We start from the raw sequence: 57,671 nt of genomic DNA on the forward strand, positions 1-57,671 counted from the left end.
TTCCAGAATTGGCCGACCCACATTCCCCAACAAAGCGTGTAGGTGGTGAGGTTACCAAGAAATTTGAAACAGTTGTGCACAAATATCCGATGCTTTCATTGGGAAATAGCTACAATCGGGAGGACTTAACCGACTTTGACGAACGAGTACAGAAGTTAGCAGGTAGAGAGGTGGAATACGTTTGTGAGTTGAAATACGATGGTGTGGCCATTGGAATTACTTATGTCAATGGAAAATTACAGCGTGCGGTTACTCGAGGAGATGGAAGTAAAGGCGATGACATAACGGCGAATGTGAAAACGATTCGAAGTATTCCCTTGACTTTGCAGGGTGAAAATTATCCTGCTGATTTCGAGATTCGTGGAGAGATTTTTTATCCTCTTTCCGTATTCCAACGTATTAATGAAGAGCGAGAAGAGGCAGGAGAAGCCACTTTGGCTAATCCGAGAAATGCAGCATCTGGAACATTAAAAATGCAAGATTCGAGTGTGGTAGCTCAACGAACTTTAGACAGTTACCTATATTATGTGTTAGGGGAAAATCTACCGATGGAGACCCATTTCGATAGTTTAAACAAGGCGAGAGAGTGGGGTTTTAAAGCTCCACCAAAGGAAAAAAACATGATTGCAAAATGCAATTCCATTGATGAGATTTTTGAATTTATAGATTATTGGGAGGAACATCGCCATGAATTGGATTTTGAAATTGATGGTATTGTGATCAAGGTAAACGATTATCATTTGCAAGAGGAATTGGGCTATACCGCTAAAAATCCACGATGGGCGATTGCCTATAAATACAAAACTGCACAAGCTCGAACCATTTTGGAAGAGATTACTTACCAAGTGGGGAGAACAGGAGCAATAACACCTGTGGCTAATTTGTCGCCAGTTCTATTGGCTGGAACGACGGTGAAGAGGGCTTCTTTGCATAATGCTGACCAAATTGAAAAGCTAGATGTGCGGGAAGGTGATACCGTATTGGTTGAAAAAGGAGGAGAAATCATTCCAAAAATTGTAGGCGTGGATCTGACCAAAAGACCTGCGGATAGTCAACCAAATCAATACATTTCGGAATGTCCAGAATGTGGGAGCGAACTGAGAAGAATAGAAGGAGAAGCGCAGCATTACTGTCCGAATGAGTGGGCGTGTCCGCCTCAGATAAAGGGGAAAATGGCGCATTTTATTTCTCGAAAAGCCATGGATATTGATGGATTAGGAGAGGAGACGATTCAGCAATTGTATGAAGCTGGACTGATTAATAATATCAGTGATATCTATGATTTAACTGTCGAGCAATTATTGCCGTTGGAACGAATGGCTGAGAAGTCGGCGAATAATTTAGTAGATGGCGTAGAAGCATCTAAAAAAATCCTTTTCGAGCGTGTTTTGTTTGCCATTGGGATTCGTTTTGTTGGAGAAACTGTGGCTAAAAAATTAGCGAAAGCACTGAAAAATATTGAGACGATTCAGCAAGCGACTGCTGAAGAGCTAGTGGCTGTAGATGAAATTGGAGATAAGATTGCCGAAAGTGTGATACATTTTTTCTCGGAGGAAAAAAATAGAGAATTGATTCAGAAATTAAAAGATAAAGGGCTTCAGTTTGAAATAGTAGAAGTAGCATCCACTCAAGCTTCCAACAAACTCGAAGGTCAAACTTTTGTGGTGTCAGGTGTGTTTGAAAAATTCTCAAGAGACGATTTAAAGCAAGCCATCGAAGACAATGGTGGAAAGAATGTGGGTTCTATTTCGGCCAAGACAAACTACTTGATTGCTGGCGACAAAATGGGCCCGGCAAAAAAGGAAAAGGCCGAAAAGCTGGGAGTAAATATTATTTCAGAGGATGACTTTATTGAGATGATTGGTTAGGATTTTTTTAAAACTCCCTTTTCATCCACATCCAACTCATCATTATCAATTAAATATTGAGCGATGTTAATCACATCATCTTTTTTGTATCGTCTAATTTTATCTGCTAAATCTGTTAAAGTAGATTCCCCAGCCTGAGCTATTTTGAATATCTCAGCAGTAATTTCTTTGGTTTGAAGTTCGCTCAGTTCCAGTTTGTTTTGCTCCAAACAAACATCACAGATGCCACATCGGTGTTTGTTCTTTTCACCAAAATAATTCAATAAAAATTGAGAACGGCAAGTGGTTTCTGAGTTGACGTAGTCTATCACCGCCTTCATTTTTTTGAAGGCATTTTCTTTTAGGGCGCTATAATTTTCTTTGGAGATTCGCAATGCTGCTTGCTCCAATCGGGGCATGGCCAATGTTAATTGTGGTAAACTGCTTTGCTCCACATAATCGATCACTTCCAATTGGTGCATTTTTTTTAATAAATCAACGACTTTCTTGGAACTCGTTTTGAGCTTTTTCGAAATATCAAACTCATTGATTTTAACGTAGCCATCAAATAAGCCTTCGAAGTTTCTCAATAACATTCTCACAAATCCATCATAGTTTATATTGGACACTTGAAATTGATACAAATCATCTTTAGAGAGGGTAATCATAATTTGAGAAGGAGAATGAAATCCTTCAGAAAGGATAAGGTAACCTTCTTTTTCCAAAAACTTTAAAGCACTAAAGGCATCAATCGGACTAAAATTAAAGCGATGACTAAATTCGATGATGTCAAAATGAACGGACATTCCTTCACCAGAGCCCGTTGGGATTTGCAGGTAATTCGCTAATGCTTGATAGCAGTTTTTTATAAACGGAATCTCTGGGTAATTTTGTGTGATCCTTTTCTTGAGTTCATCTGTCATTGCAGGTTTCGTCAACAATACGGCATAAGCTTTTTTCTCATCTCTCCCGCCTCGTCCTGCTTCTTGAAAATAAGCTTCGAGAGTTTGAGGCAAATCCAAATGCACTACAAATCGAACATCTGGTTTGTCGATTCCCATCCCAAAAGCGTTGGTCGCAACAATTACTCTGGTTTCGTTTTTCATCCATTGCTCTTGTTTTTTACTGCGCTCAAGGTGTGTTAATCCTGCGTGATAATAATCGGCAGAATAACCATTTCGTTGCAGGTATTGGGCAATCACTTGTGTGCGTTTTCTACTGTTGACATAAACTATTCCAGTTCCTTTAACCCCTTGTAGAATCTTCTGCAATCGACCATACTGATCTTCTTCTTGCTGAATAATATAAGCTACATTTTTTCGCTCAAAACTCTTTTGAATCAAGTGATTCTTTTTGAATTTCAATTGCTTTTGAATGTCTTCTACTACTTCAGGAGTCGCAGTTGCCGTTAATGCCAATACAGGAACATCAGGTAAGAGCGTTCTTAGGTTTGCAATTTTTAAATAAGAGGGACGAAAATCATAACCCCATTGGGAAATACAATGCGCCTCGTCTACTGCTATTAAATTGACTTTCATTTTTTTTACTCGCTCTTGGAAAAGCTCTGTTTCTAATCGTTCAGGAGACACGTATAAAAATTTATAATCTCCATACACCATATTGTCCAGTGCAATGTCAATTTCTCGTTTGCGCATTCCCGAGGTCAATGAAATTGCTTTAATTCCCCTACTGTTCAAATTTTCCACTTGATCTTTCATCAAGGCAATCAATGGAGAAACAACAATACAAAGCCCTTCTTTGGCGAGCGCTGGTACCTGGAAACAAATTGACTTTCCACCACCTGTTGGCAACAATGCCAAGGTATCTTTTCCATCTATAGCGGCCTGAATAATATCCTCCTGCTTTTCTCGGAAGCTACTATATCCCCAAAATTTAAGAAGAATTTGATGAATGGTCATGGCTAAAAGTTATTGTATATAAAACTAAAGTTTTAATTTAGAAGTCTCAAATCTTAAAACGCACTGATATGAAAAAAATAATGGGTCTATTTTTCGCAAGTTTGTTGTCGCTGTTGAGTATTGGTCAGAATGAAATGACTGAAGCTCAGTTAAAAGCTATGATGGGCAGTATGATGGGAGATGTAAAATATAAAGATGTTTATGTTTTTACTAAATCCATTGTTTATGCTACTTCAGAAATAACGTCTACTGGAGCCAAAAAGAACACCGGTAAGATGGAAATGTTATTCTCCGACAATGGGGAGGAATTCGGTATAGTAATGCTGGAAGAAAATGGGAAACCTGCCAAAGAAAAAATGTCAATTTTGATGGATGTGAAAGGAGAGGCCATGATCACTCTAATGGAAGACAAGTCAGGTGATCGATCAGGTGTAGCAATGAAGTTGCCAAAGGATGGCGTAAATATGATGGGAGTAGAAACGTCTAGTAAAGAAAGTGGGTCAATTACTAAGACTTCTCAAACCAAGGTTATTCAAGGATATTCGTGTACAAAATACGTCGGTAAATCAGAGGGGACGAGTTCGGAGTTTTGGGTAGCCAATGATTTGAAAATGAATTTTACCGATGTCTTCCACCAGTTATTTAAAGCCAGAAATACTGGATTTGATCAGATGCCAGAGGGTGCTATTATGGAAGCGACTTCAACAGACGAGGACGGAAATAAAAGTAAGTTAGAGGTGGTAGAAGTAAACCCTAAGAAAACAACTAAGTTTTCTCCTAAAGAATACAATGTGATGTCGATGAGTGAAATGATGATGGGAGAGTAAATAATATCCGAAATGAAAACAAAACGCCGTTCAAGATCTTGAACGGCGTTTTGTTTTATTATAATTTCTCCATCAGCACACTGTACAATTCATGCATGGCTTTTATGTCTGCTTTATGCACTTTTTCGTCTGGACTGTGCACACCGTCCTCTGGTGCTCCAACAAAACACCAATCTATTGGATAGGATGAGCGCTGTAGCGCATTGCCATCACTTCCTCCTGCACTTTCTACTTCCAACTGAAATGGGATGTCTGTTTTTCTAGCGATTTCTAAAATTCGATTTAAATATTTTTTTCTTGGCAAACCTGAGTCTCGCAATGAAATGGCGACTCCTGCTCCATGCTTCACACCTTCTGTAACCCATGTAATATCAGAAATCAGCGCTTGGCGAATTTGGTATTTTTCGAATAAATACTTACCCAAATAACCGACACTGCCACCACCAGTTTCTTCCCAACAACTAAATGCGATGGCTCCATTTTCTAATGTTTCTGCTACTTTTAACGCATTCCAAACGCCTAGTCGGTTATCGAGGTAACAAGTTTCGATAAAATCATCTGACTCTCTAAAATAGCATTTAAAAGTCAAGTTGGTGCCTCTGTCGATCGTTCTTTCAAAATCACAACGAATTGTTTTTTCGTCCTTCGTTTCTTCGATGATTAACTTCGTCTCTATCTCCCCTTGACTGTCGCTACCGACCAATATTGTATCTGCAATTATTCGTGGTCCACCTATTTTTATCAATTCATTGTCATAACCAACGGTAAAACCAATAGAATCTATGTGAGCATATATGGCCGTTCTAGGTTTTCCAAATACTAGAATGAGGCAATCCTGAAAATCGTCACCTTGAATGATGGTTGGTTGCACTTTCCAGTTAGACTGATTTTTATTGATGTAATTCAATAGAAACTCTTTCATTGGAGATTCATCGCCTGAGGCTGCTCTCACCGAGCACATTTCTTGAAGTAGTGTTTTCATTTTGATCAAATAAAAAAGTCCCGAACTTTGAGTGTGATCTCAGAACGGGACTTATGTGTGTAATAAATTATATTTTAGTTGTTCAGCATTACCGGCATCACCAACATTAATACATCTTCGTTTTCGTCTTCTTTTTCAACTGGGGTTAAAATACCTGCTCTATTTGGTGCAGACATTGCCAAGTTTACTTGCTCAGAACGCATGTTGTTTAACATCTCCATTAAAAAACGTGAGTTAAAACCAATTTCCATGTCTTCTCCGTCATACTGACAAGTCAATCGCTCAGTTGCAGAGTTTGCAAAATCAACATCTTCCGCTGAAATAGTCAACTCACTACCAGTTACTTTTAATCTTACTTGGTGAGTCGTTTTGCTTGAGAAAATAGAAACTCGTTTGATTGCATTCAAAAATGATGTGCGCTCAACCGTTAATTTGTTTGGATTTTCTTTTGGGATAACAGCTTCGTAGTTTGGATATTTACCATCGATCAATCGACAAGTCAATTGTGTGCTAGCGAAAGAAAACAATGCATTTGTGTCGTTGTATTCAACAGAAACTTCGTCACTTACCGTACCCAATACATTTTTCAATAAGTTCAATGATTTTTTAGGCATAATGAACGAAGCACTTTTATCGCTAACAGCATCCGTTCTTGAGTATTTTACCAATTTATGAGCATCGGTTGCAACGAAAATGCTTCCTTCTTTAGATAGTTGAAAAAATACACCTGACATCACAGGTCTCAATTCGTCGTTACCTGAAGCAAAAATTGTTTTTTCTATTGCGCTCGCCAACATAAACGCTTCTAATTTCATCACTGAAGGAGCTTCAATAGAAGGCGTTTTAGGAAACTCTATTGCATCTTGTCCAGTTAAATTGTACCGACCGAAGTCAGAACTAATTTCAATCGCAAACGTTTTTTCGTTGATAGAAAAAGTTAATGGTTGCTCTGGAAAAGCTTTTAAAGTATCTAAAAGTAATTTCGCAGGTATTGCGATAAGCCCGCTGTCTTTAGCCTCTACTTTTAATTTAGTAGTCATAGTTGTCTCAAGATCAGAAGCTGAAATGGTGATTTCGTTTTCGTTAATCTCAAACAAAAAGTTATCTAAAATAGGCAATGAGTTATTGCTATTCAAAACTCCTGAAATAATCTGAAGTTGTTTTAGCAATGCCGAACTGGAAACAATAAATTTCATGTAAATAAATTATAGTGATTGACTTGATACAAATTTATAGGTTTCGGTAAAATTGACCTCGAAAACTTACAATTACTTATCAACAGCCAAGCTGTCTCTGGTGTCAAACGGTTTTAAGATTTGGTCGAATAAATAATTTTGAATTACTAATGCACGATCTTTATTTATAGAGCTTTGGGCATACATGCGTTCATTGTGATGTTCTAATTTTCTGCCTTCTAAGTCTTTTGCAGTTTCTAGAACTGGCATCCAAAATGCTTTTAAGGTTTGAGTTTCCCCGTTTAGACGCTCCAATGTCAATACGTATTGAGGAGTTGAGCTAAAAATAGAATCTGAAACTTCTTTCTCAGTTTTCACATCTTCGTATTCATAAGCAAGTGAAGAAGCCCTTCTAAAATAAGGAATGGCAATTTCAGGCGACAGTTTAGTTATTGCACCATTTGTTAGATCGGTATATCTAAATTGGTTATTACCTAAATTCTCAAATTTATATTCTGGGTGCTCTTTTGAAGGGCTTTCAATGGTGATAGATTTGATTTCTTGGGCTGGCATTTGCAAAGCAATTGGATTTTTCCAAAGAGATTCCTTGGTGAAAAATCGACTAGATAAATACCCATAATTGCTCGGTAAGTGTGTTACCATAGGACGACTAGACTTTTTACCATCTTTCTCTAAAAGCATATAGGTGCCCATGTTACTCTCGGTGGCCATTCCTACATACCAAGTTTTGTGTGGTTTGTCTCCTGATTCTTTGGTGTAAATATCAACTTTAACAGCTGAAGTACTTAAGAATTTAACAACCGCTGACATTTCTAAATCAGAAACTGGATTCAATACCTCTATTTGATTGAATGTTTTAAGTATTAGTTGGATGGCATCAGGCCGAGCAATTAAGTTGCCATTAACGGTCCAATTATTTTTTTCTCGAACTAGCGTTGCAGATTCATTTAAGCTGGTGATCTTAAATTTCACAACATTTGCCGTATCTTTTATTGCAAAGTCAGTGTATTCTTCACCTATTGTTGCCTTTTTATCATTTGTTGAGATATAAAAAGCGATACCGCCTAAAATTACAACGGCGCTTAAAAGTAATAGTGTTCTTTTCATACTATCTAGTTATTGGTATATTTCCTTTTTCTAATCAAGAAAATAACTCCTCCCATCAGAAGGATGATGAATATTGGACCTGCAATATTTATTGCTTGCCACAGAAAACGGTCTCCTTTAATTTTCTCTTTATCCAATAATCGGATGGAGAGTGTTTTTGAATTGGTTAGCATTAATCCTGAATCATCCACCAAGTAATTGACACAGTTTAATATAAAGTCTTTATTTGCAAAAAGTTTTTTGGTAAATCGATCATAACCAAGAGCGTAGTATTCTTTGGTGCTTTCTTTAACGTAGTTCTCAATCATGTCTCCATCAGAAATAACGATCATTTTATTGGGATCGCTTTTTTCCTTGTATTTCATCAATTCATTGCTTGCTATTCTTGAAGTTAAACGATTTTTGAATACTGATTCAAACTCACCTTCTAATAAAACTGCTGCAGGTACATTTCGCTGATTGTATTGAGCTTTTTGAGGTTCAAATTTCACCATATCCAAACTCACTCTTGTTGGAGCCATTACTACCTTAGTGTAGGGTGAAGTTTCCAGTAAAACGGTTTTCTTAATCTCTGGATTTCCAACCAAGTCAATTGAGCTAACGAATTGTCCTCGAATTGCATCTAAACCTTTCGTGATTGGATGGTTGTTTTGTTGCAAGAACATTGGGAAGAAATTCCAAGGAAAAAGGTCTGTTTTGGTTTGATTTCCAATCATCCCTGTTACGATTGGGATGGGTGCTGATTGTATGTCTTGTATTAAATCTTTATTGAGTCTAACTCCGTATTTAAAGAGTTGATCATCTAAATTTAAATTATTCCCCAAAGCCATGAAAACATGATTGTTCTTACTGCTTAAGCTATCCATTTCGGCTTTTACTTGATCGATGATCCACAACACTTTTCCTCCATGCATAATGTGCTGGTCAATTAAGTATTTGTCTTTTTCAGAGAATGCGGTATCAGGTTTCGCGATGATTAACAATTCATAGGTATTCATCATGTAAATGCTATTGGTGTCCGATCCAAATCGATTACTCAACGCTTTTACATTTCCATTTAAGTTTACCCTCGATACATCATAATAATCCTCTAAAGTAGCTGTGATATCAGCAGTATGGAACTTGTCCAACTCTCCATGGCCTTCAATAAATGCAATGTTTGGTTTTTGGACAGAGATTATTTTCTTAATTGCAGCTGCTATTTCATACTCTAAAGCTTCGATAGATTGATTCAGCATGACTTCAGGTGCTGCACCTGTGGAACTTTTTAGTAATTGCAACGGAGTTTCTTTTCCTCGATAGGAAACCAATGCACCAGGCCAAATCAGTTTATTTGAAATTCCACTTTCTTCCTTTATTTCTAAATCCGTTGGACGTAATCCAACTTCATATAGCAGTTTATAGATTTTGTCTCGTTCTTTTTCGTCTGGATTTTCTGATGGATTAATGAATTCATATTCTATTTTTCCGTCAGAATAGGCTCTAAACTCATCCAGCATTTCTTTGGTTTCATCTCTCAAACGTTTGAAACCTGCAGGAAAATCTCCCTCTAAATAAACTTTGAAATAGACGATATCCTCCAATTCTTTAGCCAACTGTTTGGATGGGGCAGAGATTGAATATCTTTTTTCAGAAGTTAAATCGAATCGGTAGAAAAAATAAGACCCGATATAACTGAAAAGACCTATTATGACTATCCAAATCAATAAATTGATGAGGTCAGTTGCTTTGTTGCTTTTAGTTTTATTTGACGTTTTTTTAGACATATTGGTTACCATTTACGACTAGATAAAACAGTTTTAGTAAGTACGATGAATAATGCAATCAACCCTAAAAAGTAAATGGCATCTCTCGTGTCAATCACTCCTCTACTCATGGAGTTGTAATGCTCGTTGATTCCTAATTTTAAGATAAATAAATCTACGCTTCCCAATAATGCTAAGGAACTTATAAAATCAAATCCTATGAAAATAAAGAAACACAAGAAAATAGCAATAATGAAGGATACAATTTGATTTTCAGTGATAGAGGATGAAAAAATACCAATGGAAACGAATCCAGAAGCCAAGAAGATTAACCCCAGATATGAACCCCACATGGCACCTAAATCAATATTTCCAGAAGGACTTCCTAAATAATATACGCTAGCAAAATAAACCAAGGTTGGCACCAGCGCTATAACCACTAAAATAACTCCCGCTAAATATTTCGCGATAATTATTTGAACATCAGTTAATGGACGAGTTAATAAAAACTCTATTGTTCCAGCTTTTTTCTCGTCTGAAAACGAGCGCATGGTAATGGCCGGAATTAAAAACATAAAAACCCAAGGAGCTACAGTAAACAAGGTGTCGATGCTAGCATAACCGCTGTCCAATACATTACTGTTTCCTGGAAAAATCCACATCATTAATCCAATCGTCGTCAAGAAAACCAAGATGACAATGTAACCAATAAGCGAACCTAAAAAACTTTGTATCTCTTTCTTTAATAGGCTTATCATATAAAAAAGGGGATTTCAATCTGATTAAAGGCATCAAAAATAACTATTTTAAAAATTCTCATGCGTTAAAGAACCTTAATAATAGTGAACCGCTGCCTGCCTAAAATGAATACTTTTTCTTTTGAGAACATTATCTTTGCCGATTCAATAAAAAAAGGAATGAAAATACTAAAATTTGGAGGTACCTCAGTTGGTTCTGCTGAGCGAATGAAAATGGTGGCTGATTTGGTTAGTCAATCTGATAAGAAGATAGTTGTGTTGTCTGCCATGAGTGGTACAACCAATAGTTTAGTGGAGTTTGCCAATTATTTGCATCAAAAAAATAATGAAGTGGCCAATGATTTATTGTTGGGACTAAAGGCAAAATATATAACAACCGTTGACGAACTTTTTTCAACTCCAGATTATAAACAGAAGGGTGAAGAGTTGATTACTTCTCATTTTAATTATTTGAAGCAATTTACATTGGATTCGTTCACCATTTTTGAGGAGAAGGCAGTCTTGGCACAAGGCGAATTGATTTCCACTGCTTTGTTTCATTTGTATTTACAAGAAACAGGAGTAAAATCTGCATTACTGCCTGCCCTTAACTTTATGAGAATTGATAAGGAAGAGGAGCCAGATAATTATTACATCAAAGAGAATTTACAACGTGAGTTAAATCAATATGAAGAGGTAATCTGTTTTGTAACCCAGGGTTTTATTTGCCGAAATGCCTATGGCGAAATTGATAACTTGAAACGTGGAGGAAGTGACTACACGGCATCGATTATTGGTGTTGCAGCCAACGCAGATGAAGTTCAAATTTGGACGGATATTGATGGAATGCACAATAATGATCCTCGAGTAGTAGATAAAACTCGACCGATAGAACATTTATCTTTTGAGGAAGCGGCAGAGTTGGCCTATTTCGGAGCTAAGATTTTACACCCTTCAAGTATCCGACCAGCTAAAGAGGCCAATATTCCGGTGCGATTAAAAAGTACGATGCAGCCTGAAAATAGAGGAACGTTGATTTCTTCGGAAGCTAAAGGGACAGGGATAAAGGCAGTGGCGGCCAAAGATGGCATTACTGCGATTAATATTAAGTCTGGCAGAATGCTATTGGCATATGGATTTTTAAGAAAGGTGTTCGAGATTTTTGAGAGTTATAAAACGCCGATTGATATGATTACCACTTCTGAAGTCGCGGTTTCAGTAACTATTGATGATACGAAAAACCTCGATAAAATTATTGCAGAATTGAATCATTACGGAACCGTAGAGGTGGACGAAGACCAAAGCATAATCTGTATTGTTGGGGATTTTACGAGCCCTAAAACTGGTATTGCACATACTGTTTTTGAAGCTTTGAAGGAAATTCCAATTCGAATGATTTCCTATGGTGGAAGCAATCACAATATTTCTATTTTGGTGAATAAAAGTGAAACTAAAAATGCGCTGCAAGCATTGAATAATCATTTATTTTAATGGAGATGACGCAATTTAAAGTCGAACAATTTGAGGCCTTTGAGACCCCGTTCTTTTATTACAATGAAGCATTGTTGTTGGAAACGTTGAGGGTTTTAAAAAATGAATCAGACAAACACCATTTTCATGTGCATTACGCCATGAAAGCAAATGCGAACAACCGAATTTTGGAGCATGTAAAGCAAGCCGGTTTAGGCGCCGATTGTGTCAGTGGGAATGAAGTTTTAAAAGCAGTAGAAATTGGTTTTGAATCCAACCATATTGCGTTTGCTGGAGTAGGAAAAAGCGATAAGGAAATCAATATTGGGTTGGATCACGATATTTTTAGCTTCAATTGCGAGTCACTGCAGGAGCTGCTTGTGATCAATGAATTGGCAGAGAAGCGCAATAAAATTGCAAGAGTAGCATTGCGAATTAATCCTAATGTGAATGCAAAAACGCACCATTACATTACCACTGGATTGGAAGAGAATAAATTTGGAATCAATCCTTGGGAATTTGAAGAGGTACTAGAAGTACTTGCAAAATGCAATCATTTAAAGTTAGTGGGTTTGCACTTTCACATCGGATCTCAAATCACCGATTTAGATGTGTTCAAGAGTTTATGCCTTCGTGTGAACGAAATTCAAGAATGGTTCATTAGTAATCAGATTTTAGTGGAGCACATTAATGTTGGAGGCGGATTTGGAATCGATTATGAAAACGTAGACGAAAATTCCATTCCTGATTTTGCGGCCTTTTTTCAGCTTTTTGCTGATTTCTTGGAAGTAAAGCCAAATCAGCAAGTGCATTTTGAATTGGGCAGAGCAGTTGTGGCGCAGTGTGGTTCCTTGATTTCAAGGGTGCTTTACATTAAAAATGGTCAGAAAACCAATTTTGCTATCTTAGATGCCGGAATGACGGAGTTGATTCGACCAGCATTGTATCAATCGTATCATAAAATTGAAAACATTAGCCAACATGGGATGGAGTATTCTGAAAAGTATGATGTGGTTGGACCAATCTGTGAATCTTCTGACTGCTTTGGCAAAGCAGTAGTGATGCCAATGACCAAACGAAATAATTTGATTGCCATTCGAAGCGCTGGAGCTTATGGTGAGGTGATGAGTTCGGCTTACAATTTAAGAGACAAAGCAATTGCTGTTTACAGCAGCGACTTAAACTAATAAAATGATGAGAAAATTCCTTTTAACACTTTCGACTGCACTATTAATTTCTACTGCTTTTGCACAAGAAGTGGTACGGACATTTTTAGAAGATGAAAACCGAGTGCCGCGTGAACGTTTTGTAGACATGCAGCACTTGAAGCTGGAAATCAGCTTTGAGCCAGAAAAGGGATTGGTAAAAGGGAAGGTAGAACATCAATTTACAGTGCTTCAAAAATCCGTAGATCACATTGAATTGGATGCCATTAATATGGAGATTAAATCTATAAAAATGGGCGAAAAGGAGCTAAAATACGACTACAACGATAAAATTATTTCGATTCAATTTCAATCTCCTTTGGTTTGGAAATCAAATCATACAATCAGTATAACTTATGAAGCGACTCCAAGAAAAGGGTTATACTTTGTAGGTTGGAACGATCCAAATAATTTGAGCAAAAAACAAATTTGGTCGCAAGGGCAAGGAATTGATAATCGCTATTGGATTCCAATGTTTGACGACATGACGGACAAAGTAATCAGCGAAATGGTGGTAACCATGCCGGAGCAATACCAAGTGCTTTCTAATGGAAAATTGAAGAAAAGTAAAGGTCTAAAAGGTGGACTTAGGTTGTGGAATTATGAAATTTTTCATCCGCATGCACCTTATCTAATCATGCTTGGAATCGGAGAGTATGAAATCGAAAAACGAAAAGCAGCTTCTGGCGTTGAGATGAGTTTGTATTATTACAAAGGAGAGCAAAATAAAGTAGAGCCAACTTATCGTCACAGTGTGGCCATGTTTGACTTTTTTGAAGAAAAATTTGGCGTAGCTTATCCATGGGAAACGTATGCGCAGATTCCTGTTCAGGAGTTTATGTATGGCGCCATGGAAAATACAACAGCGACTATTTTTGGTGATTTTTACTTGGTAGATAGCAGTGAGTTTTTAGATCGAAATTACATTCGTGTGAATGCGCATGAGTTGGCGCATCAATGGTTTGGAGACATGGTGACTGCTCGAACGACCACACATGCTTGGTTACAAGAAAGCTTTGCAACTCATTTTGATATGACGTATCAAGGGGTCGCTTTCGGAAAGGATTATTTTGATTTTGTAAGAAGAGGTTATATCGAGCAAGCATTGAGCGCATCAGAAAAAGATCTGAAACCGATTGCACACTCTCAAGCAGGAACTGTTCGCCATTATCCGAAAGGAGCATTGGTGCTGTATATGCTGAAGAATGTAGTCGGAGAAGATCAGTTTTTTAGTACCATTCAATATTACTTGAAGAAGCACGCCTATGGCACAGTGGACACCGAAGATTTCTTGATTGCTTTTCAGGAAAATTTAGGATTATCGTTGGACTGGTTTTGGGAAGAGTGGGTGCTGAAAGGTGGCGAGCCACATTACAAAGTCAATTTTGAAGAATTGGAAAATGAATACCGTTTTGAAGTAAAACAAATTCAAGAGCGAAATGAATTGGTGGGATTGTTTAAAATGCCTATTCAATTTGAAGTTCACTTTAAGGACGGTTCAAAGACTGTAAAAACAGAGTGGATCGAAAATGAAAGCCATTCAGTTTCATTGCCAAAAGAAGCAGGTAAAGCAGTCGACTATGTTTTGTTTGATCCGAATAATGAAATCATCAAAGCAGTCACTTTTAATAAGCCGCACGAGCAGTTGAAAGCGCAAGCAGCAAAAGCACCAAATGCAGTTGATCGGTACGAGGCATTGTTGCAATTAAGAGGAGTTTTATCACCCTCTGAAATCGCCGCGATGTTTGGGAAGGAAACGTCAACTGATGTGAAATCTGAGTTAGTGATTCATGCCATGATGGATTTGTCTGCGAAAGAGAATTATGAAACTTTTTCGAACGCGTTTAAATCGGATGATGTAGAAATTCATAAAACCATTTTAAACAACACCATTATTATTGATGAAGCGAGAGAGCCATTGTATGTTACCTTATTGACTAGTCCTTCGAATGTGGTGGCAGAAAAAGCGTTGGATTTATTGTCTTTTTACCGGCCAATGGATGTTTCCAACTATTTAGAATTAACGAAAGATAGAATAGGAAATAGAAGTAAGAATGTCCGAATAAAATGGTTGGAGTGGAGCTATTTGACCACTGGAAATGAAGCGCATTTAGGTGAATTAGTAAGCTATTTGTCCAACTCTTATGAGTTTCTTACGCGAACCAATGCAGCGGCTGCTTTGGAGCGATTGAATACCATCAATGAAGAAGGTATTGGATATATATTGGAAGGACTTTTTAGTGCAAACTCACGCTTGAGAGGACCTTTAAATGGAACAATCAAACATTTTTACGAACAGACCATGTATCAATTAATGATACGGAATGCGATTTTGAAAAAAGATTGGACAGAGAAGGAGTTGAATACGTTGAAAAAGTTTTTGGTGCATTAAACCAATTAAGTTTTTAAATCCTCCAATGAGGGACAAGTTGCAGTATATAATGTGAAGTTGATTTTTTTAAAAACGCATTTTTGGTAAATGCCGACCTGCTAACAAACGAGCGGATTAGAGTTTATGCAGATCGAAGTCGAAGCATAATACGTGACATTTGGTAGCTTAATCGGTATTAAAGAATAGTGATGGTCTCTCCATCCACCTCAATTTTATCGCCTGGTCTAACTTTTAGTCTTTTGCGGAAATCAACTGCTCCATTGTATTTAACTTCACCTTCTTCAACGATTGCTTTGGCATGACCACCTGTTTCAGCAATCCCTAAAACTTTTAGGAGTTTTATGAGTTCTATATATTCGGTGGTGATTTTAAATTCCATGGATTTATTGTTGTTTATTTTGTAAAACTATGCAAACTTTAAAAGTTGGTTTCTTTTCTATTCTAATCTTCTGTAGTATTTTTTTGATGGGGCAATCCAATCAATCAGATTGTAGGAACAAAACCAACGTATTCACTTATGGGGAAAAGGCAGAATATACCATTTATTACAATTGGGGCGCCATGTGGGTTTCTGCTGGCAATGTTACTTTTAGAGTAGATTCCACTTCTGTAAATTCCAAACCCTATTATAAAATTTCAGGTGTCGGACAATCTTTTAAAAAGTACGATTGGTTGTATAAAGTGCGCGATAACTATGAAGTGATTGCTGAGGTTGCTCCATTTCGACCCATTCGTTTTAAACGAGAGGTGAAAGAAGGAAGTAATGAAATTTATGAAGATTATGTCTTCAATCATAAAACTGGTAAAGTAATTACACTAAGAAAACCGGATAAAAAATCTGAATTAGAAAAGGATACAGTCAATTTTTCAAAATGTGCATTTGATGTGTTGAGTATGATTTATCATGCTAGAAATTTAGATTATAGCAAGCTGAAAGTAAACGATGTGATTCCGATTACTATCTTCTTGGACAATGAAGAACATTCGTCTTACATTCGATTTTTAGGACGTGAAGAATTAGAAGTGAAGGGAATGGGAGTATTTAAAACGATAAAATTTAAACCGCTATTAATCGAAGGCACCATTTTTAATGCTGGCGAAGACATGACCGTTTGGGTGACCGATGATGACGATAAAATCCCCTTATTGATTGATACTCCCATTTTAGTTGGCTCTATTAAAGCAAGAATCAATTCTATTGAAGGACGGAATATTCAATTAAAGTCAAAGATTCGGGATTTGGAGTGAGTTTTTAATTCAATGAGTCAATGATTGAATTAGTGAATAAGTCAATTTGACAATAGTTTAGGAATAATTAATTTTAGTAGACTAGAATGTTTTTAAGTTATTAGCATAGCTATTGTCCAAACCTTTGTCATCCAGAGCTTTTTGTCGAAGGGTAGGCAAAGGAAATGCAATAGTTTAATTTATTTGTCTTAGGCTTCACTTCGACGTGGCTCAGTATAAACTTTGTGAAGCTCAGCCAGACAAATAAATAGGAAATTTAGCCAGTAGCTAACTATCTGATTGTTAGTATCTAATAGTTTACTAACTCTCCGAGAGTTTGCTACAGCAATAACTTTATCGAGAGTTTATAATTTGAATATAAGGTAAATGCAAAAAAAAATCACATCGTTTTACAACGACATGATTCCTTCAATTCCATCTAATTTTTGATACCGTTTGATGACTTCATCAGGGCTAAGCATCAATTCCTTTACAGTAATGCTCGTGAATTTTCCTCCTGATGACTGACGTACATTTATGATCGCTTCACTGCCAAATTCTTTTTCTACCAAGGCAATTTTTTGATTATCACTAGGCACTATAAATTTAAACATGTATACGCTTGGCCAGTTAAACTCTTTTTCAAGTTTGTCTTTTAAGTTATCGTATTTTTTATCCATATTTTACTCCTCTGTAGCAAGTTGCTCCACAACTTCCAACATGCTTTTCAATAATTCTTTTTTCTCTTTTTGCTTCTCCCTATCTATTCCTTCAGAAAGGATAGTTGCACAATGCTGAACTTCTGCAACTGTAAATACAGTGTCAAAATTCTCAATTACGGTCAATGCTTCTAAGCAAATCATATAATCGCCTTTTACCGCTTTGGTTACAAACAAGGTTAAGTGTTCTGAACCATCCAGTGAAGACTGCCAAAAGGCTGAAATTAAGAAATTGTGGAAGTGTTTCAACCGCTGGTTGTTGAGTCCGTCTATTAAATACGGAACTGCGTCCTCGCTTTGCAAATCAAACAACAGTTGAATGATTCCTGCTTCTATGTCCGGATTGTCAGTCTCAGCAAGTAATTCTAATACAGTGGGTAAGATTTCTGCTTCACCATCTGTTCTAATTCCGTCTAGTGCTTCTATGACGGTGTGTTCACTATTAGAAAGCAATTGAGTTTTTAAAAGCTCTAACTTTTTGCTCTCTGATTTTTCTTCTTTCATGATTGTTTTTAGTTAACGAATAGCCGTTACGCTTATTTAATTGATATAATTTCTATTGCCAAATATAGCACTTCCAATCCGTACCATGTTCGATCCGCAAGAAATTGCTAAAGAATAATCTCCGCTCATTCCCATGGAAACCACTTTGAACCCATTGTCGGTGCTAAAATATTGTTGTTTTATTTGATTGAAAAAATGGTTCAACGAAAGAAATTCTTTTTTTATTGTTTCCTGATTTTCTGTGTTGGTGGCCATTCCCATTAGTCCTATAATTTTAATGTTGGTTAATTCAGAAGCCTCGTTCTCCAAAATTTGGATCACTTCGGAGTCATCCAACCCAAACTTGCTTTCTTCTTTGGCGATGTAGACTTGTAACAAACAGTTAATCACCCGTTCGTTTTTTTTCGCTTCTTTATTGATTTCTTTCAATAACCGAAGACTGTCAACCGAATGAATTAATGAGACATAAGGCGCAATGTATTTCACCTTGTTGCGCTGCAGATGACCGATCATGTGCCACTCAATGTCTTTTGGCAAAGCCTCGTATTTAGAAGTCATTTCCTGAGCTTTGTTCTCACCAAAGATTCGTTGTCCGGCTTCATATGCTTCTAAAATGTCCTCGTTTGGCTTTGTTTTAGAAACTGCTACCAATGTGACATCAGGGCCAACTTTCTCTTTATAGGAAGATAAATTCTCTGCTACGCTCATTATTTACTATTTTCTATGCTATAAACAGTTAAACCGCTTCTTAGTTTAGGTTCTATCCAAGTACTTTTTGGCGGCATAATTTGATCTGCATCAGCTACAGCCTTTAGTTGCTCTATAGTAACAGGATAGTGTGCAAAAGCCACTCTCGCTCGCTTTTGATCAACTTCCTGTTGCAATCTGCCCAAGCCTTCTAAGCCACCCATAAACAATACTCGAGGGTCTGTTTTTAAGTCTGTGATTCCTAGGATTGGTTCCAGAATGTTTTTAGAAAGAATAGAAACATCTAAAACATCTACTGGATGCGATTCGTTGAAACTTCCATTTTTTGGCTCCAAGCAATACCATTCTCCATCGATGTACATGCTAATTTCATGCACTTGCTTCGGTTGGTAATGATCGCACCCTTTTTCGGATACCTTGAATTGTTTGCTGATTGCTTCGATCAGCGATTCTTTTGAATGGGTTCCAATATTTGTAACTAATCGATTGAATTCGTATATCTTTAAATTGCTTTCAGGAATAAATATTCCCATAAAGTAATCTGTCGGAGAGGGTTTTCCTTTATTTTCTGTTGCTTTTTCCTTTCCTAAAAGGGCAGAGGAAGCTGATCGGTGATGGCCGTCGGCAATATAAACGGCTGGTAAGTGATCGAATGCTGCTTGTATTTCGGCTACTTCTTGCTCATTGTCAATTACCCAAAAGGTATGACGCACTCGATTAGTGGTTGTAAAATCATACTCTGGCGAATGCGCCAATTTCTGCTCTGAGATTTCATCAATCTTTGGCTCATTTGGATACGTAAAGCACACCGGCTCGGCATTGATCTCTACAAAATCCAAGTAATTTTTAAAAAGCTTTTCACGTTTCGTTATCGTTGCTTCATGCTTTTTAATCACATTGTTGTAATAGTCCGCAACACTTGCGCACGCTATAATTCCAATATACGGATGTCCATTCTTGATTTGACGATACAGGTAGTAAGCTGGTTTTTCGTCCTGCTTAATAATTTCCTCTTCTACAAATTGATCGAAACGAGTTTTTACCAATTTAAAACGAGCAGCGGTATTTGCTTTTGTGCCCGCTTTTAAAGTGTGTTCAGGATTGATAACGTGTAAAAAAGTAAAAGGATTTTCATCCAATTTATTTTTTAAATCACCTTTTTTGTAGGTTACGTATGAACGTGATGCTACTAAATGAACTTTGTCGCGTACTGGTCGAAAGGCGCGAAAAGGAATTACTTCTGCCAATTGTTAACGGGTATAAAATATAAAAATAAGGGAACTAGTATTTAAACTAGTTCCGCTTTTTTAGCCATGATTAATTCTGCCAATTCAGTTCCAATTCTGTCTTGAGCTTCCACTGTAGCAGCTCCTATGTGAGGGCTTAGTGAAATTTTATTGTGGTGCAATAAATCAACATTAGGTTTTGGTTCGTTTTCAAAAACGTCTAAACAAGCGTGCGCCAATTTTCCATTATCTAAGGCTTCGATCAATGCAGTTTCATCAACCACACCACCTCTTGCAGCGTTTACTAAAATCGCTCCATTTTTCATCATTTCGAATTGAGCTTTTCCTATGATTGGTTCTGCCAATGCAGGAGTATGCATGCTGATGAAATCGCTGTTTTTCAATACTTCATCCATAGTTGAAGGAGCAACCGCAACCGAAACTGTTCCGTGTCCTTCTATAATGATACTCACATTAGTGGATTCCATTCCTGGAGCAGAAGCCATTACTTTCATTCCACAACCCAATGCGTATGAAGCTACTGCTTGTCCAATTCGTCCAAAACCAATGATCCCCATTGTTTTGCCTCTTAATTCGATGCCTTTCGCATACGCTTTTTTCAAGCCTTTGAAATTTTCAGCACCTTCAGTTGGCATTGCTCGGTTAGAAGCATCTAAAAAACGAACTGCACCAAATAAATGAGCCATTACTAATTCAGCTACACTCTGACTTGAAGAAGCAGGTGTATTGAATACATAAATGCCTTTACTTTCTGCATAAGCTACATCAATGTTATCCATTCCAACACCACCGCGTCCAATCATTTTTAGTTTTGGACAACTGTCGATTACTTCTTTTCGAACTGTGGTTGCACTTCTAACCAAAACTACCTCATAGTTCTCATTGTTGATTGCATCAATCAATTGGTCTTGAGGAACCGTTTCAGTCACTACTGTATAACCGTAATCTTCTAATAATTTTTTGCCTGATGGAGCAATACCATCGTTTGCTAAAATTTTCATTTTTTTTGTTTTGGGTGTCTATTTATTATATTAACCGTTACTTTTTTCGAATGCTTGCATTACATCCACCAATGCTTGCACACTGTCTAGTGGCAAAGCGTTGTACATCGATGCTCTATAACCACCTGCCGAACGGTGACCTTTAATTCCACTGATGTTTGCAGCTTTCCAAGCCGCATCAAAAGCTTCACTTTTAGATTCGTCCACCAATACAAATGTTGCATTCATGTTTGAACGATCTTCTTTTTCTACGATTCCTTTGAATAATGGATTTCTATCAATTTCAGTGTATAACAACTCTGCTTTCTGATTGTTGATTCCTTCAATCCATTTTACACCACCGTTCTTTTTTAACCACTGTAGGTTAAGCATAGAAACATAGATTGGATATACTGGAGGAGTATTGAACATTGATTCTTTGTCGATATGAATTTGTAAATCCAACATAGAAGGTAGATCTCTTCCTGTTTTGCCTAACAATTCATCTTTTACAATATATAATGTAGTTCCTGCAGGTCCCATGTTCTTTTGCGCTCCTGCGTAGATCATATCGAAATTAGTCACATCAATTTCCTTGCTGAAAATGTCAGATGACATGTCGCAAATTAGAGGAATATTGGATTGAGGGACACTTTTAAATTGTGTGCCATATATTGTATTGTTTGACGTGTAGTGTAAAAAGTCTGCATCACCAGGAACTTCAAACGATTTAGGTACAAAGTTGTAATTTTTGTCTTTGCTCGATGCAATCACATCTACTGCACCTAATTTTTTTGCTTCTTTGATGGCTTTAGCACTCCATACACCAGTGTCGATGTATGCGCCTTTACCGTCTTTTTTCATCACGTTTATGGCTGACATGTAAAAACCTAAACTCGCACCGCCTTGTAAAAATAAAACGCTGTAACCACTGGGCACATTTAAAAGTTCTTTAACTAGCTCAACTGCATTATCCATTACTTCAATAAAATCCTTACTTCTATGAGAAATCTCAAGAATTGAAAGATTGAGGTTATTGAAATTGATTACAGCCTCAGATGCTTGTTTTATAACTTCTTGTGGCAGGATGCAAGGGCCTGCACTATAATTGTGAACTTTAGTCATTATGAGTTGTTTTTATATTTCCTTCAAAATTGCAAATTATTTTGCACAAAGCGAATTAGAAAAGCCATTTAAGGATTAAATAATTATAAAATTTAGTTCAAATGAGTGCTATTTTTGGAAATAAACAAGAAAGCCCTTGATTGATTGTTCAATCAAGGGCTTTCCATAGCTGATAATAATTTACTCAGAGATCACCAATCGGTGTGTTTCTGCGGAGTTTCCTGAAATAATCTGAACTACATATATACCATTTGAATAATCAGTAGTATTGATTTCTTGAATTCCGTAATTTAATTGAGTGTTTAATATAATTCTACCTGAAGCCACTTCAATTACTCTAACTGTATTGCTCGTTCCAAATTCTTGAGGAATATCAATTGTTAAATTTTCGTTAGAGATTGGATTTGGATAGATCTTGCTTCCATTTAATTCGTTCAATTTGTTCGCAAAAATAGAAGAAGTCAAACAAGTGTCTTGGCGTTCAAAAGAACCCATGTCTCTTCTGTTTAAGAATACACCTAAGCCTCTTTGGTCATTGTTGGTTAATGCAGGGTCGCCGGCATTAATTGCAGGACTAACACATTGTAGTCTGTGAGTCATTGTTAATCCGCCATTATTCGCTAAAGTGTCTATTTTTGGGTCAATAGGATTGTTTAATGTTCCTACCGTATCTCCCATCGTCGGCACAAAAGTGTTTGCATCAGTTTTTCCAATCAAGTTGTATCCGTTAGAGGTAATTGAACCCGCCACATCAGAAATGTCATTGTTTACAAATGCTGAAGTGTTCATGGCAACAATTGAAGAAGAAATATTCAAGGTGTCAGTTGCGGCTGATTGAGCGAATCCACTACCAGTGTTTGACTGATTAAATGCAATGGTATTGCTGATTAGAGTTGCTTTTCCTTTGTTGAAAACTCCACCACCTAAATTCAAAGAGGTGTTTCCTGAAATGGTGTTGTTGTTTAATGTCATTATCCCCATGTCATTGTGGATTCCACCACCATTTCCAGAAGTTCCATCGGCCATGTTGTTTGATAGAGTAGAGGTGTTTACAGATAATTCTCCACCGTTATTAAATATTCCACCTCCACCATTCGAAATAGCAGCTCCACTTGCAGTATTTCCATCAATAGTTACATTAGTCACGGTCATTAATCCTGAACCATTCCAAAGTCCACCACCTTCAGATGATGCTGTGTTTGAATTTACGGTACCACCTGAGATTGTCATATCTCCTGCGCCTGTAATGTGAATTCCACCACCATTACCAGGCGAGCTTCCTGTTGAATTACTATTGATGCTATTATTTGTCAGTATTAAAGTTGTTGCTGCACCCGAATTATCTTCAATTGCACCACCAGCTCTCATTGATGAGTTTCCTGTAAGTGTGCTATTTGTTAATCTTAAAGTACCGGCACTATCAATTAAAATTGCTCCACCACTTCCGGCAGTGCCATTAGCTGAATTGTTTGTTAAATCAGAGTTTGATACAATTAAAAGACCTCTTAAAGAGTAAATTGCTCCACCACCCTGATTGGCAGGAGCTCCACTTGCCATATTGTTGTCAAAAGAAGAGCTGTCAACATTCATGGTACCTGTTCCATTCCACAAAGCACCACCTTCTGCTGAAGCCATGTTGTTGTTCATGGTTGCTCTTAGAATTGTAGCATTTCCTGCACCAGTGATGTGCAATCCGCCACCGTTTCCAGGTGCAGAAGCTGTTGAATTGTTATTAATCATAACGTCAGTCAATAATACAGTTGTTGTAGCGCCTGAGTTATCTTCGATTGCTCCGCCTGCTCTTTTTGCTGTATTGTTCAATAGTTGACTGTTAGAAATGGTAAGTGAACCACCATTGTCATTTAAGATTCCGCCACCGCTTCCGCTTGTTCCATCCGCAATGTTTCCTGAAATAATGGTGTTGTTGTTTACTATTAGGTTTCCTGAAAGGTTGTAGATACCACCACCACCTTGATCAGATCCGTTTCCAGAAGCAATGTTTCCACTTATAATTGAATTGCCAACGGTCATTGTTCCTGAACCATTCCACAATGCGCCACCTTCAGCGCTTGCGATGTTGTTCGTGAATTCTGAATTAGTGATGTTAAAATTAGAAGCTCCTGTAATATGAATCGCTCCACCATTTCCTGGATTAGACATTACCATGTTTGAATCCATCATAGTTGAGTCAATTAATACCGTTCCTGCGCCTACATTGTCTTCAATTGCGCCACCTGCTCTAGTAGCAGTGTTTTGTTTAAACAGCGCAGTGTTGATTGTTAATGACCCTGGAATAAAGCTTCCACCTGCATTAAAGATAGCACCACCGCTACCACTTCTACCGGTAGCTTTGTTTTTTAAAAAAGTTGAATTATTGTCAACGGTTAAATTTCCATCTTGATTAAAAACAGCTCCACCTCCATTGGGGTTTAGCATTCCTTTTGCTTCATTTGTGCTGAAATTCGAATTGTTTACGTTTAAAGTTCCTGCATCAATGTAAATAGCACCCCCGCTAGAATCTGCAACATTATTTGTGAAATCACAATTTGCAAGATTTAAAGTGTTTCCATTGACATTGATTGCACCACCCAAAGTAGCTTTTCCATTCTTGAACCCAATGCCAGTTATTGTTATTTGATAATTAGTTAAGATTGTATTAGGAATGTTAAAAGCCCGACCATTAGTATTTGCATCAATGATAGTATTCGTCACTCCATTTCCTGAAATTACTAGATTTTTATCCAACGTAATTTCCCCAGACGTTAATAGGATTGGCATATTGTTAGTTGCAGCGGCGAAAATTAAAGTATCTCCTGAACTTGCTAGACCAACTGCATTTCTTAATGATCCTGCGCCTGTATTGTTGCTATTCGAGACTACAAATGTTGCAGCATTCGATGTTAAAATTCCCCCTGTAAAGATCGCTCCACATAAGAATTTAAAGATTGTAGATGTTTTCATTTTTCTTAATTTTGGTTAGTATTCATTTTCGAATGAAATTGTCGGTTGTTCCAACTTCATGCACCATAAACGAGATTTATAAGCTCTCGGATTTTTGGAGTATGTTAAGAACCCTTAATTAAGTCGAATGGAAAGCAGGGGGATTTAATGATCTTTTTAGAGATTTATTAACCGAATTACTTTTTTTATAAAAAAAGACTTGTGAAAAATAGATTATTCATATCTTTGCGTCCTTAAAATTTTTAAAGAGGAATAAGATGAAGAATGATATCCACCCAGACAACTATAGAATGGTAGTATTTAAAGACATGTCTAACGACTATGCCTTTATGACTAAATCAACTGCTGAAACAACAGAAACAATAGAGTGGGAAGATGGAAATGAATACCCAGTTGTAAAATTGGAGATTTCTCATAAATCTCACCCGTTTTACACAGGTAAATTACAATTGATCGATACTGCAGGACGTATTGATAAATTTAATACAAGATACAAGAGCTTCAAAAAGAAGTAAGCTTCAAATCCGATATAATTAAAAAGGCTTCGAATTTTTTCGAAGCCTTTTTTGTGTGTCTATAATTGAAAGTCCTCAATTCATCAAAATTGAGGACTTTTTGTTTTATTTTTTGAATAGCAATGTTTTCCATGCATCAGCAGTATTGCTCTGACTAAGCAAATGTTTTGCTGCTTCATGTAATTCCTTTTCTCTGAAGTCGCTCAGGTTATTTTGCTTTCCAAAAGTGCTAATTTCCTCTTCAGAGGGCAGCGCTTCTATATTTCCTAACATTCCCAAATCGTTTCCAGTTAAGGTTTCGCTATTTTTAATGTGATTCGGAATATTGTCAAATCCAATTCCTAAAGTGGTGATGGGTTTGTCTACTTCAAAAAGGGCTTCGTGATTGGCACGAACATACCAGTTTGCTCCCATTCTTCCGACTAAGTCAATCTTGTGTTGATCAATTTGTCCATTCGCATCCAAAATACTTTCGTCGATGTGCATTAAAAGTACTTCGCAGATAATTAAGTTCCCGGCACCGCCTTGATCGCCTAATTCTATTACTTGTTTCACTTTGCACTCCATTTGAACAGGAGATTCTTTCACTCTTGCTGGTCGAATCATTTCTGATTCTACAGGAGTAAAGCCTGCTTTGATAAACTCATTTACACCCTTTGGGTAAGCAGAACTAGAAAGAGACATTTGATGAACGATGTCATGATTCACAATGTTGATTACTACTTCGTCTACTTCCTTTACATTGTTGTATGTGTCTTTTGTGGTATTAGTTCGTCCACTTCTTGCAGGCGAGAAAATTAAGATAGGAGGATTTGCACTAAACACATTGAAGAAACTAAACGGAGATAAATTGGGATTGCCATCCTTATCTATAGTGCTAGCAAATGCAATCGGTCTTGGACCTATGGCAGACTGCAAATGTCTTTGTAATTCAGGAACCGTGACTTCTTTTGGATTTATTTTGATCATAGATTTTTATTTTTCTGAATTCAAATTTAAGGATATCGAAATGGCTTTGAAAAGTTATTTTGAATGGAATAATTATTTTTTTCAATTCCACTATATATTATTTGAAAAAAGGTATCTTTGCCCTCTCGTTTTTAAAGGAGATTTTATTGGCGGATGTGGTGAAATTGGTAGACACGCTAGACTTAGGATCTAGTGCCGCGAGGCTTGGGGGTTCGAGTCCCTTCATCCGCACTACAGGAATGGTATAAAGCGAAGGAAATTCCTTCGTCTTATGCCATTTTTAATTTAAATACATTTTAAAGATTCTATTTACAATGGACGTAACAAGAAAAGACATCAATCAGTTAAATGCAGAAATTACGTTAAAGTTAACGCCTGCAGATTATCAAGATAAAGTAGATGCTGTATTAAAAGAACACAGAAAAAAGTCGACTATTCCTGGATTTAGAAAAGGAATGGTTCCAATGGGTGTGATCAAAAAACAAGTAGGGACTAGTGTTTTAATAGATGAAATCAATAAAATTTTGTCTGATGAATTGTATAAATTCATATCAGAAAACAAAATTGATATGTTGGGTAATCCAATACCAAAGCAACAAGATAGAATTGACTTTGTAACGCAAACTAACTTTGAATTTACATACGAAATTGGAATTGCACCTGAATTTAAGGTAGAAGTATCTGACAAGCATAAATTCGACAAAGTATTGGTGAAGATCGATGATAAATTAATCGATCAGAACGTAAACGAAATTGCTAAGCGTTACGGTAAAATGGAAAACGCTGACGTTTCTAACGCAGACGACATGCTTTATGGAAAGTTTGTGGAGTTGGATGACAACGGAGATGTGAAGGATGCGGGAATTTACAACAGCACCGTTTTGAATATTGTAACTGTTGCTGATAAAGACACCGTTAAAAAATTGACAGGAGTTAAGCCGGGCGATACTATTAAAGTGAATCCTTCTAAAATGGGTGGAGCTAATTACGTGAAGTCTTGGTTAGGTGTAGACGAATCTGAAGCAGCGAATATAAAGAGCGACTTTAACTTTACTGTTGAGAAAATTAACAGAATGGCTCCTGCAGATTTGAACCAAGAGTTTTTTGATAAGCTTTATGGTAAAGATGTAGTGACTTCTGAAGCGCAGTTTAGAGACAAGATTAAAGAAGAATTAGAGAAGAGTTTCAATCAGAATGCTGATCAATTATTGAACAGAGAAGTTCAGGATACATTGATTGAAAAAACAAAGATTGACCTGCCAGATGAGTTCTTGAAAAAGTGGTTGATGGTAGCTAACGAAAAGCCAGTTACTAAAGAGCAAATTGAATCAGAATATGACCAATATGCAAGGGGGTTAAAATGGCAGTTGATTGAAAATAAAATCATAAAAGATAATAAGTTAGAAGTTAGCCGAGATGCAGTGGTAGAATACACTAAATCATTAATTCAGCAACAAATGGCTGGAATGGGGCAAAACTTTATGGATGATTCAGAATTAACAGATACTGCGAATAGAGTGTTGCAAAATCAAGACGAAGCACGTCAGATTTATGAGCAGCTTTATCAGCAAAAATTAATAGAGTTGTACAATAGCAATTTTAAGATTAAAGAGAAGTCTGTTACTTATGACGAATTCGTTAAATTAGCAGAAGCTAAAAGATAATAATAACGAGTTAAAATAAGAGATACTATGTTCGATAATAATGAGTTTAGAAAATTTGCTGTAAAAGGCAAAGGCCTAAGTGGAATGCACGTAGATAATTATATTGATGCATCAATGACACCTTACATTATTGAGGAACGTCAAATGAATGTTGCTCAAATGGATGTTTTCTCACGACTGATGATGGATAGAATAATCTTTCTAGGGACTGGAGTAAATGATCAAATGGCCAATATCATTCAAGCACAATTGCTTTTCTTAGAGTCGGTAGACAACAAGAAAGACATTCAAATCTACTTGAATTCACCAGGAGGATCTGTTTATGCAGGTTTAGGTATTTATGATACCATGCAATACATTGCACCAGACGTTGCTACAATTTGTACAGGAATGGCTGCTTCTATGGGAGCAGTTTTATTGTGTGCAGGAGCAGAAGGTAAAAGAACGGCATTGCCGCACTCAAGAGTGATGATTCACCAACCAATGAGTGGAGCACAAGGTCAGGCAACTGATATGGAAATTGCAGTGAAAGAGGTGTTGAAGATGAAGAAGGAATTATATGACATCATTGCGCACCATTCTAAGCAGCCTTTTGAGAAGGTTGAGAAAGATTCTGATCGTGATTATTGGATGAAAGCAGATGAGGCTAAGGAATATGGTATGATCGACGAAGTGTTGGTTCGGAAATAGTCCTCAGAAAAAATAATTAACTTTGGAGCCGCCTCGACAAAATCGGGGCGGCTTTTAATTTCAGTAAATTAGACTATGGCAGAGAAACAAAATATACATTGTTCATTTTGTGGAAGAGATAAAAAAGATACACACGTATTGATCGCAGGAATCACTGGACACATCTGTGACAGTTGTATTTCCCAAGCAGAAGCAATTGTAAAGGAAGAATTAGCACCAAAACAAAATTCTAAACCGGCGTATAATAATCTGAAGCCGAAAGATATTAAGACCTATTTGGACGATTATATTATCGGACAAGATGAGGCCAAGAAGGTGTTGGCAGTTGCGGTATATAATCACTACAAGCGACTGGATCAAGCTGTTACTGATGACGAAATTGAGATTGAGAAATCAAATATTTTACTGGTTGGTGAGACAGGAACAGGAAAAACGCTTTTGGCCAAAACAATCGCAAAATTATTGAATGTTCCTTTTTGTATTGCCGATGCAACTGTATTGACAGAAGCAGGATATGTTGGGGAAGATGTTGAGAGTATTTTGTCTCGTTTATTGCAGGCAGCAAACTATGATGTAGAAGCGGCTCAAAAAGGGATCGTATTTATTGATGAGGTGGATAAAATTGCTCGCAAAAGTGATAATCCTTCAATTACAAGAGATGTTTCAGGTGAAGGTGTTCAGCAAGCATTGTTGAAATTGTTAGAAGGTGCTACAGTAAATGTTCCACCACAAGGAGGTAGAAAACATCCTGAACAAAAGATGGTGGCTGTAGATACTAGAAACATCTTGTTTATTTGCGGTGGTGCTTTTGATGGCATCAACAAAGTTATCGCAAAGCGATTGAAAACAAATGCTATCGGTTATAAAAATAGAAATGAAGACGAAGAAATCGACATGGACGAGCTATTGAAATATGTGGCTCCGCAGGACATTAAAACGTTTGGTTTAATACCTGAGTTAATCGGTCGTATTCCAGTCTTGAGTTATTTGCACCCATTGGATGCGGCAGCATTGAGAAGAATCTTAACAGAGCCTAAAAATGCAATTGCAAAACAATTTACCAAGTTGTTTGAAATAGATGGAGTGGCATTAACTTTTGAAGCTTCAGCTTTGGATTACATTGTAGAGAAAGCAGATCAATATAAATTGGGAGCAAGAGGATTGCGTTCGATTTGTGAAGCGATCATGCTAGATGCTATGTTTGAAATACCGAGTGATAGCAAGCAGAAAGAATTAAAGATCACCAAAGAATACGCAGAAAGTAAAGTTGATAAATCAATTTTGAAAAAATTAAAGGTAGCTTCTTAGCTACCTTTTTTTTGATCTTTCCTTTTAAAACTATAGGTTTTTCTTGATTGAATAAGAGACGATACTGCATGAAAATTGATCACTTCAATACAACCTCTTTGATTATTATATAACCGCCTCTTATTAAATGGGTATTTCGCTTCAAAGTATTTCGAATGGAGTGTTTTGCTTACTTAATTCCATGTTTCATGGTCTAAATACTAATTCAAAACCCCAAGATACCAGTTCGTCCATTGAATTTCAGTTATTGTTAGTCAAATTTATAATGAAATATTTTTTAACTAACCTAACCTTTATTCAGATGAAAAAGATGATTAATTGCTGGCGACATAAGACCAGCCTCTTTCTGACCTTATTATTATTTTTATCTCCACTCATTGGAAATGCTTCTGCCCCACCTATAACTGGGGCTACCTCTGTTTGCGAAGGAGATATAGTAACTTACACCTACCCCTATAGCCCGGGAAATATCTATAATTGGAGTGCTACAGGAGGAACAGGTATTGCGACCATAAATGTGGGCACAGGCAATGCCACTTTTACTGTTACTTGGGGACTAGCAGTTCCCGGACCACATACAGTGGGGTTGCAGGAATATTCTGGAGGTGCATTGGTCTCCAATATTACGCTCAACGTTACAGTAAATATTGCACCCTCACCACTAATTGTGTCTGATTTTGACAGTGATTGCGTTACTGATCCTGTACGGCGAAAAGATACGCAGGGTGATCAAAAACCACCTTCTTTTGAGTGTGAGACTGTTTGTGAAGATAGTCCTGTGACTTATACTACTGCAAATGTTGCAGGAAATACGTATCAATGGACAGTAATTGGAGCTTACACTTCAATTTCAGGAGCAACAACAAATACATCTACTGTAACTTGGGGAAGTCCGGGTCAGGCTTATGTTGTTGTTACTGAAACAACACCTGCAGGTTGCACTCGAACAGATACGACCTGTATTATTATTGTGGATAAACCCATTGCTAAATTCGAAGTTGATAATGGCGGACCAGTATATTCTTCTCCAACTATTGGTGGAGCAAGTACAATTGAAATTTGCTTAAATAGCACCGTTTGTTTTAATGATCTTTCTACTGGCGGAAGCAGTTGGTCTTGGAATTTTGGAAATTCAAATTCTTCAAACTTACAAAACCCTTGTGAAACTTATGATACACCTGGCAATTATTTGGTAACTCAAATTGTTGAAAACGAGTGTCATTGTAAGGATACTTCTTATATACGCGTAAAGGTGAAACAAGAAGTAGGTCCGGAAATTGTTTGTCAGAACGTTGTTTGTGACAACGGAACCTTTACCTATAATGCAATTCTGCCAACTCCATGTGTCGGCGGGTATTATAAGTGGATTATTTCTAATAATGGTACAATTACTGGTGCTGCAGGAGGTGCTACAATTACCCCTCAAACGGCGGATGGTATTGATGTTACTTCTATTGATGTGTTTTGGGGCTCAGGACCTACAGGAACAATTAGCTTAATGTTAGTTGGTTGTGGAGGTGTCTGCGATGCTTATACAAGTGTAAATATCCCGATTATTCCAAACACCATTGACATCGAAGGAGATGAAGTGGTTTGTGTGGGAGAAGCTGGATTTTTTGAAGTCCCTTGTTTTCCTGGAACTATTTATACTTGGAAAGTCAATGGCGTTGTAGTGGCCGAAACAGGAAATGAATTGTGGTACGAATTCTTCGCACTAGGAAACAATATTGTAACTGTAGAATATGACAATAACTTTCTAAGTTGTAGCGGTAGTTCTAGTGATTTTAATGTTAGTGTTTTAGCTCCTTTTGAAATTAATGGCCCTTCAAAAGTCTGTGCTGGAAGTTCATTAACAGTAAACGGACCTGGGGGAAGTCAATTAACTTGGGTTGTAACCAATCAATCTGGTACCATAGTGGCTTCAAGTGGCATTGCATCTAGTTCATACAATGTACCAGGAACTTTGATACCTGGAACATATACAGTAACTGCTCAAGATGTGAGTTCTCCTCGAGATTATTGTAATGATTACGCAGTGCATGGTTTTACGGTGATTGCTAAACCTCCAACTCCTACAGTAATAAATGGACCTGTAGTAGTTTGTATTGGTGAAGTGTCAATTTATACAGCTAGCCTATTTATTCTTATTATTATTTAGAATGGGAAGTAAATAATGGTGGAACTGTGACCACTTCGAACGGAAACTCTGTTACAGTAACATGGATTGCTGGAGTGAAAAGTATTACTCTACGTCATGTATCTAAGCAAAGTGATTGCCCCTCTGATGGATATGTGGTGACAATCAACGATAAAACACCACCAACAATTAATCCGTCAGACTTTACAGGACCAGCAATAGTATGTGCTAATACGCCTACCGGTGCACCAATTGGCTATAGTATGCCTCTTGTTTTGGATGGATATGAGTGGTCAATTGTTCCTTCAACTGCGGGAAGCGTTGTTAGTGGACAAGGAACACCTAACATTTCTGTGATTTGGAATAACTATTCAGGCTTAGCATCTATAGTATTAACTCCCATTACATGTAATGTTTCTGGAACTCCGGTTTCTTACGATGTAAATGTTACTAATCCTGTAATGAGTATTAGTGGTCCATCTGTTGTTTGTCAAAATAATGGAGGTAGTTGGACTTCGTCCTTCACCATTGGTACACCCGGTCCGCATACTTGGACGGTTCAAAATATAGCAACAGGAACTACAGTTACTTTGCCTGGAACGGGAAGTGTGATCAGTTATAATTTCCCAACAAGCGGTTCTTTTGTAATCACGGGAACTGCTACAAATTGTAGTGCTGTTCATACAGTAACACAGAATGTAACGGTAAATCCTGCACCGGTTGCGAATTTAACTTACTCAGGTGATAAGAATTGCATTGATAATAATTTAGTAAATTTCTTTGTGAGTGTCCAAGGAACAGGTCCATATACCTATACTTGGTATCACAATGCTGCTGTTATTCCTGGAGTATTTGGTACAAATCATACCATTGGAAATAATCCTGCTGATGCTGGAAATTATTCCGTTGTAATTACAGATGCGAATGGTTGTACTTCTACAACAAATATTGTTAGGGCTAGAAGATGTGGCCCACCGCCAGTTTGTACTAATCATGGATCAAGTATTTCATTTATCTATAATGTTTATCAGAATGCTCCAAGTCCTGGATGCGATGTGGTAAGATTTAATGCTACAGCTTTAGGTTTGACACCTACTCAAGTGAGATGGAATTTTGCTGAATTAGGAACAGCCACTGGGTATATGCCAACGTTCCAATTTCCTGCTAGTGGAGTATATCCTGTAACTGTAATTGCCTCTTATGGCGCACCACTTTGTGATAAAATTTACACATTTGATGTGGTTGTTCCTGTAGTTGCAAACTATGAATTAAACATCAGCTGCCCATCGGGAAATACATTCCTGGTTAATCTAATCAACACTACTGACGTAGTTCATGGCCCATTGTCATTATTCAACCATTCTTGGACCGTATATGACATAACAGCTGCAACTACTTTGGGGACTACTACAAGTCAAGATTACCTTAATGTACCTGGATTAATTGGCGGTCATGTGATTCAAGTAACACTCCAAGAAACAAGAACATACACTTGGGGTGGACAAACAATCAATGCCTCTTGTACTTTTGTGAATACATTCACAATGCCATTGAATGCAAATGCTGATTTTTCAGTTGTGAACCCAGTGGTTTGTGAAGGAAATCCTTTATCATTTGCAGATTTGTCTACTGGTAATATAGTAAGTTGGGATTGGAATTTCGGAGATGGCTCTGGAATCTTAACTCAAAGTCCTGATAAGACTTATACTTCTCCTGGTTCTTATTCTGCTAACTTAATCGTTACTGATGAATTTGGTTGTACTAGTACAAGCGCCAATCAAACGATTACGGTGAAAGGAAATGCTTTGTCAGGAAATATTACCGTTTCTCCTGCGATGCCAATGTGTCCTGGAACAGTTGCAAATATTGTATTTTCAAATACTACATCTCCATCTTCCGCGCCTTATAATTATTTGTGGAGTGATGGAAGTACAGCGGGAACAGCTCTAATGAGTTCTACAAGTACTACTCAAACTTCTACTCATTACCTTGGTGTAACCGATGTGTATGGATGTTTCCAAAACTTTGGTCCCGCAACAGTAGAGGTAGTAGAAATACCAGATGCTATTATTACAGGATTAGATAAGTATTGTATTGGAGACGATATAAACTTGAATTGTAATTATGGTGGTGAGTATGGTTATACTTGGTACGTTTCTATAGGTGGTGCACCGTTTACTTTAGCAGGGTCTACATCTCCTCAACTTGAATTAGTAGGTGGCCTTCCTATTGGAAACCATGTATTCAAGGTAGAGTTGAGCACTACTACTCCTTGTACGAAAGAATCGTACTTGTTTCCTGTAGAAGTGTTTGGATTACCTTCTGCTCCTATTATTTCTACAAACCCAGTACCTGCTTGTCCAGATAGTCCGGTGTTATTAACCGTTACTAATCCAGGGTTATTCAATAGTATCTCTTGGACAACAGGAGATGTGGGAGTATCAACTTCAGCATTAAGTGCTGGAAAGTATTATGCAGTTGGTACAGATGTAAATGGTTGTTCAAACTATAACTTTGCAGAGGTACATGAGTTGCCAAACTTCTGTAGTTTCATGTGTGGTTGCTACGCTGATTGTATCGAGCAAGGAACGACTTTTGAATTCCCCGGTATCCCAGGAACTTATCAGAATTGGAGATGGGAGCGATTTGATGGAGTGAATTGGAACACAATCGTCTCAGGTACAGGTGTAGTAAATGACCTTTCCATTGCAACTCCTGGGGCATATACTATTCGATTATATGTTGAAACATTGGATGGTTGTGATGGTTATTCTTGCGAGGTTGACTTAATGTTGACTGCTTGTAGTGACCCATGTGAAGGAGATGTTCGAATCCAATATGTGAAGTGTAATTATACAGCTGATCAAGGTGTAGTTTACGACATAGGATTTGATATAAATTTTGCTCCTTTTGGAAAGAAATGTGATAAGTATTCTTATCAAATTATTCCACCAGTTGGAACTGTTATTGCTTCTCCAAGTTTTATCTCACCATATGGTAGTTTTGTGCAAGGTAAATGGATAGTTGGAGCAAACTATTACCCAGGAGGACAAGTTTGTTTCGATATTATCATTACCAATGAATGTGATCAATCTACTTGTTCGTTCACTGTTTGTTTTGATGTTCCTAAGTGTGGGGATCCAAAAGCTAATTCTCGAACAAAGTCCTCAAATGGCATTGAAAGTCAGGAAGGGTTTAACAAAAGTCAGAAAGGAGAAATTAAGTTTTATCCAAATCCATCCAATGGAATGTTGAAGATTAGTGTACCTGAAATAGGGAATTATGACATCTCAATTTTTGATATTACAGGGAAAGCTGTTTTTAGACATACGTTGAATGTTGAAAATCCGCGTTATTTTGAATTTAATTTACAACATTTACCTTTAGGACCGTATCATATTCAGTTTATTGGAAACAAAACTATTAAAACAGAAACCCTTATTATAATGAAATAGTCAGCAAATTATGGTTTATCTGGTGGGATGCATTTGTATTGTATCCCACCTCATAAATCAAGTTGATTATAATGTGTTTTCACAATTAATTTAGTTTAGAATATCGCAATTACAATTTTTACTGTAATTGCGGTATTTTTTTTATTCTAACTGTCGCTAACGATATGTAACTTTTATTTTTTTCTAGCCTTTTTTCCAATAATCACCTACTTTTTGCTAAAAGTAAATGAAAGCTAATGGCTTGATTGTTCATTATTTCAAATTTTAAATGTAAATTTGATTGAAATGCTATTTACTAAACCTACCCGACCCGATGAATATAGTAATAATAGACAATGACGTTGAGACGCGAAATACTCTCTCTAAACTACTCCGGTTGTTTTGCACGAACATCAATATAATTGGAAGCTCAGACTGCCCCCAAAAAGGCTTAGAAATTATTCAAAGCTCGGATCCAGATCTAGTATTTCTAGACAGCGAAATTCACAGTAGCAATCATTTGTTACTAAATGTGAAACCCAGTAAGAAAAGGTTTCATACCGTTCTTTTATCTTATAAAGAGTCTACTCGGGATAAGTTGGGCCTATTAAAAACAAATGCATTGAGGTATTTACACAAACCAATTGATGCGATTGCCCTTGAAAAATGCGTAAAAAGTGTTCGCTCTCAACTAAAGCAACAACTCTACCCTGAATACAATGACCTTAAGAAATATAAAAAAGTAGAGCATGACCGAATTGGAATTCCAACAAGTACAGGAACGTTGTTTGTCGCACTTGACCATATTATTTATTTAAAAGCAAGTAATAACTATACAGAAGTATTTATTGAAGAAGGGAAGCCAATTTTAGTTTCAAAGACGTTGAAATCTTTTGAGCGACTATTGGAAGGTACTTTTTTTATGAGGGTGCATCAGAGTTACCTCGTAAACCTCGAAAAGGTAGTTGAATTGCAGCGCGTGGATGGAGGAGCACTTGTTTTAAACAGTAACGATAAGATACCAATCAGTAGAGCTCACAAACAACAAATCAAGCAGAGGTTAGAAGAGGCATGGAAGATTGTTTGATGTTGATTTATAAAGAATAATCTTGAAAAGAGTTAATCTGCTTTGCATGACATTCTTTAAAAACATTTTCTGATCCACAATAACAATTATCATTCTCAGTATTTCCAGATGATATGAAGTTCAGTAAGTTATTAAATTGTTGATTTCTAATCTTTAATGATCTTATTTCATAAATATTCAAACTGTAATTTGTGTCTTCAAGTTTATTCTGTAGATCGAAAATAATGGATTTCAATTTAAGCAGATCATCAATGGCTAAATTATCCGTAATATTTAATCGAATATTATCAATGCGCTTTCCTTGATAATTTAACCTCGGATCTTTGATGAATACTATATGTTCGAATATTTGATGGTCTTGTTTTTGAGAAATGTCATGAAAAGTACCATAAGGATCTTCCCAAATGGCATGTGCTTCGGCTTCAATAATAAAGCCCTCTTGCTTGCCAATTTGCCAACCCAATATTCTTTTTCCTCCAAATCTATCTGAATGGGTTTGAACTATATTAAAACAGTCTAATGCTTTACCTCCTTCAATTGGGGTGCATTTTATTTCGATTGGTTCACAATCAGATCCAATTAACTTTATAAGGTTTAAAAGGCTTAGTCATCCAACAGAGGAGCTACTATCATTTATAAACTTTATCATATCTCATTTCGAAAAAATATTTATTCAAATTTTAAAAGATGGAATCGCTGTACTTCAAGCATATTAAAATTATTACCTACTTCCGCTCATACGTCTCAAAAGTAAACGCATAGGCATGCTTTTCGTCTGCTTCGTGCTTTTCAGAATCAATTAATTTCCATTCATCTAAACTAAATTCAGGAAAAAAAGTATCGCCTTCTAATTCAGTATGGATCCTAGTAAGGTAGATGCGATCAGCCATCGGAAGGGCTTGTTTGTAGATTTCCCCACCACCAATAATCATCAATTCTTCTTCTCGATTCCGATCGGCAATTCGAATGCCTTCTTCCAGATCGTGCACAATAACAGCACCTTCAAATTCATAATCGGTGTCACGAGTTAGAATAATATTAACTCTATTTGGCAATAATTTTCCAAAGGATTCTAGGTTTTTGCGACCAGTCAATACGTGGTGGCCTTTCGTAGTTCTTACAAAAAATCGCATATCATCTGGTAATGACCAAGGAAGGTCATTGTCACGTCCGATTACATTGTTTTCAGTAGCTGCTGCAATTAAAGAGATTTTCATAGTGTGATGTCTAGGCTTCGACGCCGCTCAGCCTGACAAAGGTTGTGCTTCTATCGAAAATTTGATTAAATGATGTTTATGCGTTAGTTGAGTTAATTTATTTCCTAAGAAATTAATTACACCGCTACTGCTGCTTTAATATGTGGGTGTGGATCGTAATTCAACAATTCAAAGTCTTCAAATTTGAAGTCAAATAAATCGGTTACATCAGGGTTTATTTTCATCGTTGGTAACGGACGAAGCTCCCTGCTCAATTGTAAATTTGCTTGCTCAATGTGATTGGAATACAAATGCGCATCACCTAAGGTATGCACAAAATCTCCAGGTTTTAAACCACAAACTTGAGCCACCATCATGGTCAATAATGCATAAGAAGCAATGTTAAACGGCACTCCTAGGAACGTGTCTGCGCTGCGCTGATACAATTGACAACTTAACTTTCCATCTGCAACATAAAATTGAAAAAAAGCATGACAAGGAGGAAGCGCCATGTTTTCGATTTCCGCTACATTCCAAGCATTCACAATAATTCTGCGAGAATCAGGGGTATTTTTGATTTGATTAATAATGTTCGTTATTTGATCGATGTGTCTGCCGTCAGCTGTCGGCCATGAACGCCATTGGTAGCCATATACTGGCCCTAAATTGCCATTTTCGTCTGCCCATTCGTCCCAAATACTGACTCCATTGTCTTTCAAATATTTGATATTGGTATCACCCGAAAGAAACCACAATAATTCATGTAAAATAGACCTTAAGTGCACTTTTTTAGTAGTTACTAATGGAAATCCTTGGGATAAATCATAACGTGACTGATGGCCAAAAACACTAATGGTTCCTGTTCCTGTGCGATCGCCCTTTTGAGTTCCATGGTCTAAAATATGCTGAAGTAATTCGTGGTATTGCTGCATGATAAATTGATTTGACGTTGGCCAAATTTAAACAATAGTGCAGCGAAATACCACACCTTTCTTTTATAAAAATCGAAAATGAACGGGGATAAACTACAGAATTACTCCCACAATTACAGCCGTAAATAGTGATGCCAATGTTCCTCCAATCAACGCTCTAATTCCGAATTTAGACAAGATGCCTTTTTTGTTAGGAGCCAATGCCCCAATTCCACCAATCTGAATTCCAATACTTGCGAAATTGGCGAACCCACATAAAATATAAGTCGCCATAGTGATGGATTTTTCTTCAGCAAACATTTGTGCGGCTTTCATTTTACCTAAAGAAACATAAGCCACAAATTCATTTAGAATGGTTTTCTCACCTAACAATTGACCGACTAAAACCATGTCTTCTTTTGCGACTCCCATCAAGTAAGCGATAGGAGCAAAGCTATATCCAATTAAGAATTCAAATGTCAATCCTCTAAAAGAGGTGCTACTTGAAATGAGTTCATTCAACCCAGTGTAATGACCAATTACATCACACAATAAATAATTCCCCATTGTGATGAATGCGATGAATACTAATAGCATCGCACCGACATTTACAGCCAATTTAATTCCATCTGTAGTTCCATTGGCGATTGCCTCTAGCGCATTTCCACCAATTTTATCGCTACTGATTTCCATGGTCTCATTTACTTTTTCAGTTTCTGGAACCAATATTTTTGCTGCTACAATTGCTGCTGGAGCTGACATCACTGAAGCTGCCAATAAATGCTTGGCAAAATAAATTTGTTGTACCGGATCATCGCCTCCAAGGAATCCAATGTATGCGGCTAAAACCCCACCAGCGATGGTCGCCATTCCTCCTGACATCAAACTCATGATTTCAGAGTTGGTCATTTTGCTGAGGTAAGGTTTCACCAATAAGGGAGATTCGGTCTGTCCTAAAAAGATGTTACCAGCTGCCGCTAAACTTTCAGCACCTGATAATTTCATCAACTTTTTCATGATCCATGCAAATGCATAAACGATCTTTTGTAAAATTCCCCAATAGTATAATAAACTCGTTAAAGCAGAGAAGAATATAATCGTAGGTAATACTTGAATCGCAAAGTTGATGAATCCAACTTCTATTTTTTCGGTAATGAATGAGCTAAACAAAAAGTTGGTTCCTTCACTAGTAAATGAAATAATTTTTACAAAGAATCCACTAACTACATCAAAAATACGAGCAACAAAAGGAACCTTCAAAACGAGTACAGCAAAAATAATTTGCAACCCTATTCCTTTGCTCACCAGACTCCAAGAGATCGCTTTTCTATTGATGCTAAAAGCATAGGCCAATAACAATAAGACAATCATACCAACGATTCCTCTCAATAAAGACTCGGTACTGAAGCCCTCTGAAAGCTTCATTTTGTAACTGTTGTTGGTCAATTGATACTTTTCAGAATTGCCTTTGTTGATCAATTCGATCACATTGTTTTCTAACTCTACAACGCGATAGTTGGTTTGTTTTAATTGAAATGAATCAACACCATTGGAATCGGTAGAAAATAAAGTAGATTGATTAATAGTGATGTTGCCATCAAGTAGATTCCATTTTCCGCGGTATTCAAGGCCAGACTTGTAGGCGGTTAATTCTTTTTGTTGATCTACTTTTAGCGAATCAAAATTGGCGTTTTCAGCTTTTGAAATCCATAGAGAAAGGCCATCAGAAGAGGTGGTTGCTTTAGGAACATTTCCTTCGCCACAAGCAAAGGTGAAAAATAATGGAAGTAGCAAAAGCCACTTAAAAGCGTTTGATATCTTCACAATTTATTTAATTAGTGGAGCTGTTTCGTTTGGTGATTTCATCACGAATCCGAGAAGCAAGTTCATAATTTTCATTCTCTATTGCTTTCTCTAGTTTGCTATTCAATTCTTTGATACTAAAATCAGCTAAGGAAGATTTTTTCTTTTTTGGTGCGCTAGGTGTTGTCTCTTGTTCTGGTGTTATTGACGTAGTTGCGCCTTCCGTATTTTCATCGTCTAAAACGATGCCTGCTGAAGTCAGTATAAATTCAAAAGTATAAATCGGACATTTAAATCGCACAGCTAGTGCAACTGCATCTGATGTTCTGGTATCTATTTCAACTTCTTTTCCATCCTTATCACAGATTAATTTGGCGTAAAAAACACCTTCAACAAGGTTGTAAATGATTATTTCTTTGATAGAAATGCCAAATACATCTGCAAAATTTTTAAACAAATCATGTGTGAGTGGTCGAGTAGGAGTCATGTCTTCCAACTCAATGGCGATAGCTTGAGCTTCGAAACCTCCAATAATAATCGGCAATCTTCTTTTTCCCTCTTGTTCTCCAAGCACCAGCGCATATGCACCGGATTGTGTTTGACTATAAGATAACCCTATAATGTCTAATTGTATTTTCTCCATTCTGCCCATACCTTATCCTTCACTAAAGATATAAATTAATAATACCGATGTTGTTATTAAATGTCGTATACTTCGTCTACTCGTTTACTAAGAACTCGGCATTAACCAATTGTAGCTTTTGATGTTTCCTCTTTAAAATTATTTGGACACTCAAAAGCATAATTTGGTATAAATGGGAAGACAAAAAATATCTTCCCATTTATTGATATAAAATATGCTATAAAATTAGTGATTTGAAGCGTTAAATGCTTTCGCAGCTGCTACCAATTTTGGAACAACTTCAAATGCATCTCCTACAATACCGTAGTTCGCTGATTTAAAGAACGGAGCCTCAGGATCATTGTTAATAACAACAATGGTTTTACTTTGGTTTACTCCAGCTAAGTGCTGAATAGCACCTGAAATTCCAATTGCAATGTATAAGTTTGGACGAATAGCAACACCAGTTTGACCAACGTGTTCGTGGTGAGGTCTCCAATCCATATCCGCTACTGGTCTTGAGCAAGCTGTTGCTGCACCCAATTCTTTCGCTAATTCTTCAACCATTCCCCAGTTTTCAGGACCTTTTAACCCTCTACCAGCAGAAACTACTTTCTCAGCCTCTGTTAAAGGAAGATCGGCAGACTCTTTAATGATTTCTTTCACTTTTACTGATGCGCTTCCCACTTCTGGATTAAATGTTTCTACAGTTGCAGATCCACCTTTTGGAGATTTGTCCACTGAGTTCGGCAATAAAGAAATGACTTTCTTTTCCGTATTGATGGTGATGTTTGCGAATGCTTTTCCAGAGAATACCGCTTTTTTCACTGTAAATCCATTTGCAGTAGCAGGATAATCGATAGCTCCACTCACCAATCCAGCATCTAATTTTGCCGCCACTCTTGGTGCAATCGATTTTCCTGAAAAGTCGTGAGAAAAAATAATCACATCAGCACTTTCAGCTTCTGCACCTTTCACAACAGCTTTTGAGTAAGTTGATGGATCAAAGTCTTTGAATTTTGCATCATTGGCATGAAGTACTTTTGTAGCTCCATATTCTCCCAAAGAATCAGCATCAGAGCATTCGCCCACTACAATAGCTGTTGCATTTGTTCCTAAATCTGCTGCGATTTTACTTCCATAAGCTACTGCTTCTAAAGCAGATTTATGAATTTTTCCGTTTGCAGTATTTGCATATATTAAAACAGACATATCTTTTTGGTTTAAATTACTTTGGCTTCGTTGTGAAGCAATTCGATTAACTCAGCCGCGTTATCAGCGTCTATGTAATGACATTCCCCTTTTGCAGGAGGCAATTCATAATTGGCAATAGTAGTTGAAGCATTAGCTCCAGATCCTTCTACTACCTTCAATGGTTTCGTTCGTGCAGCCATAATTCCTCTCATGTTTGGAATACGTGCTTCAGCCATTCCTTTTGCAGCACTTACTACAAATGGAGCGCTAACTTCAACAACCTCAGTTCCGCCTTGAATATCTCTGTGAATAGTTGCTGTAGTACCGGCCATTTCTAATTTAGACGCTAACGATACATAAGGAAGATCCATCAATTCAGCAATCATTCCGCCCAATTGAGAGCCATTGTAATCAATGGTTTCTTTACCTAATAATACCATGTCAAAACCCTCTGCTTTTGCATAGGCAACAATCTCTTTTGCTGTTTGCAAGGCATCTGTTGGGTTTACATTAATTCGAACTGCTTCGTCAGCACCAATTGCTAATGCTTTACGAATGATTGGTTCATTTTCAGCTAAGCCAACATTAACAACAGTTACACTTCCACCATTTTGTTCTTTCAATTCCAACCCGCGAACCAAGGCATACCATTCATCATAAGGGTTTACAATGAATTGAACACCGTTTGTATCAAACGCAGTATTGTTGTCAGTAAAGGCAATTTTCGCCGTGGTATCCGGAGCCTTACTTATACATACTAATATTTTCATCTTCTTATTGTTATTGAGTGAATTATTCTATTCTTTATCGGACAATTTAATAGCGGTTTTGTTTATAAAATCGATTGAATTTAATTCCAAAACACGAATTGCTTCACAAAACTAATTTAAAAAAGAAAGAAATAAAAATACTATTCATGCATAATAAATTTAAAATTATTATTTCAAGGTTTAAAATATCCGTGTTTCTCAATTATGAACAATTTCTCTCTTAATAAAAAAGGAATTACGCTAATAACTATTAACCATCGTAAAAAACGAACAGAAACAAACTATTTACGCCAAAATCTGATATTTTTAGGTTTCGAATAAAGAGATAGTTGAGATATTAATGGCATTTTTTGACTCAAATTATGCCGATCTAGAAAATATCTTTGAAAAAAAATCAATGTTTATAAGGGTTTCATTAACCAAACCTTACATTCTTGCTAGTTTTTAATCAGTTGGCTTGCATTACATTAAGTTTAGAGATATATTTATCCGCAACTAACCCTCTAAATTTAAATCAGATGAAAAAACTGTCAATTTTACTATTTCTATTCTCCATTGTTACCATCAATACATATGCACAAGGGACTCAGATCGTTTATGGGCCAACAACAGTATGTGCAGAAGAAGCTGCTTTTTACAATGCAGTTGTCAGTAATGGAAAGTTTTTTAATTGGAATGTTACAAATGCACAAAGCTTTGTTCCAAATGGAAATTATCTAGATGTAATTTGGGGTAATTATGCTAGTGGTCAAGTAAATTTGATCGTTGAAGATGATTTAAGAAATGTAATTTGGACTAATACTATAAATGTTACGATTAACCCTAAACCGCAGCCCATTATTCAAACGAGTAGTAAGAATGAGTGTGTTTTATATGGTGAACAATTCCCTTCTGGATGTTGGACAGCTTGTCAAGGAATAGCCATTACTTATAGTGTATTAAAGACCACAGGAAGCACTTATGATTGGATTGTTGTCGGAGGTACATTATTAAGTGGGAATAACACAAATACTATAAGTGTTATTTGGAGCAATGTTGGGATTGGTGAGATTAAAATGACAGAGACAAATATTTTTGGTTGTGAAGAAACAGTTAAACAGTGTGTAAATGCAATAGCGCCACCATTGGCAAACTTTACTTCTGTTCCTGCAACTTCAAATGGTCAAATTCAACTTTGTAAGAATAGTACTTTATACTTGACTGATAATTCAACTGATGGAGTTGAATGGGATTGGGATTTTGGAGATGGATTCCATTCAAGTGATCGAAATACCTCACACACTTATGATATTCCGGGAACTTACAATTTAACAATGAGCGTGTATAATGAATGCAGGTGTATTGATACAAAAACTATTTCTGTTGTGGTTTCTAATACCAAAGGGCCTGAAATTATTTGTCCATCAGTGGTTTGTAAAGGTGATACTGCCACCTATCATACCACTTCAATTTGTCCAAATTACAGTTGGAACGTAACAAACGGCACTATAATAGGTTCAAACACTGACATTTCAGTCGATGTAGTTTGGCAAAGCCATACGGGCTTTATTGAATTGAATACTTTCAATTGTCCAGGCACTTGTCCAGAGAAAACAGCCATAAAAATTCCTGTAATCTCTGATGATTTAGCAATAAAAGGAAATCAAACCGCTTGTTTTAATGACTATGAAACCTATTACATTGACCCAATCCCAGAATCAAAATACAACTGGACGGTTAGTCCATCACTGGGAAATATCTTTTCTAGCAACAAAAATGAAATTGTGGTTAAAATAACTGGCGCGCAAGGCGAAGTGAAATTAACCATAGATCACCCCATTTTTGGATGTATTAATAGAGATTCTATCCAAGTTACAGCACTTCCTAAATTAGAAATCATTTCTACTGAGAATCAATTTTGCAGCGGAGATACTGCTACTTTTCTATCCAATTATCCGGTATATTGGAAAGTGTATACTGAGAACAGCGATGTAATAACATATGGTAGCTTTTCGTCTACTTTTGTAGTTTCATTATCAGGGTTTGCTCCCGGGTCCTATTATGTTGAGTCAACAGCGAGCGGATATTGCAATCAGTATGCACACTTACCCATTGAAATATTGCCCAAACCAGGAAAACCAAGTGGAATTCGTGGAGACACCATAATTTGTCCATTACAAAGTTATGAATACAGTGTTTTCCCGAAGAGCAATCATACGGTTGTTTGGGATATTGTGAATGGCGACCCATTGGCATCATCTGGAAATAGAACAATTGTAAAATGGAATTCGGGTGGAAATTATAAGTTAAAAGCCTATTACGTCAACAATATTACTGGTTGTTCTTCAGATACTACTGAAATAAACATACAACAATCAATAACTTCTGCGCCTAAAATTATTGGAGATTCTGCTATTTGCGGAGGAGAAAGAGCCGTATTTAAAACAAATTTTTCAGCGGATCTGTATAAATGGTCAATTATTCCTGCGAATGCCGGAAGTATAGTAACGAATAGATATTCAGATACTGTATTAATTGCTTTTAGCTTATTAGACAATGACCAAAATGTAATAATTAGAGTAAGTTCATCTGCTTGTGGAGTCGATTTTGATGTTGATCACACTATTTTAGTGAAAGGAAGCCCACAACCAACTATGGCTATATCAGGCATCAATTGCCCTGGTAATAATATTCTTTTTCAAGCTTCACAAGGGACTGGATGGCATTGGGATTTTGGTGATGGAGATACCTCTAACCTTCAAAATGTAACAAAAACTTATACAGAACAGAAAACGTACATTGTGAAGTTGACGGTTAAATACCCTGCCAACAATGGCTGTCAGCCAAATACCACTATTAGTCAACAATTGACAATTAATAGTAAAGCTAAAGTATCCATCTCTACGAGAAACCTAACTAGATTTTGTGAAGATACCTTAAAAGTGCCTGTAAAATTAGTTGGCACCATTATTAGTTCGGACTCTAATTCAAGTAGTTATAGTTGGTACAAGGATACCACCTTTTTAGCAACAGGACATAATTTTACAACGGTTGGGAATACCTCTGCATATGGAACTTATCGACTAAAATACACTAATCCAGATGGATGTATTAGTACTTCTAATCCGATTCATATAATGAAAGATTGTGAAGTGGATAGCACGTATCCAACAATATGTGTTTCACTTGGCGATTCGTTAGCTGTAACTTTTGGGCAAGACACTGTATGTAATAACGTTATTTTCCTGGAATCAATTTCTTTTCCTGTAGGATATACTTTTTTGAAAGTAGTTGTTGGGTGGAATGGACGGGGCACTGCAGTTGGGACTCCTGGCACTTTAGGGCCTTATGGGAAATCATTTGAATATGCTAACCTAGGTATCTATAATGCTGTTGCTTACGTTTATTTAATCGACCCTAATGGCGATACTTGTAAATACGAAAGATACACTCCCTTTCAAACCAACCCCGCCGCCGATTTTAGTTATAAAATAGACAGTTGCACACTTGGAGGGATGTATGTGACATTTTACAATAAAACATCCTACTTGGATACCCAGCCCACTTTCCAATGGACAATTGGTGCAATCTCTTCTACATCAACAAACCCTTCTCTGTTTTTAATAGGAAAATCCTATAACGTAACCTTAGTAGCTATAACAGGTAGTTGCACCACTACTGTATCGAGGACAATAAAAATACCAACCCCTGCCAACATTAGTTTTACCCACACCACCCCCGTTTGCCAACAAGAACCCGTGCAGTTTGAAGTAGTGCCGCACATTGGTAAAATAATAAACTACTATTGGAAATTAGGGGGCAAAAACCTCACCACCCCAACGGTGAAAACGACGTTTGAGGATGATAATGATTTTTCTTTACAATTGAATCCTTTAATTAAGCTATATACTCAAGACAGCAGTGGTTGCCACGATACAACTGAGCAAATAATAGTTGTGAATGGGAATGAGTTATTAGGTACAATTTTTAATCAAACACATATTGAACCCAGCAGTCCTGTTGATTTATGTGAAGGCGATAGTTTGCTATTCAATATTAATCCATCAATTACAAGTACACATACCCCAATCAAGTATCTGTGGTCTGACCTAAATCAGACGGCCACTACTTGGGCGAAACAAAATGGAGAGTATGGGGTGCGCATTTCTGATGCCGGTGGTTGTCGATTGCAATTGCCTCCTGTTTACCTGACCGTTTACAGTAATAATCCACCCATTATTTATGGTAAAACCACCTATTGCACAGGAGATTCTATCAAATTGTGGACCTATAACGACGATGCCATTGGATACTATTGGCACATCAATGGTGTTTTTTCTACGGATGCCTATCTCAACCGATTGGAAACTAGTTTGGCCGCAGGAAACTACAGCATTATGTTGTTGGCCACAAATAGCAATACACAGTGTTCTGATTCTGCTTTTTACGACATCACTGTACTGCCTCCGCCTATGGCTCCAGTGATCACTGCCAATTTCAGTCAACCGTATTGCGAAAAGCAACCGATTACCTTCACGGCTTTTAGTCCAGATGCAGTGGCCTACAATTGGAACGGAGGACAAAGTGGTAACACCATAGTGGTGAATAAACCAGATGTGTATAAAGCAACCGTTACAGACAGCAATGGGTGCAGCAGCAGCGACAGCACATTCATTCATCCACTGCCAGATTTTACCCATTTCTTAACAGGGTGTTATTGTTTTCTGGCTGACGAAAATGCGCCCATCGTGCATGGCCCAGATGCTGCCACCTACCAGTGGTACTTGGGAAAAGATGCAGTGGCGGCACCTGCGGGTGTAGCCGATTCATTCCGTACGGAACCTGGTTTAATCAGTTTGATCGCCACCACTCAGGAAGGGTGCATCGACACGTCTGGGGTGTTAGATGTTTCCTTATTTCCGTGCACCAATTGCACCTTAGGGCTAAATAGTTTAGAGGTGCAATGTGCAGGAAGAGATGCCAATGGGAAATTAAAGTTCGAATTCGCAATGAACTCTATTTTCGCAGGTACTAATAATACCAATTACTTCATCACCACTACTATAAATGGATTTCCTACAGGAAGTGTCTCTCAGTTAAATACCAATGGGTTGCAGAATGGAACTAAACCGTTATCCGGCATATTGACTTTAGACTCAGCGCTAGAAACCGACATTGTTTGCTTTGAGGTAACGGCAGTAGACGAAAATTTTGGAATTTGCAAACAAACCATTTGCGCACAGATGCCGACAGCGATTTGTGAAATAACTCCGAATTTTACTTTAACTGTTGACGAATTGACGTGTGTAGCTACTGTTACCAACACAAGTGTGGCACATCCATGCACCACCATAGATACTGCCAGTATTAATTGGGTGGTTACTTTTAACGGAAATTCGCACAACTACAATGGCAATTCATTTTTCATAAGTCATTTAAGTGGAAATGTGAAAGTATGCATGGCCATTAATGGGTACGATTATTCCAGAAATAACGATTGCCATCCAGACCTCTGTAAATCCTTCAATCTGGATTGGCCTGACTGCGATCAAGAATGCATGGATTGTGAGATTGAAGCTTCTAATATCAATTATGTGCAGTTGACTGGAAATGGCTGTGAATTTGAAATGGAAATCGACTTGGATAATTTTGGTCCAGACCTAACTTATATTGGAGGAAACTCGGCACAAGGAACCATCAATTCATTTGTTCCAACGTATGTTCCAAGCGGGGTAAATCGGTATAGTTTCACATTTACACGATTAGATCCTGATGAAGAAAACATCTGTATTCGACTGTTTTTTAAAGACAGTGAAGACAATGTTTGTTGCATCACCATTTGTTTTGAAGTGCCGCCTTGCAGCGAAGGCAGAAAGCGAAATGAGACTAAAAATACCCCAATTGGTTTGACAGATTTTAGAATCATCCCCAACCCAGCTACTGATTATTTTACGATTCAATGGCAACCCTTCAGTGGAGTTAACGTCGTGAATGTATCCATTTACGACCTACAATTCAATCGCATAAAAACCTTAAATTTGGATAACTCCATCGGCGAACACCGATTTAATACTACAGGTTTTGCGAATGGAGTGTACTTAATCGTATTGGAAACGCCTAAACAAAGAATCAGCCAACAATTGATTATTAACGCCAAATACTAAACCCATGAAATACCTCAAAAAATACATTACAAGAATAAACCTCCAATTATTATTATTTATTCTGCCCATATCTGCCACCGCCCAAGGCGGTTGGCAGTGGGCTAAAAATTATGGTGGAGATAGTAATCCTCCAAACGAATTAGTTCGTGGTCTACAAACAGATCAGTGGGGGAATATCTACATTGCTGGAATAATCACTGACATATACCAGCGAGATAGCGTTGGGAATATATTGTACGACAGTAATTTTTTTCCATTATTGCACAATTATGGAAAAGAGGATATTTGGGTAGCGAAGTATAGTCCTACTGGCAAAAGCCTTTGGCATGAATATGCTGGAAGTGGAAACCAAGATGCACTTGGTGGCTTAGTAGTAGATCAAGATGGGAATAGTTATTTAATAGGCAGCCTTAGCTACAACTCCTTTAGATTGCCACATACCTTCAATCGTAAACGAATTTCAAACGACAGCCTTTCCACTTTTATTGCCAAATTAGACTCTTCTGGCAAATTGCTGTGGCACAAACCTTTTGGATATGACTCTATTAACAATCTTTCGGTTTCTTTGGGGGGGAGTGGTTTTTATATAAATCGAAACAATCACATAGAATTTTTAGCTTTATCGGATTCAAGAAAATTAATTTTCAACGTGGACACCATTGATGAGGGGTGGCATGCTATTGAACTGGACTTGAATGGCAATTTTATTCAATCGAAGAGATTACCTTTAATAGATTATCAAAGTAGTGCTTTTCTGCAGAAATCGAGTTTAGATCACCTAGGAAATTATTATTTCTTTAACCATTTTAGTAGAGATACGCTTTTTCTTCTCAATGACACTATAATTCGCAACGGACAGAATGTTTCCAATGGAATTGTATTGGCAATAGACTCCAATGCCAATTACAAATGGAGCTTTGTAAGCAATAATAGTTATGATCCTATAACGGATGGAACCATCATTGGTGACACAATACTTACATCTATTAATGTGACTTCTTTTCAAGTTGATACAGTTTATTTTGGAAGTCAGAAATATAAAACCAGTACTAAAACTACTCAAGAAAGTGTGTTATTAATGTTGAGTGCTAATAATGGGAGTGTTATTGGATTAAAACACAATTCAGGTACACAGAGCCAATATTCAGTTAGTTATTCGGTTGCAGCGAATAAAGATTTTATGGCCATTGGGGGGAAATTTGATCAAAAAATGACTTTCTCAGGCACCACCAATTATATGGAAAGTGTGAGTAAAAGCAGTGGGTTTACCAATTCAGATAATTATTTTGCTTTATTCGATCGGCATGGCAACTTTATCTGCGAAGATTTTTTATACACCTTTGGTTCTGTTGATGGCATTCAGCAAATTTCTTTTGTAGATTCTACTATTTATGTGGCTGGTTTTTTTAGCGATACCTTATATGTGAATGGAGATACATTAATTGCAGCTGGTGGAAGTGATATCTTTTTAGCGCGTTATGATTTGCCTTGTGGCAAAGGCATTCCTGTTGGTATTAAAAACAATTACATTCTTGCTGAAAATGGCGTTTTGGTTTATCCCAACCCTGCAACTGAATTTACTAACCTAATCGGAAAACCTGTGAACAATACCGCACAGTTATTAAATATAAAAGGGCAAGTAGTCAAAACCATTTCTTTAGATGTAAATGTAATCCAACAGCAAATTCCACTGCATGAAATTGAACCAGGGATTTATTTCTTAACCATTGTTGGCAATCAAGAAAAGCAAGTGTTGAAGATTGTAAAGAATTGAAGAATCAATCAGTCAATTTTTAATGATTGAATAGAATTCAATGTTCTTTCCTTTGTCATCCAGAGCTTTTTGTCGAAGGAGACAAAGGTTGTTGTAAATTTCATTAGTTCAACATTTCGACAAAAAGCTCAATGTGACAAATCATTAAGTGTATTCTAGTAATGTTTAACTCTATAAAAATAATGAATGGGTACAGTTTTAACCTACGATTGAAAGACTTGATTTAAAATTATTATTTCCACCTCTTTTATGCTTTGTCAACCACGTATTAATTTTCTATTTTTGCAGGCGATTTAATTTGAAGCAATACCTTATTTATATATAGTATGAAAACATTACAATTTAGAGAGGCACTTAGAGAAGCCATGAATGAAGAGATGCGCAATGACAATACCATTGTGTTGATGGGAGAGGAAGTTGCTGAATACAACGGGGCTTATAAAGTGAGTCAAGGTATGCTTGACGAATTTGGTCCTGAACGAATTATAGATACACCGATTGCTGAATTGGGTTTTGCAGGTATTGGAGTAGGAGCAGCCATGCATGGTTTGCGCCCAATTATCGAGTTTATGACATTTAACTTTTCTTTGGTAGCGATTGATCAGGTGATTAATGCTGCTGCGAAAATGTACCAGATGAGTGGTGGACAATACAATGTACCTATCGTTTTTAGAGGACCTACAGGTTCTGCAGGACAATTGGGAGCACAGCATTCTCAAGCTTTTGACAGTTGGTTCGCCAATACTCCTGGTTTGAAAGTAATCGTTCCTTCTAATCCAAAAGATGCAAAAGGATTGTTGAAATCAGCCATTAGAGATAACGATCCAGTTATTTTTATGGAATCGGAACAAATGTATGGCGATAAAGGTGAAGTGCCTGAAGGTGAATATGTGATTCCAATTGGAGTGGCAGATATCACACGAAAAGGTTCTGATGTTACTTTAGTTTCTTTCGGGAAAATAGTAAAAGTAATGAACGAAGCTGCTGAAGAATTGGCAAAGGAAGGTATCGAAGCAGAAACCATAGATTTGAGAACAATTCGTCCGATTGATTACGATGCAGTGATTAATTCTGTGAAAAAAACCAATCGTTTGGTAATAATCGAAGAAGCTTGGCCAATTGGGAATATTTCTACTGAATTAACTTATATGGTACAGAAGAAAGCATTTGATTTCTTAGATGCACCAATTCAGCGGATTAATACTGCTGATACGCCTTTAGGTTATGCTGCTGTATTTGTAGAAGAGTTTTTACCGAATGTTTCTAAGGTGGTAAAAGCAGTTAAAGAAACGATGTATTTGAAGAAATAATTCAGATAAAAATTTAAAAATAAGTCAATCTTCTGGTAGGATTGGCTTGTTTTTTTTGTTATAAGTCGTTTAAAAGTTTAAATTCGTCCTTTTTTGAAAAATTTTAACAATAATTAATATCGTATGGGAGATTTATTACTATACCTCGTTCCTCTTTTAGGAATACTAGGTTTGATTGTCATGGCTGTTAAATCAGCATGGGTGAATAAGCAGGAAACTGGTGATGACAATATGCGTGAGTTGGCAAAATACATTGCCGACGGAGCAATGGCTTTTTTGAAAGCAGAATGGAAAGTGATGGCCTATTTTGTAGTGATTGCTGCAATTTTATTGGCTTGGTCAGGAACAATGACGGATGCTGATCATCCGCAAACGCATCCTGTAATTGCGATTACATTTATTTTAGGTGCATTCTTGTCTGCATTAGCAGGGTTTTTAGGAATGAAGATCGCGACAAAATCAAATATTAGAACCACTCAAGCGGCTAGAACTTCTTTGCAACAAGCATTGAAAGTTTCTTTCACAGGTGGTACTGTAATGGGATTAGGTGTTGCTGGTTTAGCAGTATTAGGTCTAGGTGGATTATTCATCGTGATGTTGGCCATGTTCGGTCCTGAAGGAATGATGACCGATAAAGGAAGTTACATTTTAGCGATTGAAGTATTGGCTGGATTTTCTTTAGGTGCTGAGTCCATTGCATTATTTGCAAGAGTTGGTGGAGGTATTTATACCAAAGCTGCCGATGTAGGTGCTGACTTAGTGGGTAAAGTAGAAGCAGGAATTCCTGAAGATGATGTAAGAAATCCTGCAACTATCGCCGATAACGTTGGTGACAACGTAGGTGATGTAGCCGGTATGGGAGCAGATTTATTTGGATCTTATGTTGCTACTATTTTAGCCACAATGGTTCTTGGTGTTGAGATAAAAATGACTGACAATTTTAATGGAATGTCTGCTATTTTGTTGCCAATGGTGATAGCCGGTTTAGGTATCGTCTTCTCTATTTTAGGATTCTTATTTGTGAAAATAAAAAGTGAAGATGGAAATGTACAAGGTGCATTGAATAAAGGAAACTGGTTATCCATGATAATGGTAGCTATTTCATCTTACTTCTTAGTTGATTATTTATTGCCTCCGACTATGGAGATTAGAGGTGAATTATTTACTTCTATGCAGGTGTATTACGCCATCCTTACAGGATTAGTAGTTGGTGCCATTATGAGTATCGTCACTGAATATTACACTGCAATGGGTAAAAAACCAGTAAATTCTATCGTTCATCAATCTTCTACTGGTCATGCAACCAATATTATTGGTGGTTTATCAGTTGGAATGGAGTCCACTGTAATTCCAATTTTAACATTGGCTGCAGGTATTTACATTTCTTTTGAATTTGCAGGATTATACGGTGTGGCTATTGCTGCATCTGGTATGATGGCGACTACTGCTATGCAGTTGGCGATTGATGGATTTGGACCCATTGCAGACAATGCAGGTGGTATTGCAGAGATGAGTGGTTTACCAGATGAAGTGAGAGGTAGAACTGATAATTTGGATGCTGTAGGAAATACAACAGCTGCTGCAGGTAAAGGATTTGCAATTGCATCTGCTGCTTTGACTGCTTTGGCATTGTTTGCTGCATTTGTTGGTTTGTCAGGAATTGACTCCATTGATATTTATAAAGCAGATGTATTGTCAGGTTTATTTGTAGGAGCGATGATTCCATTTATTTTCTCTGCATTGTGTATCGCTGCTGTGGGTAGAGCTGCAATGGACATGGTGAACGAAGTTCGTCGTCAGTTCAAAGAGATCCCTGGTATTATGGAATACAAAGCAAAACCTGAATATGAAAAATGTGTTGAGATTTCAACTAAGGCTTCTATTCGTGAAATGATGTTGCCTGGTGCAATTGCATTAATTGTTCCTGTTATCGTTGGTTTTACTTTTGGTCCTGAAGTTTTGGGAGGCTTGTTGGCAGGTGTGACAGTTTCTGGTGTATTGATGGGAATTTTCCAAAACAACGCAGGTGGAGCTTGGGACAACGCTAAGAAATCATTCGAGAAAGGAGTAATGATTAATGGAAAAATGGAGTACAAAGGTTCTGAAGCGCACAAAGCTTCGGTAACTGGAGATACTGTTGGAGATCCATTTAAAGATACTTCTGGCCCTTCAATGAATATCTTGATTAAATTGATGTCAATTGTTTCATTAGTTATTGCTCCACATATTAATGCCGGTGCAGGTCAGACAGATCATCAGAGTCATTCGACTGAGGTGAACATAATTAATGAAGAAACAAACGGTGTTACTGGTACCTTCGAAATAATCGGAGAAAAATCAGATGTTAAATGGGAGGGTAAAAAAGTAGGTGGTGCTCACACTGGAAATGTTTCAATTTCTGGAGGAGAAATTATTTTGGATAATGGGAATTTGGTTCAGTCTAGTGTTGAAATCGATATGAGTTCCATTACCAATTCAGATATTGACAATGCAGATGATGCAGCTAAATTATTGAATCATTTAAAAAGTGATGACTTTTTTGGAGTTGATGAATATCAATTTGCGAACTTAAAGTTGCATTCATTTAATAAAAGTGGAGCTAACTCTTATGACGCAGAAGGTGAGTTGATCATTAAAGGCATATCTAATCCGATTAAGGTTCCTGTAACTGTGGTGGAAGAAGGAGAAAATATGATAGTTTCTTCATCTTTTAGTGTAGATCGCACACTTTATGGCATCAAGTATAAATCAAAATCTTTTGACGAATCATTGTTAGATAATTTTATTTATGACGACTTTAAAATAAAGACGAGGATAAAAATTTCCTTAAAATAAGCAGACAAATAAAAAAATAGCCCTCTTACCAAAGTAAGAGGGCTATTTTTTTGCACTCATTTTCCATTTATCCTTATTTCGTTCGGTTTTTATAGGAACTGGGCCATCTATCACAATTTTAATTGTTTAGTATGGTTAAATTCTTAATTTTCATTAAAATCTAACCAATATGAAAAAGATAATTTTAACTAGCATAGCAATGGTGCTAATTTGTACCATACATGCTCAAACCAATGATTCAGAAATGAAAGGCGACCCAAAATTAGTTTCTAAACAGGCAGAATTGAATGCACTTGCAGCCAAAGAAACGGGGAAATACAAATATTCAGTAGCAGATTATTTTAAGAAACCGAATCAATCTTCTTTTCAATTTTCACCTGATGGGAAATATGTTTCCTACAAACAGCGTGAAGAAGATGGTAAAGTGCATGTGTTCACTAAAAATACTTTAACTGATAAAATTGTTAGAGTCATAGAAGAAAAAGAAGAGTTGATTCGAGGTTATGGCTGGGCCAATGAAACCCGATTGATTTATATCATGGATAAAGGGGGAGATGAAAATTATCACCTTTTTGCAGTTGATATTGATGGAAAAAATCAAGTAGAATTAACTCCATATGATGGTGTAAAAGTGGATATTTTAAATTCACTAAAAGAGCAGAAGGATTTCATGATTATTTTGATGAATAAGGATAATCCACAGGTATTCGAACCTTATAAAATCAATATCAAAACAGCAGAACTGGAAAAGTTGTATACCAATGATGATCCAGAAAATCCTATTAGTGGATATGACTTTGATAAGGACGGCGTTCTAAAAGGATTTACGAAACAACAGAACGGAACAGAGTATGTGCTAAATTATAGAACTGCTCCAGATCAACCCTTCGAACCGGTGTTAACGACCACTTGGAAAGATGATTTTTATATTATCGACTTTGATTATACTACAGAGAATCCAAATGATGCGTATGTAATGACCAACTTAAAAAGCAATACTAAAGAGATTGTACTTTATGATTTTGCGAAGAAGGAAGTGGTTAAGAAAATCTATTCCAACCCAACTTTTGATGTGAGTGGAATGAGTGTTTCACGGAAACGAAATTTTGAGGTGGATTACTATTATTATAATGGAGAAAAGTACCATATCGAGCCGGTTAGTGAAATGGCTAAAAAATTAAATGCAAAGTTTAAAAAGCAGTTTGGCAATAAAGATTTCTATATTTCAAGTAAAACGGATGAGGAGGATAAGTACTTAATCTATGTGACGAGTGATAAATTGTATGGGAAGTACTTTACTTACGATGTAGAAAAAGATACTTTCAAAGAAGTCTTAAACTTAATGCCTCAGCTTAAAGAAGAAGATATGGCTGAAATGCGTTCCATTAAATTTACTGCTAGAGATGGATTGACTATTTACGGCTACTTAACAATTCCAAAAGAAGTAAATGAAGGGATGCTAGTTCCTATGATTGTGAATCCTCATGGTGGACCTTATGGGCCGAGAGATGATTGGGGATACAATCCCGAGACGCAACTTTTTGCGAGTAGAGGGTATGCTACACTACAAGTAAATTATAGAGGTTCTGGAGGTTATGGAAAAGAATTCTATTTGGCAGGGAATAAGCAGATTGGTCGTAAAATGTTGGACGATTTGGAAGATGCAGTTGCTTATGTAAAAACCTTGGAAATTATTGATGGCGATAGAGTAGGGATATACGGCGGAAGTTATGGCGGATTGGCCACTTTGGGTAGCTTAGTAAAAACCCCAGATCTGTATATCTGTGGTGTAGATTATGTAGGTGTTTCAAACCTGTTTACCTTTTTCAAAGCTTTCCCACCTTATTGGAAGCCTTTTTTAGGCCAGGTATACGAACAATGGTATGATGAGAATGATGAAGCAGATATAGAAATTATGAAGCAAGTTTCGCCAGCTTTGAATGTAGATAAAATCACTAAGCCGTTGTTTGTAGTTCAAGGAGCCAATGATCCAAGAGTGAATATTGATGAATCAGATCAAGTGGTGAAAAATATGCGAGCAAGAGGCATTAATACACCATACATGGTGAAATACGACGAAGGACATGGATTTGGTAGAGAAGAAAATAGAATTGATTTATACAGTACGATGATGGGCTTTTTCGCTGAACATTTAAAATAAGTATAAAACTATACAACAAAAAAACGCCCGATTTAAAATTTAAAGTCGGGCGTTTTTTTAGTTTGTTATCAGTTGATTATTCAAACAATCCATGAATTTCTCCATCTATCTTTTGAATAATCTTTCCTAAATCTTCGCTGTTTTCTATAAAGTTATTATCGTCTACATCTATAATGAGCAATTTGCCTTGCGCATAAGTGCTTATCCAAGCTTCGTATCGTTCATTCAATCTTTTTAAATAATCCAATCG

The 57,671-nt window shown here is 37.0% G+C and carries 41 protein-coding genes and 1 tRNA gene (2 of these 42 running past the window's edge); 19 read left to right on the top strand and 23 right to left on the bottom strand.

The annotated features are described in order from the left end of the window. On the top strand, positions 1-1,868 hold the 3' portion of the coding sequence (gene ligA / locus ACTB0X_RS08050; protein WP_463024485.1) for an NAD-dependent DNA ligase LigA. Its footprint begins 151 nt before the window's first position; only the last 1,868 of its 2,019 coding nucleotides appear in the window; its start codon lies off the left edge, out of view; it ends in the stop codon at positions 1,866-1,868. On the opposite strand, the gene ACTB0X_RS08055 is transcribed toward ligA, so the two are convergent. Continuing rightward, on the bottom strand, positions 1,865-3,766 hold the full coding sequence (locus tag ACTB0X_RS08055) for a RecQ family ATP-dependent DNA helicase (RefSeq protein WP_463024486.1): 1,902 nt from the start codon (positions 3,764-3,766) through the stop codon (positions 1,865-1,867). The two genes, ligA and ACTB0X_RS08055, sit on opposite strands and share 4 nt — an antisense overlap. A 68-nt stretch (positions 3,767-3,834) precedes the next feature. Between ACTB0X_RS08055 and ACTB0X_RS08060 the strand changes: the two genes are divergently transcribed. Further along, the gene (locus ACTB0X_RS08060) at positions 3,835-4,593 is read left to right on the top strand and encodes a DUF4412 domain-containing protein (RefSeq protein ID WP_463024487.1); all 759 of its coding nucleotides are present in this window, start codon (positions 3,835-3,837) and stop codon (positions 4,591-4,593) included. A gap of 58 nt (positions 4,594-4,651) precedes the next feature. On the opposite strand, the gene ACTB0X_RS08065 is transcribed toward ACTB0X_RS08060, so the two are convergent. The 5 genes from ACTB0X_RS08065 to gldF all read right to left on the bottom strand — a co-directional run bounded on the left by ACTB0X_RS08065 (position 4,652) and on the right by gldF (position 10,381). Next, positions 4,652-5,575, bottom strand: coding sequence for a M20/M25/M40 family metallo-hydrolase (locus ACTB0X_RS08065; RefSeq protein ID WP_463024488.1), 924 nt, complete (start codon positions 5,573-5,575; stop codon positions 4,652-4,654). 74 nt (positions 5,576-5,649) lie between these two features. Next, positions 5,650-6,771 (bottom strand): DNA polymerase III subunit beta, encoded by a 1,122-nt coding sequence (dnaN, locus tag ACTB0X_RS08070; RefSeq protein ID WP_463024489.1) that lies wholly within the window; start codon positions 6,769-6,771, stop codon positions 5,650-5,652. A 72-nt stretch (positions 6,772-6,843) separates the two neighbouring features. After that, positions 6,844-7,878, bottom strand: a complete 1,035-nt coding sequence (locus ACTB0X_RS08075) for a hypothetical protein (RefSeq protein ID WP_463024490.1) — start codon at positions 7,876-7,878, stop codon at positions 6,844-6,846. Between the two features lie 5 nt (positions 7,879-7,883). Next, positions 7,884-9,644: a gliding motility-associated ABC transporter substrate-binding protein GldG gene (gene gldG, locus ACTB0X_RS08080; RefSeq protein ID WP_463024491.1), complete on the bottom strand. Its 1,761-nt coding sequence runs from the start codon at positions 9,642-9,644 to the stop codon at positions 7,884-7,886. Positions 9,645-9,649: 5 nt separating this feature from the next. Continuing rightward, a complete protein-coding gene (gldF, locus tag ACTB0X_RS08085) occupies positions 9,650-10,381 on the bottom strand; it encodes a gliding motility-associated ABC transporter permease subunit GldF (RefSeq protein WP_463024492.1) in 732 nt (243 codons plus the stop codon). A gap of 159 nt (positions 10,382-10,540) precedes the next feature. Between gldF and ACTB0X_RS08090 the strand changes: the two genes are divergently transcribed. From ACTB0X_RS08090 to ACTB0X_RS08100, 3 genes are read left to right on the top strand one after another with little or no spacing between them, the layout of a single operon-like run. Next, positions 10,541-11,851, top strand: coding sequence for an aspartate kinase (locus ACTB0X_RS08090; RefSeq protein WP_463024493.1), 1,311 nt, complete (start codon positions 10,541-10,543; stop codon positions 11,849-11,851). 5 nt (positions 11,852-11,856) lie between these two features. Beyond that, positions 11,857-13,017, top strand: a complete 1,161-nt coding sequence (gene lysA, locus ACTB0X_RS08095; protein WP_463024494.1) for a diaminopimelate decarboxylase — start codon at positions 11,857-11,859, stop codon at positions 13,015-13,017. Positions 13,018-13,024: 7 nt separating this feature from the next. Next, positions 13,025-15,427 carry a M1 family metallopeptidase gene (locus ACTB0X_RS08100; protein WP_463024495.1) on the top strand — a complete coding sequence of 801 codons (2,403 nt, stop codon included), beginning with the start codon at positions 13,025-13,027 and terminating at the stop codon, positions 15,425-15,427. Between the two features lie 175 nt (positions 15,428-15,602). Here ACTB0X_RS08100 and ACTB0X_RS08105 read toward each other — a convergent pair whose 3' ends face one another. Beyond that, on the bottom strand, positions 15,603-15,806 hold the full coding sequence (locus ACTB0X_RS08105; RefSeq protein WP_463024496.1) for an RNA-binding S4 domain-containing protein: 204 nt from the start codon (positions 15,804-15,806) through the stop codon (positions 15,603-15,605). Between the two features lie 29 nt (positions 15,807-15,835). Here ACTB0X_RS08105 and ACTB0X_RS08110 point away from each other — a divergent pair, with 29 nt between their 5' ends. Continuing rightward, positions 15,836-16,675 carry a DUF3108 domain-containing protein gene (locus ACTB0X_RS08110; RefSeq protein WP_463024497.1) on the top strand — a complete coding sequence of 280 codons (840 nt, stop codon included), beginning with the start codon at positions 15,836-15,838 and terminating at the stop codon, positions 16,673-16,675. A gap of 389 nt (positions 16,676-17,064) precedes the next feature. Here ACTB0X_RS08110 and ACTB0X_RS08115 read toward each other — a convergent pair whose 3' ends face one another. The 7 genes from ACTB0X_RS08115 to ACTB0X_RS08145 form a co-directional block, all read right to left on the bottom strand. After that, positions 17,065-17,334, bottom strand: a complete 270-nt coding sequence (locus ACTB0X_RS08115) for a DUF493 family protein (RefSeq protein ID WP_463024498.1) — start codon at positions 17,332-17,334, stop codon at positions 17,065-17,067. Positions 17,335-17,337: 3 nt separating this feature from the next. Further along, the gene (locus ACTB0X_RS08120) at positions 17,338-17,877 is read right to left on the bottom strand and encodes a HEAT repeat domain-containing protein (RefSeq protein WP_463024499.1); all 540 of its coding nucleotides are present in this window, start codon (positions 17,875-17,877) and stop codon (positions 17,338-17,340) included. Positions 17,878-17,913: 36 nt separating this feature from the next. Then, complete coding sequence (locus tag ACTB0X_RS08125; protein WP_463024500.1) at positions 17,914-18,585, bottom strand: YggS family pyridoxal phosphate-dependent enzyme; 672 nt, start codon at positions 18,583-18,585, stop codon at positions 17,914-17,916. After that, the gene (locus ACTB0X_RS08130; RefSeq protein WP_463024501.1) at positions 18,585-19,832 is read right to left on the bottom strand and encodes a DUF1015 domain-containing protein; all 1,248 of its coding nucleotides are present in this window, start codon (positions 19,830-19,832) and stop codon (positions 18,585-18,587) included. The genes ACTB0X_RS08125 and ACTB0X_RS08130 overlap by 1 nt, the downstream gene beginning before the upstream one ends. A gap of 41 nt (positions 19,833-19,873) precedes the next feature. Then, positions 19,874-20,833, bottom strand: a complete 960-nt coding sequence (locus ACTB0X_RS08135; protein ID WP_463024502.1) for a D-2-hydroxyacid dehydrogenase — start codon at positions 20,831-20,833, stop codon at positions 19,874-19,876. A gap of 30 nt (positions 20,834-20,863) precedes the next feature. Beyond that, positions 20,864-21,937 carry a 3-phosphoserine/phosphohydroxythreonine transaminase gene (gene serC, locus ACTB0X_RS08140; protein ID WP_463024503.1) on the bottom strand — a complete coding sequence of 358 codons (1,074 nt, stop codon included), beginning with the start codon at positions 21,935-21,937 and terminating at the stop codon, positions 20,864-20,866. A 180-nt stretch (positions 21,938-22,117) separates the two neighbouring features. After that, positions 22,118-24,898, bottom strand: a complete 2,781-nt coding sequence (locus ACTB0X_RS08145) for a beta strand repeat-containing protein (protein ID WP_463024504.1) — start codon at positions 24,896-24,898, stop codon at positions 22,118-22,120. Between the two features lie 257 nt (positions 24,899-25,155). Between ACTB0X_RS08145 and ACTB0X_RS08150 the strand changes: the two genes are divergently transcribed. Then, positions 25,156-25,413: a type B 50S ribosomal protein L31 gene (locus ACTB0X_RS08150; RefSeq protein WP_463024505.1), complete on the top strand. Its 258-nt coding sequence runs from the start codon at positions 25,156-25,158 to the stop codon at positions 25,411-25,413. 105 nt (positions 25,414-25,518) lie between these two features. Here the strand turns inward: ACTB0X_RS08150 and ACTB0X_RS08155 are convergent, their stop codons facing one another. After that, positions 25,519-26,382: a flavin reductase family protein gene (locus ACTB0X_RS08155; RefSeq protein ID WP_463024506.1), complete on the bottom strand. Its 864-nt coding sequence runs from the start codon at positions 26,380-26,382 to the stop codon at positions 25,519-25,521. Positions 26,383-26,531: 149 nt separating this feature from the next. On the opposite strand from ACTB0X_RS08155, the gene ACTB0X_RS08160 reads away from it, so the two are divergent. From ACTB0X_RS08160 to ACTB0X_RS08190, 7 genes are all read left to right on the top strand, one after another. Next, positions 26,532-26,613 (top strand) — tRNA-Leu (locus ACTB0X_RS08160). An 83-nt stretch (positions 26,614-26,696) separates the two neighbouring features. After that, a complete protein-coding gene (gene tig / locus ACTB0X_RS08165) occupies positions 26,697-28,046 on the top strand; it encodes a trigger factor (RefSeq protein ID WP_463024507.1) in 1,350 nt (449 codons plus the stop codon). 27 nt (positions 28,047-28,073) lie between these two features. After that, entirely contained in the window at positions 28,074-28,736 is a 663-nt protein-coding gene (clpP, locus tag ACTB0X_RS08170) for an ATP-dependent Clp endopeptidase proteolytic subunit ClpP (RefSeq protein WP_463024508.1), read from the top strand. Between the two features lie 75 nt (positions 28,737-28,811). Beyond that, entirely contained in the window at positions 28,812-30,044 is a 1,233-nt protein-coding gene (clpX, locus tag ACTB0X_RS08175; protein ID WP_463024509.1) for an ATP-dependent Clp protease ATP-binding subunit ClpX, read from the top strand. 301 nt (positions 30,045-30,345) lie between these two features. After that, complete coding sequence (locus ACTB0X_RS08180; protein WP_463024510.1) at positions 30,346-32,202, top strand: PKD domain-containing protein; 1,857 nt, start codon at positions 30,346-30,348, stop codon at positions 32,200-32,202. A 26-nt stretch (positions 32,203-32,228) separates the two neighbouring features. After that, entirely contained in the window at positions 32,229-35,636 is a 3,408-nt protein-coding gene (locus ACTB0X_RS08185) for a PKD domain-containing protein (RefSeq protein ID WP_463024511.1), read from the top strand. Between the two features lie 313 nt (positions 35,637-35,949). After that, positions 35,950-36,702: a LytR/AlgR family response regulator transcription factor gene (locus ACTB0X_RS08190; protein ID WP_463024512.1), complete on the top strand. Its 753-nt coding sequence runs from the start codon at positions 35,950-35,952 to the stop codon at positions 36,700-36,702. Positions 36,703-36,709: 7 nt separating this feature from the next. On the opposite strand, the gene ACTB0X_RS08195 is transcribed toward ACTB0X_RS08190, so the two are convergent. From ACTB0X_RS08195 to ACTB0X_RS08225, 7 genes are all read right to left on the bottom strand, one after another. Next, the gene (locus tag ACTB0X_RS08195) at positions 36,710-37,165 is read right to left on the bottom strand and encodes a hypothetical protein (RefSeq protein WP_463024513.1); all 456 of its coding nucleotides are present in this window, start codon (positions 37,163-37,165) and stop codon (positions 36,710-36,712) included. A 262-nt stretch (positions 37,166-37,427) separates the two neighbouring features. Beyond that, entirely contained in the window at positions 37,428-37,919 is a 492-nt protein-coding gene (locus tag ACTB0X_RS08200; RefSeq protein WP_463024514.1) for a dihydrofolate reductase, read from the bottom strand. A 116-nt stretch (positions 37,920-38,035) separates the two neighbouring features. Continuing rightward, the gene (locus ACTB0X_RS08205) at positions 38,036-38,830 is read right to left on the bottom strand and encodes a thymidylate synthase (RefSeq protein ID WP_463024515.1); all 795 of its coding nucleotides are present in this window, start codon (positions 38,828-38,830) and stop codon (positions 38,036-38,038) included. A gap of 93 nt (positions 38,831-38,923) precedes the next feature. Further along, positions 38,924-40,633 carry a NupC/NupG family nucleoside CNT transporter gene (locus ACTB0X_RS08210; protein ID WP_463024516.1) on the bottom strand — a complete coding sequence of 570 codons (1,710 nt, stop codon included), beginning with the start codon at positions 40,631-40,633 and terminating at the stop codon, positions 38,924-38,926. 7 nt (positions 40,634-40,640) lie between these two features. Beyond that, positions 40,641-41,255, bottom strand: coding sequence for a bifunctional nuclease family protein (locus ACTB0X_RS08215; protein WP_463024517.1), 615 nt, complete (start codon positions 41,253-41,255; stop codon positions 40,641-40,643). Positions 41,256-41,480: 225 nt separating this feature from the next. Continuing rightward, positions 41,481-42,446, bottom strand: coding sequence for an electron transfer flavoprotein subunit alpha/FixB family protein (locus tag ACTB0X_RS08220; RefSeq protein WP_463024518.1), 966 nt, complete (start codon positions 42,444-42,446; stop codon positions 41,481-41,483). Positions 42,447-42,457: 11 nt separating this feature from the next. Next, complete coding sequence (locus tag ACTB0X_RS08225; protein WP_463024519.1) at positions 42,458-43,198, bottom strand: electron transfer flavoprotein subunit beta/FixA family protein; 741 nt, start codon at positions 43,196-43,198, stop codon at positions 42,458-42,460. Between the two features lie 518 nt (positions 43,199-43,716). Between ACTB0X_RS08225 and ACTB0X_RS08230 the strand changes: the two genes are divergently transcribed. From ACTB0X_RS08230 to ACTB0X_RS08250, 5 genes are all read left to right on the top strand, one after another. Further along, positions 43,717-49,341: a PKD domain-containing protein gene (locus ACTB0X_RS08230; protein ID WP_463024520.1), complete on the top strand. Its 5,625-nt coding sequence runs from the start codon at positions 43,717-43,719 to the stop codon at positions 49,339-49,341. Positions 49,342-49,345: 4 nt separating this feature from the next. Next, positions 49,346-51,115, top strand: coding sequence for a T9SS type A sorting domain-containing protein (locus tag ACTB0X_RS08235; protein WP_463024521.1), 1,770 nt, complete (start codon positions 49,346-49,348; stop codon positions 51,113-51,115). 326 nt (positions 51,116-51,441) lie between these two features. After that, positions 51,442-52,425 (top strand): pyruvate dehydrogenase complex E1 component subunit beta, encoded by a 984-nt coding sequence (locus ACTB0X_RS08240; protein WP_463024522.1) that lies wholly within the window; start codon positions 51,442-51,444, stop codon positions 52,423-52,425. 123 nt (positions 52,426-52,548) lie between these two features. After that, complete coding sequence (locus ACTB0X_RS08245; RefSeq protein ID WP_463024523.1) at positions 52,549-55,260, top strand: sodium-translocating pyrophosphatase; 2,712 nt, start codon at positions 52,549-52,551, stop codon at positions 55,258-55,260. 169 nt (positions 55,261-55,429) lie between these two features. Continuing rightward, on the top strand, positions 55,430-57,421 hold the full coding sequence (locus tag ACTB0X_RS08250; protein ID WP_463024524.1) for a S9 family peptidase: 1,992 nt from the start codon (positions 55,430-55,432) through the stop codon (positions 57,419-57,421). Between the two features lie 76 nt (positions 57,422-57,497). Here the strand turns inward: ACTB0X_RS08250 and ACTB0X_RS08255 are convergent, their stop codons facing one another. Next, on the bottom strand, positions 57,498-57,671 hold the 3' portion of the coding sequence (locus tag ACTB0X_RS08255) for a deoxynucleoside kinase (RefSeq protein WP_463024525.1). It continues 444 nt past the right edge of the window; only the last 174 of its 618 coding nucleotides appear in the window; the start codon falls outside the window, past its right edge; its stop codon occupies positions 57,498-57,500.

This window comes from Acidiluteibacter sp., from assembly GCF_055129545.1.

Bases quoted from the DNA above. Each gene is read 5' to 3' on its own strand.
- ACTB0X_RS08055 (WP_463024486.1), bottom strand. From the start codon at position 3,766: ATGACCATTCATCAAATTCTTCTTAAATTTTGGGGATATAGTAGCTTC.
- ACTB0X_RS08060 (WP_463024487.1), top strand. From the start codon at position 3,835: ATGAAAAAAATAATGGGTCTATTTTTCGCAAGTTTGTTGTCGCTGTTG.
- ACTB0X_RS08065 (WP_463024488.1), bottom strand. From the start codon at position 5,575: ATGAAAACACTACTTCAAGAAATGTGCTCGGTGAGAGCAGCCTCAGGC.
- dnaN (WP_463024489.1), bottom strand. From the start codon at position 6,771: ATGAAATTTATTGTTTCCAGTTCGGCATTGCTAAAACAACTTCAGATT.
- ACTB0X_RS08075 (WP_463024490.1), bottom strand. From the start codon at position 7,878: ATGAAAAGAACACTATTACTTTTAAGCGCCGTTGTAATTTTAGGCGGT.
- gldG (WP_463024491.1), bottom strand. From the start codon at position 9,644: ATGTCTAAAAAAACGTCAAATAAAACTAAAAGCAACAAAGCAACTGAC.
- gldF (WP_463024492.1), bottom strand. From the start codon at position 10,381: ATGATAAGCCTATTAAAGAAAGAGATACAAAGTTTTTTAGGTTCGCTT.
- ACTB0X_RS08090 (WP_463024493.1), top strand. From the start codon at position 10,541: ATGAAAATACTAAAATTTGGAGGTACCTCAGTTGGTTCTGCTGAGCGA.
- lysA (WP_463024494.1), top strand. From the start codon at position 11,857: ATGACGCAATTTAAAGTCGAACAATTTGAGGCCTTTGAGACCCCGTTC.
- ACTB0X_RS08100 (WP_463024495.1), top strand. From the start codon at position 13,025: ATGAGAAAATTCCTTTTAACACTTTCGACTGCACTATTAATTTCTACT.
- ACTB0X_RS08105 (WP_463024496.1), bottom strand. From the start codon at position 15,806: ATGGAATTTAAAATCACCACCGAATATATAGAACTCATAAAACTCCTA.
- ACTB0X_RS08110 (WP_463024497.1), top strand. From the start codon at position 15,836: ATGCAAACTTTAAAAGTTGGTTTCTTTTCTATTCTAATCTTCTGTAGT.
- ACTB0X_RS08115 (WP_463024498.1), bottom strand. From the start codon at position 17,334: ATGGATAAAAAATACGATAACTTAAAAGACAAACTTGAAAAAGAGTTT.
- ACTB0X_RS08120 (WP_463024499.1), bottom strand. From the start codon at position 17,877: ATGAAAGAAGAAAAATCAGAGAGCAAAAAGTTAGAGCTTTTAAAAACT.
- ACTB0X_RS08125 (WP_463024500.1), bottom strand. From the start codon at position 18,585: ATGAGCGTAGCAGAGAATTTATCTTCCTATAAAGAGAAAGTTGGCCCT.
- ACTB0X_RS08135 (WP_463024502.1), bottom strand. From the start codon at position 20,833: ATGAAAATTTTAGCAAACGATGGTATTGCTCCATCAGGCAAAAAATTA.
- serC (WP_463024503.1), bottom strand. From the start codon at position 21,937: ATGACTAAAGTTCACAATTATAGTGCAGGCCCTTGCATCCTGCCACAA.
- ACTB0X_RS08145 (WP_463024504.1), bottom strand. From the start codon at position 24,898: ATGAAAACATCTACAATCTTTAAATTCTTATGTGGAGCGATCTTTACA.
- ACTB0X_RS08150 (WP_463024505.1), top strand. From the start codon at position 25,156: ATGAAGAATGATATCCACCCAGACAACTATAGAATGGTAGTATTTAAA.
- ACTB0X_RS08155 (WP_463024506.1), bottom strand. From the start codon at position 26,382: ATGATCAAAATAAATCCAAAAGAAGTCACGGTTCCTGAATTACAAAGA.
- tig (WP_463024507.1), top strand. From the start codon at position 26,697: ATGGACGTAACAAGAAAAGACATCAATCAGTTAAATGCAGAAATTACG.
- clpP (WP_463024508.1), top strand. From the start codon at position 28,074: ATGTTCGATAATAATGAGTTTAGAAAATTTGCTGTAAAAGGCAAAGGC.
- clpX (WP_463024509.1), top strand. From the start codon at position 28,812: ATGGCAGAGAAACAAAATATACATTGTTCATTTTGTGGAAGAGATAAA.
- ACTB0X_RS08180 (WP_463024510.1), top strand. From the start codon at position 30,346: ATGAAAAAGATGATTAATTGCTGGCGACATAAGACCAGCCTCTTTCTG.
- ACTB0X_RS08190 (WP_463024512.1), top strand. From the start codon at position 35,950: ATGAATATAGTAATAATAGACAATGACGTTGAGACGCGAAATACTCTC.
- ACTB0X_RS08200 (WP_463024514.1), bottom strand. From the start codon at position 37,919: ATGAAAATCTCTTTAATTGCAGCAGCTACTGAAAACAATGTAATCGGA.
- ACTB0X_RS08205 (WP_463024515.1), bottom strand. From the start codon at position 38,830: ATGCAGCAATACCACGAATTACTTCAGCATATTTTAGACCATGGAACT.
- ACTB0X_RS08215 (WP_463024517.1), bottom strand. From the start codon at position 41,255: ATGGAGAAAATACAATTAGACATTATAGGGTTATCTTATAGTCAAACA.
- ACTB0X_RS08220 (WP_463024518.1), bottom strand. From the start codon at position 42,446: ATGTCTGTTTTAATATATGCAAATACTGCAAACGGAAAAATTCATAAA.
- ACTB0X_RS08225 (WP_463024519.1), bottom strand. From the start codon at position 43,198: ATGAAAATATTAGTATGTATAAGTAAGGCTCCGGATACCACGGCGAAA.
- ACTB0X_RS08230 (WP_463024520.1), top strand. From the start codon at position 43,717: ATGAAAAAACTGTCAATTTTACTATTTCTATTCTCCATTGTTACCATC.
- ACTB0X_RS08235 (WP_463024521.1), top strand. From the start codon at position 49,346: ATGAAATACCTCAAAAAATACATTACAAGAATAAACCTCCAATTATTA.
- ACTB0X_RS08240 (WP_463024522.1), top strand. From the start codon at position 51,442: ATGAAAACATTACAATTTAGAGAGGCACTTAGAGAAGCCATGAATGAA.
- ACTB0X_RS08245 (WP_463024523.1), top strand. From the start codon at position 52,549: ATGGGAGATTTATTACTATACCTCGTTCCTCTTTTAGGAATACTAGGT.
- ACTB0X_RS08250 (WP_463024524.1), top strand. From the start codon at position 55,430: ATGAAAAAGATAATTTTAACTAGCATAGCAATGGTGCTAATTTGTACC.